This is a genomic window from Streptomyces sp. CA189 (genome assembly GCF_056428985.1).
Genome location: NZ_JBWJVM010000049.1, coordinates 1 through 57671 on the forward strand (window position 1 = coordinate 1; position 57671 = coordinate 57671).

Genomic DNA, 57671 nt, shown 5'->3' on the forward strand with positions numbered 1-57671 from the left:
TGCGCTCCTACCTCTCCACCGCCCGCAAACACGGCCTCAACCCCATGACCGTCCTCCGCGACCTCTTCGCCGGAAACGTCTGGCTGCCGCCTGCCGCTCACGCGTAATCAAGCACCTGAGTAGTCACCTCGGATCGATACCTGTACTTTGTGTCGGGAGGGTATTTCTTCTCTTTCTTCTCCTCCTCCGCGAGCCTCTTTCCCCCGATCCCGGAACGCTCGTACGTAGCGGGCATTTTCATTCTGTCTTTCCTGATCACGTACACTTCGGTCTGGGCCCGGATGGCTTCGTACTTGCGCGGATCCGGATCCTTGATCTCGATGACCGCGTCCTGAGCGATTTCCTCCCCTGGATTCAGCACGCTGCCCACCGGCGTGACGAAGGCGCCGTGGTGGATCAATTCGAATGCGTCGGTCTTGGTGTCGGAGATGCTGTTCGCGGGCCCGCCATGGATCCAGTACTTGCTGTCGAGGATGTAGACGGGAACTTGGCCCGCGTTCTTCACGTGCAGATGGACCGTCACGTGCAGCGGCGCCGCTCCTTTTTGCAGACTCGACTCCTTGAACTCCGCTCCAGTCTGTATCAGCGGGGTTCTCACATAGGGAAGATAGATTTGCGAGTATGCCAGGTTGGCGCCGGCGAGAAGGGTGGAGATGATGACGCCGATCGCGACCGTCTTGGGATTGCGGAGACCTTTCCACGCCCGCAGCCTGATGAGTCCGACCAGCGCCACCGAAGACCAGACGCAGAGGGCGATCCCGATCAGGGTGTAGCCGGTGAAACGCTCGCCGATCTGCAGCAGGAGGAGGCAAATTCCGCAGAGGAGGGCGAGTACGACTCCGCCCAGAACGGCCACCCCCGAGTAGCGCCATCGCCGCTTGCCCCAGTAGTCCACCGCCGCCCCGGCGGCAGCCAGCTCCACCAGGGAGGCGGCGAGGACGGTAACTCCTGCGATCCGTCCGCCGTAGGTGAGGGCATTGCCGCTGTCCGACATTCCGATCTGGAAGAGCGGACATGCGGTCGCGAGGAAGCCGAAGACCATGAGCACGCCGATGGTCAGGCGCCGGACGGGCCGGTCCGGCCAGACACTGCAGTCCCCGCCGAGCCATTGGATGTCGTGGTGCCCGACTGACACACCGGCACGATCCAGGATCCTCCGGAGCTCCCCGCCCGACCGGGCCTCTCCCGCGCGGTGGCCGTCGATCAGGACCTTCCGCAAGCCGAGGTCATCAGGCGCCCCTACGGATACCTCGGGTGTGTTCGCCATAACATCAGCCTCCTCCCAGTCCGAGAAACGCGCCCCCGGAGCACGCCCCGCTCAACTCCGCCGCGTCGGAGTGCGGTCAAGGCGGCGCAGGGCGAAGCTGGAGTTGACGTGTAGGTGTCGCTCGTCCCCAGAGGAGCTCCCATGCGTAGACGCATTCTCGGATTCACCGCCGCACTCGTCCTGGCCGTTCTCGGTGCCGCAGTCCCCGTCGCGTCGGCAGCCGTGCCGGCGGTCACCGGACCGGAGTGCATCGCCGACAAGGTGGGAAAGGTGGAGTACGACTCCAGCACCAGCCTGTGGACCTGCATAGGCGGCGAGCACGACGGCGAACCCATCACCACGGAATGAACGCGGCCCCGGGCGGCACGGGCGTTCCTTCCCGCCCGCCCCGGGTGCGCACGAATGTTCCTGAACCCCGGCGCTCAAGTTCAGAGCCGCCCTACACCCAGTTGACCTCCGCCCGCTCCAGCAGCGGGTCGTCCGTCAGCTGGAACAGGGGCACGGCGAAGTTGCCCGACCTGAACCGGCCGCCGAAGTGGAGGCCGAGCACCCGGTGGTCGGCCAGGTCGAAGACGGGGGAGCCGCTGTTGCCGCCGAGCGTGGAGCAGTCGTGCGTCATGGTGAACCCGGGCCCGTCCGGGACCAGCGCCGTCGCCGTGCCCGGCTGGAGCCGCTTCACGTTGTAGATGTCCATGAAGATGCGGCTCATGGCCGCCGGTTCGTTGCGGCGGCCGTCCGCCGCCGGGTACCCGACCACGTACACGGGCCGGCCCGCCAGGTCCGGCGGAGCGTCGGCGGCGACCGCCAGCGGCGTCGGCAGCGGCCCGCCGCCGCCTGCTGCCGGGGACACCCGGAGCAGTGCCATGTCGACGTCCCGGTGGATGCCGATGACCTCGGTGACCTTGAACTCGAACGACCCGTCGGTGGCGGGCGCGCCGAGTTCTTCGGCGGTGTCGATGCGCGCACCCATGCCCTGGCGGAAGGTGAACCCGCCCTCGCCGTCCGCACGGGTGAACTCGGCCGCGACATGGCGGTTGGTCATCACGGCGAACGGCGAGACCAGGAACCCCGTGCCCAGCCAGTCGAGTTCCGCGTGGCCGGAGACCTCCACCCGGCCGACCCGCTCGATCGATGCCCGGATGCCCGGCCGCTGCCCGTCCAGCAGGGCCCAGTCGCCCGGCTGCGAGGTGAAGTCCTGGCCCTGGACAAGGATCGCCGGGCGGCCTTCGAGCAGGACGATCGCCTCCACCCCGAAGTACTCGTCCGCGTCCACGTCGCCCCTGCGGCCCGCCGCCAGCTTCTCCAGCCCGCGCACCCCGGCCTCCAGCACCCTGGCCCGTTCCTCCCGGGCGGCGCGGCCGATCCGCGCGGCCGCCGCATCCTCCCGGGGAAGCTCCTCGGCGGACTCGGGGATCTCGGCGTCCAGCCCCTTGCGCACGCGTGCGGCCACCTCCAGCAGATCCTCTCGGAAGACCTGCTCGGGCCCGGTCGCCACCGGTGATCCACCGCGCATCTCACACCTCCTGTGATCGTGCCCGTCGCGTCAGCGCGACTGGGCCGCCGCGATCTCGTCGTGGATCTGTGGTTTGTGCTCCCGCAAGTGCCGCATGATGGCACTCAGTTGCGTGCCGACGTTCACGAAGGCCGTGCTCTTGCCCTGGAAGCTGACGTCCGTCACGCGCCGCGTGCCGCGGTGCAGGGCCACCACCGTCCAGTCGTCGGTCAGCACGGGCGAGCCGGACGAGCCGCCCCGGGTGTCGGTGAAGTAGCGCACGTCCATGTCGTCCGCCTCGAAGGCGAGGTTGTTGCGCAGCGCGATCCGCTTCGGCTCCCCACCCGGGTGCTGAATGATGTTGAGTGCCACCGGCGTGTCCTTGGCCACCGCCAGCGGTGCGGTGGCGACGCGGAGGAAGGGGCGGGGCGGGGCGCCGGTCAGGCGCAGCACGGCGTAGTCGAGCTCCTCGTCCCAGGCCACGAGTTCGCTCGCCTGTGCCTCCTCGGCGTCCGTGTCGTCCTCGCTCAGGTAGTCGAACCGGGAGCGTGATCCCTGGGCCTGGAGCCGGAGGTCCGACGGGTCCGCGACCTGCTGCCGGCCGTCGGTGCGCTTGCGGGCGTTGACCACGTGGTGGTTGGTGACGAGGAGGTCGGGGGCGATGAGCCAGCCGGTGCCGCTGTGGGGCAGCGCCATCGGCTGGAGCAGGGCGCCCCCCTCGTACGGCAGCACCTTGATGCGGGCGACCGAGGAGCCGGCCAGCGCTCCGCCGCTCAGGAAGCCGAAGGGCACCGTGTCGTCCCGGAAGATGATCTCTTCCTTGGTTTCCCCGGTGGGGACGTCGGGTGCCACGTCGGGCTCGCCGGCCGCGTCGCGCGCCACCCGGTCCAGTGCCTTGAGGACCACGTCGCGGGCGGCGGCATCGGTGAGCTGGTCGGCGGCGTTGCGGAGCCAGACCGCCAGCGGAACGGTGCCGTCGATCAGCCGCTCCACGCGGTTCATCTCGTTGAGGTCCGAGTGGACCTGTTGGCCGGGCGCCGCGAGGAGCGGCAGCGAGCCGCGGTACTTGGGGAGGATTCCCGCGAACAGCAGACTCCGCAGCGCCGGGTCCGTCAGCCCTGCCTCCACCGCCGTGTCCCGCAGCTGTACGACGTCGTCCTGGGAGAGATACGTATCGCTCATGGTCGATCAGGCCGCTCGGTGGCCGTTCCCTTCGGCTGGGCTCTCTGCTGAGGGGGCGGCCTCGCCCGGCTCCGGGGCGACCGGCCGCGTGCCCGTGGCTACGGCCGGGCCGGGGGTGACGGCGCCGGGGGTGACGGCGCCGGGGGTGACGGCGCCGGCGGGGACGGCGCCAGGGGAGACGGCGCCAGGCGTCACGGCCCCAGGGGTCATGGCGCCGACGCCCATCGCCGCCGCCACGCCCGAGGCGAGCTCGCCGCTCCGGTCGTCGAGGGCCAGCAGGCGCCCGGCGAGCCGGTCGAGCGTCCCGAGCCGGCGCGCCTCGCGCAGCATGCCCTGGACCCCCTGGTGGGCGACCCCGGTCGCGGACCGAACGACAGCGGCAGAACGGTCGGGCGAGCCGGCGGAGTCCTCCAGGAGGCGGAGCAGCGAGGCGCGCAGCTCGGGCCGGTCGGCCACCACCCGGTCGATCGCCTCGCCGAGTACGTCCAGGACCCCGTCCTCGGTCTCGGGCAGGCCCACGACGTCCAGGGCGTGCTCCAGGATCCGCGGGTGGTCGTGCGAGACCTCGGCGACCGCGGCACGCACCAGGGCGGGCTGCCGGACGAGCTCCGCGTCGGGCAGCTGCCGCAGTCGCTCGGCGAGCCTGCTCCCGACCTCCTGATGGTCTTCCTCGGTGCGGGACGCCAGCTGTGCACGGGTCAGCAGGGCGCCCAGCGCCTCGAAGTCCTTGCCCAGGCCCGTGGCGATCTCCTCGGCCTCGGCGAGGTCGTCGTCGGCCTCGGCGAGATCGCCGTCCGCCTCGGCCAGCCGCGCCGAGAGGAGCAGCAGCTCCAGCTGCAGTCCGGGGAAGCCGTCCTCGTCGGCGCGCTCCACGGCCGCGTCGGCGGCCGCCCGGGCTTCGGTACGACGGCCCAGCCGGTCCAGGGTCTCGACCCACAGCGGGTGCAACGGGCTGCCCGAGGTCCACGGGCGCCGCCCCTCGATCCGGGCGGCGGCCGCGTCGGTGTAGCCCTGCGACAGCAGGTCCTCGACCTCGCGGGCGGCGATGCGCTCCCAGTCCTCCTGGTCCGCTTCCGCCATCACCTCGTCCGGGGTGTGGCCGCCGAAGCGCCCGGCGAGGTACGCGGCGGACCGCCCCGCCATGTCCTCGTCGGCCCCGACCAGGAACCGCTCGACACCGGGCAGCCACCGCAACTCCACCTCGCGCGGGCTCTCGTTCAACCGCAGCCGGTGGTAGATCTCCTCGGCCCGCGGCTCCAGGCCTTCGCGGGGCGCGTAGTACGCGACGGCGCGCCGCCCGACTGACCGCATCACGTCCGCACGGGCGCGGTCGGCCAGCCGCAGCATGATGGCCCGCAGATCGGCCCGGTGGCGTACGGTCCCCGGGCCGGCCGATTCCACCTGGTCGAGCCGGGAGAACAGCTCGAAGAGGCGCTCCGCCTCCACGTCGGAGTCCACCGTCAGTCCACAGGGACCGGCGAGAACTTCCCGGATCAGTCCGGGCGTGATGGTCCGCAGTGCCATTCCGGCCTGCGCGAGAGCGCGGACGTCCGGGTCCCCGATGCGCCTCAGGATCCGCTCGTAGAGGGTCCCCTGGATGAGCATCTGGTCGACCTTGCGGTAGAAGTGGCGGCGCCGCCGGGGCAGGCTCTCGATCAGTTCGTTCAGCGATTCGGCCCGGTCGCCCTCCTGCTCGGCTGCCCGCGCCGCCAGCTTGAGGCTCAGCGGATTCCCGCCCACGCGGTCGGCGAGCTTCTCGGCGAGCCGTTCGTCGGTCACCCCGCAGGAGACCAGGAGGGCCACGGATGCCTCCGGGCCGAGCTCGTTCAGCTCGATGGTCAGGGGCTCCACCACTCGGGCCGGATGCTGCTTGAGCAGCCGCCCCGCGACGACGGTCCGCAGCCGCGGGTGCACCTTCTGGAGCGCCGACCAGAGACCCCACATGCGGCCGAGCTCCGGGGAACCGCTGTACTGGGCCTCCTCGAAGGAGTCGATCACGAGAACCAGGGGCGGCTGCTCCTCCGCGGGCACTCCCACCGCCTGGACGACGAGTGTCGCGAGCTGCGCCGCCAGCATGCCCTCGCGTGCCGAGGCCAGGGCGTGCACCCCCGACTGGGAGAGCCGCGCCATCGTCGCCCGGGTGGTGGCGAGCTCGTAGAGCTCGTCGACCGTGCCCTCTTCGGCCCGGTGCAGGCCGACGGTCTCCTCGCACGCATGCGCCAGGGCGTCGAAATCGGCGTGGTGCTCGGGATACTGGACGCTGAGCTGCCGGGCCATCTCCGCGATCAGGGTGGCCGGTTCGTGGGCCGAGAGGGTGGGCCTCGCGAAGTCGACGTACGCGAAGGGGAACGTGGTGGGGAAGTCGCGCAGGCTGTCCCGGAGGAACGTCGCGAGCAGGGTGCTCTTGCCGACGCCGCTCAGCCCGTGGACCAGCACCGGCCGCTTCGTGCCGGTGCCGATAGCCCGGGTGAACTCGTCCTGGAGCGGCGTGGGCAGTCCGATGTAGGCGCGCAGTCGGGCGAGTTCCTCGGCGCGCCCCTGGAAGGAGCTGCGTGCGAGGCGTTCGAGGGGCTGCATCAGCCGCGCCCGGTCGAGTAGCTGCTGGATCTCCGCGCTCTCCGGGATGCCGGTGATGCCCGGGATCTGCGCGAGCCACAACACCGCCTGCAGCGTGTGCGGCAGCTCGTCCAGCTTCTGGTGGGCGAGGTTCGGGGGCGTGCCGTCGAGGTAGGCCAGCGCGATGTGCTCCGGGCCCGGGCCGGGCGGGACCTGGTCCAGGTTGGCCAGCAGGGCGCGGCGGGCCGCTTCCGGACCGGGGAAGCCGCCCAGCGCCGTGTCGCGGACCTCCGACTTGAGTACCCAGGTGAAGGTGTTGCGCGCGCCGACGGCCCGGCAGTCGCGCAGCAGCTCCACCCCGGCCGCCCCGGAGGGCTCCTCCTCGCCGGGCAGCTTCAGCCGTGCGGGGTCGAACCGGCTCATCAGGGAAGCCGCTTCCCGGTAGGCCCTCCGCAGGTCCGACACGTCCGCGGGGCCGGAGGAGGCCACGGCGCTGCTCAGCCGCTCGCTCAGGCGCGCGCCGAAGTCCTCGCCGGGGGCGAGCGCGCCGTAGAGGCGGACCGACGCCGCTGCCGCCGTGTAGATCTTGCGCATGTAGCTGTCCGGGCCACAGGCCTCACAGGCCTGCAGAACGGCGGGGACGGCCGTTTCCACGAGGGTGGAGATCCGCTGGATGTCCGGGGGAGTCGAAGCCTCGGTGAAGAACTGCCGGAAGAACTCGCGCAGATCGTCCGGGCCGAACATCCGGGCGGTGTCCCTGACCTCGTTCTTGCGTATCTCGTACGGGAGCTGGCGCATCGTCGGCGAGTACCCGAGCAGTACCAGCCGGGGCGGTACGTCCGGCGGCGCCGGCCTCTGCTTGTGGATGGTCAGGGCCAGCTTGCCGATGCAGTCCCAGACGTCGGAATTGACGTCGAGCTTGTCGCAGTCGTCCAGCACCAGCCAGTACTGCCCGCGCGCGGTGGTGGCCTGGCTGACGACGTGGTGCACCGCCGCATCGATCTCGGGTAGTGGATCGTTCAATTGTGTCGGATTCAATGGCGAGGGGGGCGAGAGGGCCGAGAGGGCCGTGCCCGAGAGCGTCGCTGGGACCGTGCTCGGGTCAGCGACGCACTCGGTGAGCCGCTGGACCACCTGCTCGGCGGTCGAGGTCCGGTTCAACGTCACCCGCACCGGGCGGAAATTGCAGTGCTCGCCTATGTGGCGGATCAGTTTGTAGCTGTAGGAGCGCCCGCTGTCCGGCTCTCCGTCCACGACGAGAACGGTCTTGTCGGGATTCTCGAAGAATTCGCGGAGCCGCTTCCTGAAGTCTGCCCGGTCGATGAACAGGTCGGCGCCGTTGCCGAGCACGCTGCTGAGGAAGAAGTCCTCGGTTGAAATGTGCAGCCGCGCGGCCTCCTCCAGCTCGCTCTTGAGGCGCTTGGCCTCGTCTCCGGCCGGGATGGAGGTGAGCGAGTCGATGCGCACGAGTGTGCTGAGGAGCTGGAGTTGCGTTTCGATTCCACTGTTCCGCACGGCCTCGACCAGGGCGACCGAATTGTCGCTGCTCACGTAATTCAGTGGGATTCTGCTCACGAACTCGGGTGAGAATCCGAACTGGACCAGCTTGGGTCGGGGTTCGCCGGAAATGAAGAAGTGGTCCCGCACCATTTCGGTGACGAGTCCCCATTCAGTATCCTTGGGAGACATACCGCACCTGCACATCCGCCGTAGCGGCGCGGAAAGACGGACTGTCTGATACCTGCCATGGTTTCACTCGGCCCGGTCGCCCGCAACGCGGCCGAACAGGATGCGCAGCTCCTGCTGGACGGGCGCGCTGCGCAGGTACTCGGTGATGCCGTGGTGGTTGTCGCTCTCGTTCCTGACCAGATGGTCGGTGACGAGGCCGGGGGGACCGTACTCGGGCCGCAGCCAGTGGTCGAGCGCCACCAGGTCCCGCAGGTCCGAGACGTTGGACCAGGCCGCCACACCCGCCGGGACCGCCGTCGGGAGCGCGAGCCGGTCCTGGACCTCGGTGATGCCGAGAGGGGCCCCCACGCTGACGAACAGGCGGACGTCCCGTCGCTCCTCGCGGAGCACCTCGTACGCGATGACCGAGCCGAGGCTGTGCCCCAGCACGGCGAGCGGCCCGTCGCGCAGGTCGGCAAGCTCGCCGCGGACGACCTCGCGCATCGCCTCGCCGACGCCGCCGAAGAAGTACGCGTACACGTCCTCGAAGGTGAGCTTCACGAGCAGCTCGAAGACGGGTGCGCGCATGAAGAGGGGGAGCGGCAGCGCCTCGGCCAGGTCTGATGAGGCCGGCGCGGGGGCCGCGCCCTCGGCCCGGCCGAGGGTCTCGGCCGAGTACGTCATCTTCGCCAGCCAGCTCGCCAGGTCCTCCTCCCCGGCCTGCGCCGACCGCCTCCCGAGCGCCGGACCTGCCCTCCGGCGCGCCTCGCGGAGCGTCTCCTCGATGAACTCCTCCGGAGTCCGCAGCGCCCCCGGGTCCGGGAGTTCCCGTACGGGCGGCGGGCCGCCGGACAGCGGGTCGGGCTCGTCGTCGGGCAGCGGGGAGCCGTGCAGGACCGGCGCCCAGTAGGCCATCCGCGATGCCGCGCCCATGTCCGTGCCGAACAGCGCCCTGTCCCACTGGGACTTGAGCAGTTCCTTGCGGACCTTGTTCCCGTTTCCGTGGACGTAGACGACGGTGGCGTCGTCCATCTCAGCTGTCCAGGACCACGTCGTCGTAGCTCTGCAGCCGCTTCCAGCGCTCCGCGGGTGCGCGGGTGACGGGCATGAGGTCGGCGGCCGGCAGCGGCCCGAAGTCGAGGCCGGTGAGGTCGACGATGTCGGTCACGGGCACCTGGAACGTGCGGAACGGGCCGAGCGGCGGCGGATCGCCGGGCTTGGCGCCGGCCATCGCCCGCTCGCGGTCCCGGCTGAGGTCCGGGCTCTGGTCGAGGATGTACCCGGTCGAGGCCAGTCGGCCGTTCTGGACGAAGGCGGCCACCTTCCAGAACCGTAGCGGCACCTGGATGCCCCGGTAGGGCGGGTCGGAGTCGTGCAGTACGGGACCGGTGAAGACGGACAGCTTGCGGTCGAACCGGGCCGCGTGGTCGAGCAGATGGTTCTCCAGCCCCTGCCACAGCTCCTTGCCCTGGTTGAAGGCGTCCTGCTGCGGGGCCGCGTTGGTGAAGTAGAAGGTGTCGGTGTTCGCGCGGTTGGCCTCGGCCGCGGCACCCCAGACCGGGTCCAGGCGGCGGACCAGGTGCCCCCGGTCCAGGGAGTTGTCGCGGTAGATGTCGTTGCCGGCCTGCTGGGCCTCGGGTACGCGCGGGTCGAACCCCCAGTTGTCGTCGCGGGGTACGTCCTCCACGAGCTGCTCGCCGTCGATGCAGACGGCGGTGGAGGCGGCCAGCCTGCGGTCGGGGCGCAGGACGACGGTGAAATGGGTGTAGGGGAGGACGACGGTCTCGATCCCGGCCGCTGACGGGAGGGGGAGCGGGACGGCGGCGCCGAGGAAGGACTCGTCATAGCCGGTGCGATCGGCGAGGGAGCCCTGCCGTGCCGTGGGGCCCGCCGACCGGTCCGGTGGCGTGCTAATTGCGTTCATAAGATAGCAATACCGCGCACAAGTGATCATTTACGGTGCGGTGCGACGGGCCACCCGAACAGCGGCCCTCCCGCCGGCTCCCCTCGACAGGCCCGATCGGGCGGCGTCCCCGGCACCCCGGTTCAGGCGGCGGCCGCTGCGGAACCCATGCTGGCGACCCCCTTTGCCCGCCACGCCCCGAGGAGTACCCGTGCCCACTGGCCTGTCCATCCACATCGGTCTGAACAAGGTCGATCCCGCGGCGTACGACGGCTGGGACGGCAAGCTCCTGGCCTGCGAGAACGACGCCCACGACATGGCCTCGGTGGCCCGCGCCGGAGGGTTCGGCGACACCGTGATCCTGACCGGCGACGGCACGGTGGAGAACATCACCGGGGAACTGCGCAAGGCGGCCGGACGGCTCAAGAGCGGGGACATCCTGCTCTTCACCTACTCGGGCCACGGCGGCCAGATGGACAACCTCGTCGGATCGGACGACGAGCCCGACCGGCTGGACGAGACGCTGGTGTTCTTCGACCGCCAGTTCCTCGACGACGAGCTGTACCGGGAGTTCCGACGGTTCGAGGAGGGGGTCAGGATCTTCGCCCTGCTGGACTGCTGCCACAGCGGCAGCGCGATCGAGTCCCTCCAGGGGCTGCTCACCCCGGAGGCGCTGGAGTCGCAGTTCCAGACCCGTGACCCGGGCCAGGTGGAGGCGGCGTCCCGGCTGATGCCGCTGCTCAAGCAGCAGGAGATCTTCGCCCGGGACCGGCCGTTCTACGAGGGCCTCCAGCGCGAACTCAAGGACGGCGACGGCGGCCGCCCGGCGCCCGGCGCCGTACTCATCGCGGCCTGCCAGGACAACCAGGTGGCGTCCGACGGAGACGTCAACGGACTGTTCACCGCGAACCTTCTCAAGGTGTGGGGGAAGGGAGCCTTCCTGGGCGACTACCGCACCTTCCACCGCGACATCCAAAAGCGCATGCCCGCCAACCAGAGCCCGAACTTCTACACGACGGGCAGCCCGTCGGACGGCTTCCTCAAGCAGAAGCCGTTCACCATCTGACACGGCTGTCGTACGGCCGCCCCGGGAAGCCGGGGCCGTCGTACGGCCGCCCCGGGGAGCCGCCGGACCTCTCAGCCGCGCCCGCCTCCGGTTCCCTTCGCCGTGGCACGGCGCCAGGGCGCGAACGCGCTCGCCGTGCGGGGCAGGAGGCCCGCCAACTCGGGGCAGTGCCGCACCACCACACTGCTCATGCCGTTGCGCTCGATCCAATCGATGCCCAGAGGGGTGTACACCTCGGGCCTGAAGTCGACCGTGAGGAAGCGATCGCTCTGCAGCCGGCGGGTCGCCATCAGGATGAAAATGCGGAAGGCGGTGTCGCTGAAGCCGAAGCCGTGCGGCGGGTTCTCGGCGAAGAGACCGACCATGGTGTCGATGTGATCGACATCGCGGTAGACCTCCTTCAAGCGAGCGACGGTCTCCGGGTCGCCGGACACGTCCTCGAACCGCCGCACGCGCGGCTTGTGCAGACCGGCCCGGAAGTCGTTGTAGCGCGGTACACCGCGACGCCGTGTGCGTACCAGATCGACCACGGACAGGTCGATGACCTCGCCGTCCCGCTCGAACGACCGCAGGGCGTGCGGGTAGTTGTTCAGCGTGATCGCGCCGGGATGCGCGATGCCGAGCGAGTACAGCGAGTTGGCCAGACCGGTCTTGCGGATGAGGGCTTCCGCGGCGGGGCCCTGCACGTCGTTGAAGCCGAGGGTGTCCAGACTCCGGCCGAGCCGGTGGTCCACGATCTCGAAGTCGTCGGGGAGCAGGGGGTGCATGCGGTAGACGGTGACGAAGTCCTCGGTGAGCGAGTACGGAGCGGCGTGGTGGTCCGGCAGGGTCTCGGGGATGCCGGTCAGTGAATGCGCCTCGAAGAGCCACAGTCCCAGCTGTTCGAGCCACTTCTTCGGCGGTCCCTGCCAGTTGGTCTTCAGACCGACGTCGATCACTTCGGTGGCGAGGATCGCGGGAGTCCACTCCACGGTGTGGATCTTCGCGATGAGGGCCGAGACGACCAGTCGCGCCGTGTGGTAGACACGGTCCTCGCTCAAGGCCGGGTACTCCTGCCGCAGTGCTTCGCACACGGCGTTGTGCTCGCGGGCGAAGAGGGTCTGCATGGCGCTGAGGCCGTACCACCAGCTCTCCGCGAACCCGGTGAGCGGGAGGCCGTCCGACCCGGCCGGCAGGTGGCCGTCCTCCAGGCGCAGGGCGGCACCGCCACCCGGCTCGCGCAGCGACCTTCCGGTGGCCTCGTCGCCGCCGTAGATTTCGGAGCCGTCCCACCAGTGAGACGCCACGTTGGCGAACAGCGTCGGCGGACCCGTGCCGTCGGCCGGGTACAGCCCCTCGTTCTCGGCGAAGCGCATGACGTCCTCGGGACGTCCGCCCGGAGTGTTCCTCCACGTGACACCGGGAGGGAGCGGCACCTCGACGGTCTTCGTGCCGGTGGGAAAGCGCTTGTGGTTGACCCAGTCGTGCACCTGGAACTGGATCCAGGCGGCGGCCAGGACGTTGAGGGAGCGTGCCGGAAGGAAGACGTCGCGGTGCAGCAGCTCACGGCTGACGGTGACCGGGTTCGGTACGTCGAACAGTTCCGGTTGGTAGACGGGCGCGAGATTGCGCCCGAAGGCGGACCCGACGGCGCCCATCCCCGGTGCGGACAGGTCGTTGTAGGTGCCGTCGTAGCTCCGCGCGAGCCGCATGTCCTCGTCGATGGGTTCGGGCACGGGCTGGACTCTGGGCGGAGCCTCGCGGAGCTCGGTGTCGACCAGGTTGTCCTGGCGCAACCTCTGCCGGAAAGCCAGGAGGTTCAGCAGACCGAGGCTCGTGGGCAGCCGGTGCCAGGGGACGACCCGGTTGAGGCCGCGGAAGGAGGCGCGCAACGGCACGCCCAGTACGGCGTTGCGGCGCGGCTCGACGTTGGCGAACCGGTGGCCCAGCCGGTGGGCGCTGCTGGCTTCGTAGGCGACCTTGCGCGCACGGTTGAGGTTTCCGAGGGGCCGGAAATCCTCCGTCGTGTTCCACGGGTTGAAGGCGAGCTCGTCGACCCGTGCCGCCGCGGAGCTAGCCTCGGCGGAGCAGAGGTCTTGGCACGGGATGGTCAGCGTCGCCACCCGCACGAGAGGGGTGTCCCCCTCCTTCCACTCGGCCGCGCCGTCTTCGACGGGCGTCCGGCGGTCGTCCACGTAGCGCTGGACGTACAACTCGAAGACGACATCCGCCTCCTTCAGCCGCCGGGCGAGTTCGTGCTGCAGGAAATCGGGGTCGGTGGCGGAGGGCGCGGGGGCCGGCGGAGCGTCGTCCGCGGGGCTCAGCTGATAGCGCACCGGCCCCGCGTCACCCCACAGGATGGCGCCGCGGCTCCAGTACGTCTCCAGCGCCAGGCTGCTCACCGGGCGGCTGGTACCCGCACGCACGTTGCGGCGCATGCGTGCGGCCGTGGACCATCCGACCGCGAGCGGCAGCGTGACGAACAGCGCGACGGCCTTCCGCGGCGTCGAGTCGGCGCCCGCCATGGCCTTCGCGAATTCGACGAACTCGATCGCGTCGCGCGCGTGCGAGACCGGATGGCTCGTCATCAGCAGGTCGTGCGCTTCGTCGGCTCCCGCCGCGACGCGCAGGGCCGCTCCGCGCAGATCGGGGGCGTGGTCGGGCTGGCGGGCGCCGTTCGCATTGGAGAGCCGCACGGTGACGGGGTACTCGGCACCCGGCTGGGCGAAGCCGGTCCGCAGGTCGGGGGGCAGGTCGCCGACGAACGCCAGACGCGCGTTCTCCGCGCCGAGAACGGCCTTGGCGTGGAACGTCCGCGCGAGGCCGGAGGCGCCACTGCGCTTCATGGACTTGAGCTGGACCCGCATGAGCTCGCGGGCGAGCCGCTCGAAGACGAGCCGTTCCGCCTCGGGATTGCCGCCCACGTAGTGCTCGTACTGCCTGGTCTCGGGCATGTGTGCCTCTTCGCCAAGGCGCACCCCGCTCTCCGGACGGAAGGCCGGCGGACGACGAGGTAACGCTGCACGGCTGCCCGGGACGGGGTCCGCGGGCACCTGGGTTACACACGGCAACCCTGACTCAGTGGTGCGGCCCCGTCGCGCGGAACAACGCAGACGGGTGGCATTCCGCCCCGCGCCCCCGGTGGATGCCGGCCGTACGAGTCTGCGCACGCGGCGAACGGTGACACCGGCCCCGTCACCCGTACGGTCCACTCCACGTGCGGAAGCGGGATGCGTCGAGTACTGGCAGACTGGTTCCGGAAGACCGCACGGCAGTGCTGTCCGGCGCGTGCGAGCGCTTCCTCCCGCATCAGCGGGCCACTACAGCTCCTCGCCCGAGGCGTCATTCCCGCATCCGGGGACGCTCGGGCCGTCTCCGTCATGGGTGAGTGCGCCGACACGGCCGCACCACGTGCCGCGCCGACACCGCACTCGCCGACAACAAACGCGGGGGAGTGGACGAGGGAACGGCGATGAGGGTTTACGAAGCCATAGTCAAGGGCCTGGAGGACATCGGAGTTCGGGCCGCTTTCGGCGGTGCCGGAGAGAACGCCGCCGGCCTGATGCTGGCGCTGAAGCATTCGCGGCAGATCCGGCCGGTCATCACGCGGCACGAGCAGGCGGCGTCCTTCATGGCGTGCGGCCACGCGATGTACACGAACGAATTGGGCTTCTGTTTCGCAACGGCGGGCCCCGGCGCGTTCAACCTGTTCTCCGGTCTGGCCGTCGCGATGTCCGACTCCTACCCCGTCCTGGCGGTCTCGGGATACGCCTCGCGGGAATGGCAGGGATGGGGCTCCCTCAACGAGACCTCGGGCCTGAACCGGACACCCGACTCCCGGGCCATGTTCGCCGCCACGACGAAGAAGTCCTTCCTGCTCGCCGACGCCTCCGACACGTGCGACGTCCTCGAGGAAGCCGTCAACACCGCCTTCGAAGGAAGACCCGGGCCGGTGCACATCCACGTTCCCGAGGACCTCACCCACCGTGGTGTCGAGGTGACGAACTTCCGGCACATCCGACTCGACGTGGCCCCGGTCGTCCCGGATCCGGCCCGCGTGGCGGAAATCGCCTCGGTGCTGGCCGACGCCCTCACACGGCGCGAGCGCATCGTGGCGCTCGTCGGTTTCGGCGCGATCCGCAGCGGAGCGGGAGCGGAGGTCCGGCGCTTCATCGAACGCTTCCAGATTCCCCTGCTCACCACGCTGGACGGCAAGGGCATCGTCTCCGAGGGGCACCCGCTCTCGGTGGGCGTCTTCGCGGACAGCGGACACTCCAGCGCGTGGAAGGCGTTTCGCGAGGCCGATGTCGTGCTGTGCGTCGGCAACTCCCTGAATCAGCACGCCACGTTCAACTACCGCGAAGACCTCTTCGAGAACAAGGTGCTCGTCCATGTGAACATCTCCGAAACCGAGTTCCACAAGGCCTACCGGCCCGACTACGCGCTGCTCTCCGACGCGCGCCTCGGCCTGGCCGCCCTCCACGAGGCGCTGGACGAACGGGTCGGCGACGTTCCGGCGGTCGACGTCGACGGCCGCGACTACGAAGCCCGTCACATCACGCACCTGACCGGAAAGATTCACCCGGGGGAGCTGGCCCAGGCGATCGGCAGGATGCTGCCCCCACGAGGCGTCCTGCTCGCCGACGCGGGAGCACACCTCGCCTGGCTCGGCTACTACGTCGAGCTGGCGGAGGGGCAGAACTTCCGCAAGGTCGGCTCCTTCGGGCCGATGGCCGGCCACGTCAACGGCGCCATCGGAATGAAGGTCGCGCACCCGGACCGAACCGTCGTCGTCGGGTGCGGCGACGGATGCTACTCGTTGTCCGGTTTCGAGCTGATGACCGCCGTCGAGAACGACATCCCCGTCATCTGGATCGTCTTCGACGACCAGGAATTCAAGCTGATCAAACTGTTCCAGCTCGTCACCTACGGGGAGACGGGGCTCGTCGAGTTCCAGAACCCCGACTTCGCCGCGTACGCGCGGGCGTGCGGCGCCGACGGCTACCGCGTCGAGACGCTGGACGAGTTCGAGAAGGCCTTCCGCGAAGCGCTCGCCTCCGGCCGGCCCTCCCTCATCGACGCCCGGATCACCCGATGGGCCGTCCCCCACTACAGCCCCTCGCCCGACGGAGTCATCGCCGGCCTCGTGGAGACCATCGAGGCACGCCTGCGCGGCTGACGGCGTCCGTCGCGCCGTGAAGGGACAGCAGAATGAACGACCCGATGAACACCCACAGCCGTGCCGGGTTCGAGGCCCTCCTGAACCGCCCGCTGCTCACGTCGATCTGGCGTCGCCGCACCCACCGGGTCAGCCGCGGCAGCTCGGTCGAGGCCGGTTCGATGAGCTGGGCCTCCACCGCACCACGAGCCCCGCTCACCGAGCTCGAAGAGGCCGTCCTCATCGCCATCACGGGCTGCTCCGGCCTCACCATGCCGGACCGCCCCTTCGCCGACCCCCGCGACGGCAAGCCCATCATGGCCAAGCCGAACCTCAACATGGCCGGCAGGACCGCGGGCAGCCCCGACAACGCCCAGGGCACGCACTTCTTCCTGATCAACGACACCGGCACCTACTACCTGCGCCACGTGCCCCCCGCATCCGACGGCGGTGCGGCGGCGTTCGACGCGGAGACCCTCTGCTCGCGCGCCGCCGAGGCGAAGGTGCGGCTCCTCGACCACCGCATCGACGTACCGGAAGGGGGGCGGGACTTCCCCGCCTACCTCGACTCGAACCGGTTCCTGTCGAACCTCCCGGGCACCACCCTCCTCTTCCCCGTGGTGGACCTGTCACGGCAGTACATCAACGGGCTGATGTACCTGCTGACCCAGCCCGAGGGAGCACGGCCGGCCATCGTCGACGACCGGAACCTCTACCGCTCGGCCGGCGTGAGCAAATGGGTGAAGTCGGGGTTCCTGAACGAAGACATCAAGCTGCCCCTGGGCTTCATCTGGGCCATGCGGACGCAGATCGAGGCCGACCTGCTGCTCCAGAACCTCATGCTCACCGCCGACGCCATGGGGCTCGGAGCCTGGATCCACGCCTCGATCGCCCCGTCGATCATGCTGGGCGACCCCAAGTTCCGTTCCACCTACGGTCCCATGCTCGATTTCGACTGGACCATCCCGCGGTGGAGACCGGCGGACCTCCTGCGCTGGCAGGTGCCGCTTCCGCGCTACGCGGACCTGAGGGCGACCGCCGTAGGCCTGCGGCACGACGGTGAACATCTCATCAAGGCGATGTGTCCGCCCAACTACGGCACCATGGGCGAGGCGGTCGACGCCGTCGTGGCGGGGAAGTTCGGGCCGGCGGGCATCTACTCCGACGAGGGGTTGTTCGAGCGCATCTACCGGGGGGACTTCGGCCGGCGGTACCTGCACGAGGCCGGCGACTACTCCGCGGACGTCATCGCGTGCACGCGGGACATCTGCACCTACATCTACGAGACGCACGGGCGGTTCCCCGCCCACTGCGACACGATCCACGTACCGGGTGTGTGGCTGCAGGCCCATCACCTAGAGAACGCCTACTACGAGCGGTACTTCCGCGAGGGTCTGACCGAGGCCCACCGCACTCACGACGCGTACTGGCACGGGGATGGGTGACGGGACCCGAGGAACGGATCCTCAGTCGATCCGTACGCAGATGGCCACCGGCAGCCTCGGTGGCCAGGTTTCGGTGCTGTGGTCGTAGGCGCGGGCATAGCCGTTGTTCCCGGGGGCGCAGGGAGCGGAGATGTTCGTCTCCAGATAGACGGCCCCGCCGGGGACGCCGGAATTCGTCTTCGCGGTCACGGTGCCCTGGTACCTGATCTTGCCCGAGTTGAACTTGACGACCACGTACACCTTGCCGCCGAGGGTGAAGTTGCCGCCACCGATCTTGAGATGGCCTCGGTAGGTGTACTGGAACAGGTAGAGGCCTTCAGGAGCCTTGTCCAGAGCGGCCGGAGCCGTCGACCGGACCTGGGTGGGCAGACCGGCGGGTGCCGCGTCGGCGGTCGCGGTCGCCGACGCCATCGCCGCCGGTGAGACTCCGAGGCCGACCACGGCCAGGGCCGTTGCGGTTACTGCGGAGCGGCGCGCCCAGCGAGAGGCCGCGCGTCGGAACGTGTGCATGACTGCTCCTTGGGGCGGTTCGGAACACAAGGGCATCCCTAGGACCCGCACTTGCCGAAGGTGATCACGTAGGTCAGGGAGGGGTCGCGGATGATCTCGGCGTGGCCTTGCGTACTGATGTTCAGCCACCAGTTGACGGCTGCCTTGGGAGTGCCGCCTCCGCCCCACTCGTTGTACGCGATCTCGTGGCCGCTCCACGAGCCGCCGTTGGCGCAGTAGCCGGCGTTCTGGATGCGGCGCCCGATCTGTTCGTCGGCGCTTCCGGACACCCTCGGGTTCTGGTGCGGGTTCTTGCCCTTGCCCCACCACTTCTGGGCCAAGGAGGCGTTCAGGTGCGTACGGGCGGCCGTCGTCAGCTCGGAGTCGGGTTGGCGGAGGGTGCCATGTCGTCGGCCTCGGGGCCCATCGCGGTGCAGTCCACCGGGGAGGCGGCTGTCGGGGCGGCAGCGGCAGGGCCGACCGCCGGGCCGGCCGGAACCGACAGGGCGACCGCGGCCGCGAAGGAGACGACGGCTGTGGCGCGCGGAGTGCGGATTCTCATGGGGACTCCCTCCTCTCCCGCGGACCGGCACAGGGAACGGGTCCGGAGCGGGAGGTGGTGGGGACGGCACGGTACGCCGCTTCCCATGGTGCGCCCCACCGGGCGGCTCTGCCACTCGGCCCCGCACGGCCGCCCCGGCGGCGGGGTACCGGCGGTGCGGGCTCCGCGGGTCGCGCCGGTGGCGGACCGTCAGCTCCCGTCAAGGGGCCGGCCGGCACGGTCGTTTGGGGAACCTCCAGGCCGTGCTCCAGCCGCTATCGCCGAGTGCCTCCGGACCCGCGGCGCTTGACGCCGCACCTCGCCGCGTGGGTGCGCCCCACCTCCGCGGCCTTGGTGCCGAGGTGGTGTCCGAGCGCCCGGTAGGCGTCGAACTGGGCGTGGTCGAACCACTGGTCGAAGGTGGCCTGGCGGGGGAAAGCCTTCTCCCGGAGGGCGTAACTGAGCAGCTCGTACGGCATGTCGGGGGTCAGACCGGCCTTCACGTAGATGATCGTCCCCTGTGTGCTGGCCGGTGTGTCGGGCGAGAACTGGACCCGTTCCGGGTACTCGATCGTGCCGCGCACCACGCAGGTGGCGGAGAACCGGCCGTTGAGGGAGGCCATCGGCACTTCGGGCGCGAGCGGTTTCGCGCTGCCGGGGACCAGGTCCAGCAGATTCTGCCCCTCGTCGTCGAAGGTGATCGTCACTCCGAGGTCCTCGTAGGCGAGGGTGATCGCCTGCGCGAGGGTGGTCGCCAGCGGCGGAGAGTCCCCCGAGGCGTCGATGACGTAGACGGTCCGGCAGCGGAGCCGGAGCATCTCGACCAGACCGAGATTGTCGAAGTGCCCGCCATCGGTGCACAGCAGCAGGGGAGTGGTGTCCGAGTACCGGCCCACCAGCTCCTGGAGCTGGTACCGCAGGCGCCGTACCCGCGGCAGCCGCGGCATGATCCGGTCGGGCCCGTACGTCGCCAGCTCCGCGAGGTACAGGGGGTTGGGCACCCAGGTGCCGAGCCGCACGTTGGACAGCGCGAGCAGCCGCTCCATGAACATCGTCTGGGAGCCCATCGCGGAGGCGAAGGCCGCTCCGGACACGGCGACGGCGGACTGTACGGTCAGGTCGCGCCCGATCAGCGCCGGGGCCGTCTTCTGCAGGGTGCTGGTGCGGACCCAGCCCGTGTCGGGTCCGCCGCAGTAGTCGGAGGCGAAGGTGAAGGGGACGGCGGGCCGCCCGGGCGCCGTGCGGTTGCGCAGGGAGACGGCCGCGGAGGCGGCGAAGATGACCTGGGGGAAGCCCGCCACCCGCTGCGCGTACGGGTTCAGCGGGGTCGGCTCGTTGTTGTAGTCGTACGGCAGGGCGCCGACCGAGCCGTCCCTCAATACCGCGCGGCGCACGGCGAAGGTGCCCGCCAACCGCTGTCGGTAGAAGGGGTGCAGGCTGAAGGTGGTCTGGTCGATCACGAGCGTCAGCACGATCAGGGCGATCGGCACCCCCCACCGCCACCCCGGGTGCCAGCTGCCCGCGTAGACGGCGGCCCAGGACATGAGGGCGAGGCCGAAGAACGCGACCAGGAGCAGAACCAGCCAGCACACCACGGCTTTGACCCAGCTGCTGCCGACCTGTGTGACGAGGGACGTGCCGCCCCTGGCGAACGGACTTGCCTGCTCACCGTCCGGCTTCAGCCTCTTCACCGTTTTGTGGACCGCGGTGAACCACGTACCCGCGGCGGTCGCCGCCGCGGTGATCGCGCCGAGCAGGGCCACTCCCGCCCCGCTGTCGTCCCAGTAACCCCCCTTGCCGGCCGCGTGGGCCAGAGAGCCGAAGAACCAGATCACCGAGGGAATGACGACCGAGAACGCGGCGACCGCCAGCGCGAGGCCGGTGAGCGTGTTCACCGTGCTGCGCAGCCATGCGGGGCGGGACCCGTCGCTCCCGGCCCGCGTGAAGGCGTACCCGACGGACACCAGGCCGGCCAGGCCGAACAGGGCGAGGACGGGGTGCCAGGCGTTCGGGTACAGGTCAAGGGACGAGTCGAACGCTGCCGCCTCCGCCGCGAGGGGGCGGAGCTCGGTCAGTCGCACGTGCGAGTAGAACTGGTGCAGGAACTGGCCTGCCACGGCGAAGACCAGCGCCAGCATGCCGAAGGAGACGGCCATCCCACGCAGCACCGCCCCCGCGGCGTTCAGCTTCTCCTTGGGCGCGTCCGCCAGGTACTTCGCGTGCCGGCGGATGTGGTCCTCCTCCGGGCTGCCGGGCGCGAACACGTCCGCGGGGTTCGCGAGACCGGGCCGCACCGACGGGCTCCCGTCCGGGGTCCGGAGCCGGGCATCGGTCAGGGCCAGTTGGAAGGCCCCGGCCGTGTACCCGCCGCCGGACACCGACACCAGATACGTCGCTTCGAGCAGTTGCCCGCGCAGCGCCTGCAACGCGCCGAGGGTGACCGAGGCCGACCGGATGCCGCCGCCGGAGACGCAGAAGCCGAGCTCCGCGGGCTGGCGGCCGGGCGGCTGGTACGCGCGGGTACGCCAGCGGGTCACCGCGCTGTCCTTCGGATTCCGGGCCTCGGCCTGGAGTGGTTGCGCCGGGTCGGGGGCCGTCCACTCGGGCCGGGGCTCCCAGTCGTGGGGCGCGGCGGGCGGGAGGATCACGTCCGGGTCGCTCCACTGGCTCTCCGTGCCCTCCGTGAGCCGATGGGCGCGGGCCACGACGGGACGGGGGCGGTCCTCCCGCGCACTCTGCACGAAGGAGGGGTCCAGAACGCGGCGGCAGTAGAGGGTGACGACGATCAGAATGCCCGCTGCCACCAGCGGGACGACGAGCGCCCATTTGACCTGGGCGAAGTAGGCCGCACGCGTCAGGTCCGGCACCGGGTCGGCGGCGAGCCGGTTCAGAGCCCTCCAGAGGAAGAGGTTCTCCAGGCAGTCCGCGACCACCGGCACGGGGGTGAGGGCGAGGGCGCGCCGGGCCCACAGCCGGGTGGACTCCCGGTAGAGGAAGAGGTGCCCGAGCCCGAAGGCCCCGGCCAGGGCCATCGCGTAGCCGGGAACGAACATGCGCCAGTCGAGTACGAGGCCGTCCTGGAACAGCCTGGTGCCATCCCCGCCTTCGACGCCGTTCACGATGGCGCGGGCCCCTTCGGCCGTCGCCGCGAACTGCAGGAACAGTTCTGCGTTCCCCGAGGGCTTGTCGAGGAACGGCGGATCCACCGAGTACCAGATGATCATGCAGAGACCGGCGGCGAGCCCGAACAGACACAGCCCCACCGCCCAGCCCGGAATCTCTCGCAGCCTCGACTGCGTCGGAGCATTCGGCATGCACGCAGAGTAGTCATCCGGACCCCGTCCGGACGCCATTCGGATCGGTGCGCGCCGTACGCGGCACCGCACAGGACCCGCTCGGCCGCGCCCGCACCGGGCAGGAAGGGGCGGTGCCCGCCGACACCGCCCGCGGACCGGGCGGGGGTCCACGTGGGTCACTCCGGTCGTTCGGACGCAGTCCGGGAACGGCCGGCATCGCCGCCCTTCCACGCCATGGTCACCGTCAGATGGCAGCCCGCACCCGTCTTGGCGATCACTGCCCCGGCGGCCACTGAGAGATCGACCCCGAACTGGATGCTGATGTCGTCGGGGCGGGCTTTGCGCAGCTGCTCGAGGGCCACGCGTGCTGCCTCCGTGACCGGGCCGAGCGCCTCCTGCAGCGTTTCCGGGAGGTCCTGGATGGCGTCGCCGATGCGGCTTTCCTCCATCGTCCCCTCGGCCGTGTCCGGAGCCTCGACCAGGACGTACCCGCCGCCTTCCAGCGGGATCCGAGCGAGAGGTGCCACGACTCCTCCTCCGTATCTACGGCATGTACGACGACCCCGTCCGGGCCTGCGGAACCGGATCTCGGCCAGCGTTGCAGGGGCGGGGGCCCGTCGCATGGCACAGGGGGCCGTCTGCGTGAGGACCCCGGGACCTCATGGACGGTTTCCGCGCCGGACGCCTACCGCCTCTACGGGTACTGCCCTGGCCCGCCCTGCCGGCCCGTGGGAGGCTGGAAGGGAAAACGGGTCGCGGCACCCGGCGCGGCCCGGTCGAGCCGCATGGACTCCGCCATGACCCAGCACCCGTTCCACGCCTCCCGTACCGTGCCGAAGGCGCTCGTGTACGCCGCGCTCACCCTCCTGCTCGCCGCGCCGGCCGTGGCCGCTCCGGCCGATCGGGGGCCGCTGGCCCCTCAGGCCGTCGCCCGTGTCCAGGAAGCCGTCCTGTCGATACCCGCCATCGGGGTGTCCGACCTGGCCGTGATCCCCTACGAAGGCAGTCCCGACGACGCTCCGGGCACGCTGATCCAAGATCGCGGCGTGGCATCGAGTCCGTACGGGCCCCGCGGCGGGGTCGGTCCCGGAGACGTGGGGAACTACATCGTGAACGCGCACCGCATCTCGGCCGGCGGGCCGCTGTGGTCGCTGCCGTCGTTGAAGACGGGTGCGTCCGTGTTCGTGACCGCCGACGGCGTGCGGTACGAGTACGTCATCACCACGACGCGGACGACGTCCTTCCGGTCGCAGGCCTCCATGGACGAGCAGCGCGCCGCGGTCCCCGGCTCTCCGGGCACCACCCCCACGCGGGCCATGATCACCGTGAGTACCTGCCTGACACCGGAGGACAACGCGGCGGGCAACTTCTGGCGTGACGCGCAGAACAACCCGGAGCACCGCCTCGACAAGATCGGTGTCCTGACCGAGACGGGGCCCGAGGAGCAGTGAACGGGCGGGCCCTGGAGGTGTGCGCCCGATCGCCGGAGGGAACGGCCTCACGGGCTGCGGGGCAGATGACCCGCTCCTCGATCGCGCCGCGCAGGATGTGGGTCGGTCTCGGGCCGTAGCCCGAGCATGTCCAGCAGCAGCGCCAGCTCGCTCGCGTTGGCGGCCCGTGAGGCGATGAAGCGGCGCGCTGCCACACGGTCCGTGGTCCCAGAACACGCCAGGAAAGCCGGCTCGTCACAACCAAAGGGATCCTTCACCTGGCCGATCCCACCACGCGCACCCATTCCGCGCATGCGCATTGGTCCGCTTGAGCCACCGGCGCCCGTCAGATGGTGAGGCCGTCGAGCAGTTCGACGCCGGGGAGCTCGGTGAACAGCTTCCCGGGCGCGATGAGCTTCCCGCGGCGGCGCCCGCTGCCGATCAGCACGTACGGCATGTCGCCGACGGCTGTGTCCACCAGCAGGGGCCAGTCGTCCGGCAGCCCAAGCGGGCAGATGCCGCCGTATTCCATGCCCGTCAGCTCCACGGTCGTCTCCATCGGGGCGAAGGAGACCTTGCGCGCCCCGAGGTGACGTCGGACGGCACCGTTCACGTCGACCCGGCCGGCGGAGGGCACCAGGCAGGCCGCGAGGGTGGTCAGGCCGCCGCGCTTGCCGGCCACCACCAGGCAGTTCGCCGACTGCTCCAGCAGCTCCTGCCCGAAGTGCGCGACGAAAGCGGCGGTGTCGGCGATGGCAGGGTCGGTGTCGACGTAGAGGATCTGCGCGGCAGGGACGCCTCCCCGCCAGCCGGCGATCGCTCGCGCCACGGGCGGACTGAGCTCGGCGAGGCAATCGGGCGCGGGCACGGCGTTGTCGAACGGCCCGATGGGAGTACGCATGGCCCGCACGCTAACACCGTGCGCGGAGGCGTCCCGTGCCCGAGGCGCTGCGGGAGGACCACGCCTAGTGCTGTGACCGGAACCCGAGGTGCAGCAGCATCCGGACGTGGCGCTCGGCGCACGGACGCGGGAACGCCGTCCGGTTCCTCCTCCGAGTCGTGACATGCGTCACGGCCTGCCTGCCGCTCCGCCGCCCCCGCGGAGATCCTCCACCTCGGGACATTTCGCCGTATGTACCTTTTGGCGCCGGCGCGCAGCACTCTGCCAGAAGCGGATTCTGAGGTTCCCGTTTACCCGCCCCCAACAGGGCTGACGGGGAGGGGTTCTGGCGGCGGGCCAGGCGGGTTCCGGAGTGGCCGCGACGGTCGGAATGCACGATCTTCCGGCCGTTTCAAGCCGCGGTCCGAACATCCCGCGCGGCCGAGCGGCGGCCGCTTGCCAGCCTGTCGGCGGGCTTCTAAGAATGGCGATTCCTCCGGCGCCTTCGCGGTCCGGCGCCGGGAGCTTCGCGATCACCGAGTGAGGTCCCGCATGAAGAAGCACCGTAAGAAGACGCACCACAGGAAGCTGGTCGTCGCTGTCGGGGCACTGGCCCTCGTGGCCATACCCGCCACGGCCATGGCCTGCATCGACCCGCAGGAGACCGGCCCGATGCGGTCCATCGCGTCCGAGCAGGACAGCCGTCCCTGGTACGGAGACTCGTACGGCGACCCCTACGGCGACCCCGGCGCGCAGCAGCCCGTGGAGGTCCCGGTTCAGGCAGGCTCCCCCGCCGAGATCGTCGAGCAGCCGGTCGTCCAGCCGCCCTCCGAGCCGGTCGCCGAGACCGCGCCTCCGGCGCAGCCCCCGTCGCGGCAGCCGGTGCAGCCGCCCGCCGAGCCGGCCGGGCCCCCCGCGCCCGCGGACTCCGCGGCACCCTCCGGTGCACCGGCCGAGGTCCTCGCACTCGTCAACAAGGAGCGCGCCACGGTCGGGTGCCCCGCACTCACCGTCAACGAAAAGCTCACGAAGGCCGCGCAGGACCACAGCGAGGACATGGCCGCCCACTCCAACATGTCCCACACCGGCTCCGACGGATCCGACCCGGGCCAGCGGATCACCCGTGCCGGGTACGAGTGGAGTACGTACGCCGAGAACGTCGCGTACGGCTACGACACCGCCGCCCAGGTCATGGAGGGCTGGATGAACAGCCCGGGGCACAAGCGGAACATCCTCGACTGCGAGGTAAAGGAGATCGGCATAGGCCTCGCGCAGCCCGGCCAGTACTGGACACAGGACTTCGGCGCCACCCGCTGATCCGCCTCCGCTCCACGGCCGTGCCCGACCTTCACGACCACCCCGCCTTCGGCGCCCGCCCGGCGCCGTGGCGCGGTGCGGCCGGTGCCGCCCGGGGTGCGCTGCGCAGGGCCCGGCCCACGGCCGCCAGCCGTAGCGCCTCCAGGGTGTCGGCCTGGCGTTCGGCACGTGCCAGCAGTCGGCCCATGGCCTCCGTGTCCAGCAACGGGTCCGAGCGGGCCAGTGTGTGCAGGGTCCGCCAGAGTTCCTTCTTGCCTTCGACACCGACCCTGACGGCCTCCAGTTCGAGAACATCGCTCAGGGGTGAGCGTGAGAACACCCTGCCGTTGGGCTTCAGCCGCCCCGCCTGCGCGACGGCGATGCCCAGGAGCATGCGGAGGTTGTTCGCGGGGACGTCGAGAGCCATCATGACCTCGCGCAGGCTGTCGCGGTCCTCGCTGATTTCCTCGGCGAGGGCGGCGAGGCGCGGCCCGGCGTCGGTGTCTTCGTGCGCACGCGCGGTCCGCCTGACGAGGGCGATTCCGGCCCCCGCTCCGGTGAGGTGGTCATTGAGGTAGATGCCCAGCAGGCGGTGGGGGTCCGGGGCATTGCGTTTCATGGGGAGACCTCCGATCGGTGGTGCAGCCGCCTCGCGGCCGCTCTCCCGGCTGCCCTCGACTCCCGGCTGCCCTCGACTCCCGGCCCTAACCCTCTCGAACCCTCCCGCCGGCTTTCGAGGTGATCCCGGAGTGCGGCCGCCGGCTACGGGTAGGCGCCCGATGGCGCCGGCTCGAGACCCGGACACCGCCTTGCGGCAGCCCGCCGGGCCGAGGGTCCTCAGCCGAGGGCTGGTACGGAACCGAGGTGGCAGAGCAATGACCGAATTCCCGCAGTCGGACCCACCGCGCGACGCCGGGCGCGCGGCGCCTACGCCCTCACCCTGAACCTGTGAACCGACACGTCTTCCTCGAAGCGGGGCGGCCGCAACCTCTGCACCGACCGGGCCGGTCACGAAGTCCCGCTCACCGAGGCGCTGGACCGCGGGGACGCCTCGTTCGAGCTCGTCGGCCTGGCTGCTGGTCAAGCACGCAGACGAGAGGGCGAGGCTCACCGGCACCCCGGATCCGCGGCGGGCGCGGGCGGCCCGTCCGGGCCGACCGCTCCGGCAGGTCGCCGCCGGGCAATCGGCGGGTGAACGGCGGTGACGGCATCCCTGGACCGGTTGCCGGAGGACCACGGGCTTCGACACCGAAACCCTGCGCACGTTGCGGCGGCGTCTCGACGGCCTCGCCGTGAAGCACGCCCCCTTCGCGGCCGGCGGGGTGCGCGAGCGGTCCCCACGGCCGGACGGGAGCAGCCGATGACAGCGAAGCAGCATGCGACGCAGCCGCGGCGCCTGCGGGTGGGCCGGCGCACCGTCGATCTCGGCCGCCCGGAGAAGGTCCTCTTCCCGGAGGACGGCATCACCAAAGCGGACCTCGCCGGCTATTACCGCTCCGTGGCCCGCCGGATGCTGCCGCACCTGCGCGGACGCCCCCTGATGCTGGAACGGCATCCGGACGGCACCGACGGCCCGGCGTTCATGCAGAAGAACCTCCCCGACCACTATCCGGACTGTTCCACCGCGCAGAGCTGCCCAAGGAGGGCGGCACCGTCACCTACCCGCTCTGCGACGACACCGCCAGCCTGCTCTACCTCGCCGACCAGGCCTGCATCACCCCGCACCGATTCCTGTCGAAGGCCGACCTGCCCGACAACCCCGACCGGCTCGTCTTCGACCTCGACCCGCCCGGCCGGGACTTCGTACTGGTGCGAGCCGCCGCACACGCACTCCACGAGCTGCTGGACGAACTGGAGCTCCCGTCCCTGGCGATGACCACGGGCTCGCGCGGCCCTCCCCGGTGCTCCGGTCGCGGCGCCGCTGGCATGGGCCGATCTCGACGATCCCGAGCTCACCGCCCGCCGCTGGACCCTCACGTCCATCGACCCCGTCCTCAAGGACGACCCCTGGCGGCAGCCTCCGCGTCCGTGCTCCCTCACCAGAGCCCGTCGCCTCCTCACCGCGCTCACCCGATGACCCGGGGGAGGAGTCCCGGGGGCGCCCCGTGGTGTCCGGGGTCCTGTCGGCGAACGAGGAGCGGCGCCCACGAAGCCGCCGGGCGGGCAAGCCGTCGACGAGACCGCCTAGCGCGGACTGCGGCCTCTGCCCGGGTGTTGGCCGTGGCCGCGGACGAAGGCGTCGAGGGCCTGGCGGGGCGGGCCGTGCGTGTGCAGGAAGCGCTGGTCCAGGATGTCGGCCAGATCCTCCAGCGCGGCACTCAAGACGGCGCCGGCCACTCTGACGTCGTGGTGCCGGGCGCCCGCTGCCTGATCTGCGGTGCGTACGGCGTATCCGATGTGGCCGGCGAGGGAGGTGCGGTCGTCCCCGTCGTGGAAGTAGTAGGACTCCGGGTACTGGAGGAAGTCGACCGAGACGACCGAGAGCCCGGCGGCCAGGTCGAGGAGCAGGGCCGCCCCCGCAGGGGAGTCGGTCCGCTCGGGCGAGGGACAGGCCCGTAGGAGGTGGGAGAGGTGCAGAGCGAGAGCGCGACGGCGGGCGAGTGCGGGAAAGATGCCGAGGATCCACGAGACGGTCGCGGTCAGGAGTGCGAAGCCGACCAGGCCCTCCATCGGGGCGACGATGCGCAGCCACCCCTCGGTGGGCGCGATGTCACCGAGGCCGAGAGTGGAGAGGGTTACCAGCGAGATGTAGACGGCGTCGAGCAGGCTCATGCGATCGGCGGGCCGTACGACATCGGCGTAGACGAATCCTTCGGGCAGGTGCGGCCAGTAGATCAGCGCCCAGCCCGTGACCACCGTCAGCACCCACAGGGCGACGACCGACACCATGCCGAGCGGGCCGGTCAGGCCCGACGGGCCCAGTCGGGGACCGAGGCCGGCCGAGATCCGCCAGATCGCGGTCATGACGAGGCGGCTCAGGCCTCCGTGACGCGTCGGATGCCACAGAGTGTGGAACACGTCCCGGATGATCAGCAGCACCATGGCGGCGCCCATGCCTGTCACCAGCCACTGCATCCGGTACTCCTTTCCCGCCCGTCTCGCCCGCGACGCACCAAGGCTCCCGCACATCCCCTTCCGCGGTCCGCAACCGCGCCGGGATCCAGGATGCGGCGCTGATCGGGACTGTTGCCGGGCCTTGCGGGCGGGCAGGACGTACGCCTCCAGGGGGAGGGGGGTGTGGTCGAGCAGTTCCAGTCCGGCGTCGGCGAGCAGTCGGGCGTAGTGCTCGCCGCGGCGTTCGCGACCGCCGACGTTGCACATCATGTGGAGGTCCCAGGCCGTGGCCAGCGAGGGGGAGCCGTCGGCGGGCAACAGCCGTTCGATGACCAGGAGGTCGGCGTGGGCGGGCATCGCGCGGGCGCAGTGGCGCAGGATCTCCCGACACCGGTCGTCGTCCCAGTCGTGCAGGATGCGGGACAGGACGTACACGTCGCCGCCGTGCGGTACGTCGGCGAAGTCGCCGCTGCGGTAGTCGCAGCGGGCGCCGCAGCCCGCGGCGTCGAGCGCGCGGCGGGCGGCCTCGACGGCGTGCGGGCGCTCCAGGAGCGTGCCCCGCAGCCCCGGGTGCGCGGTCAGGATGCGCCCGAGGAGTTCGCCGTTGCCGCCGGCGACGTCGACGACGGTCCGCGGGGTGGACGCCTGGGCCGCGGCGGTGATCACGGGGTGGGCGGGCAGTGGCTGGAACATGCGCGAACTGGCGGCCATGGAACGGTCGAAGAGGTGATCGAAGGCCGGCTCTCCGGTCCGTACGGTGTGGTCGAGGGCGGCGAAGGACTGGTAGAAGGGGCCCGCGTACATCAGGGCCAGCGAGCGCATCGTGCCCGGGGAGTCCGCGCGGAGCAGGGATCCGAGCCGGGTGAGGCGGAAGTCTTCCTCTTCCCCGGTGTCCTGGGTGTTCCCCGTGTCCCCGGCGCCCTCGGCCACGACGTCGAGCATCGCGAGGTAGCGCAGGAGCGTGGCGAGGTTCTCGGGCCGGGTGGCAGTGCGTCGGGCGAGTTCCCGGGTGCTGGTGGCCGCGTGCGGGTCCATGGCGTCGGGCAGACCCAGGCGTGCGAACGCGGCGAGGGCCTGGGTGGTCCATGCTCCGGTGAGGAGGCGCAGGAGCGCCTCGGCGGGCCGGCCCGCGTCCGGGAGCTCCTGCGGGTCCGCGCAGAGGTGGTCGTCGAGGGCGTCCCGGTGGTCGCCGGGCGTGTAGAGCTCCAGGCGGCGGTAGCCGCACGCCCCGGCCGCCGGGGTGGTGAAGTAACGGTGCCGTCCTCGTGAGGGTTGTACCCGCCACCGTCGGGGCGGGCGCCGTGGCGGGCGAGCACCGCGCACAGGCCGCGCAGCACCAGGGGGTCCGGGTGCTCCAGTTCGAGGGCCAGGTGGGCCTCGTGGTCCCGGGCCCGTTCGTGCGCGGCGATCGGCGCCAGGTCCGAGTGCGCGGGCACCGTGAGGGCGAACACCTCCACCGCGCGGCGCTCTCCGGCCGGACCCTGGACGCGGGGGCGCAGGATCCGGACGTCGAGCTCTGCCAGGTCACGGCGGTGGCGCCGGGCGAGCCGTTCCCGTACGACGACACTGGGCGGGGACGGGGTGTCGACGGCGAGCCCGCAGTCGGCGAGTTGGCGGCGCAGATCCTGCGGGTCGGTGGGGAAGAGCAGCAGGCCGGCGTGGGCGAAGCGGCAGTGCGGGCCCAGGGACTCCAGTTCCGGGCCGTGCAGACCGGGCAGCAGGAGAGGTAACAGGGTGGCGGTGTCGTGCTCCCGCACGAAGGCCACGGCCGCGCGCAGGCGGGCCGTGTCGTCGGGGGGAAGCATCGTTTCGCCGCGGAGCGGCGATCCGGCGGGGCGCGTCGCTTGGTCGGGGAGGGTCGTCGTCATCGCAGAGGTTCCTCGGGCGGTGCTGGGGCGGGTGCTCCGGCGGAGCGGAGCATGGTGGACCGGCTGTGCGGTGGTCGAGCGAGGGGGGTGGTGCGGGGAAGAGCGGTGGTCACATGCCGACGTAGTTCTCGGCGAACCAGTCCTGGTGGGCACGGGAGGTGCGCAAGGAGTCGAGGCGGGCGCGCCGCAGGGAAGCCTGGAAGAACGATCCGCCTGACTGGTCCCGGGCCGGGAGCGCGTGCAGCAGTCCGGTCATCCAGTGGGTGAACTCCTGCGCGCGCCAGATGTGCGCCAGGCACTGCGCCGAGTACCCGTCGAGGGCCGCGCCGTCCCCTCCGGCGAGGGTCTCGGCGAGGGCTCCGCCCAAGATCTCCGCCTCCAGTACGGCGAGGTTCGCGCCCGTCGCGGCGGCCGGCGCGGTCAGGCTCGCGGCGTCGCCGGCGAGCAGGAGCGAGCCGTGGCGCAGCGGTTCGACCACGTCGCAGGCCAGGTCGACGACTCCGCGCTCGATGATCGGCCCCCTGCGCAGCGGACCGTGCTCCGCGGCGCGCATCCGCAGGTCGAGTTCGTCCCAGATCCGCTCCTCGGACCAGGCGTCGGCGGGGGCCCCGCGCCGGTACTGGAGGTAGTACCGCGTGACCTGCGGGCTGCGGGCCATGTGGCCGGCGAAGCCGCGGTCGTGGACGGCGTAGCCGACGGCGTCGAGGCTGGGCGGAGCTTCGGCGAGCAGGCCGAGCCAGCTCACTCCGTGGTCGTGGTGGTGGCGGACCACGTCGGGCGGGAGCGAGCGGCGGGACGCTCCGTGGCGGCCGTCGCAGCCGGCGACGTACCGGGCGTCCCATCGGGTGGGACGGCCGTCCGGCTCCCTGGTGGTGACGTACGGCCGGGCGCCGTCGGCGTCGTGGACCGCCGTCGCCTCGGTCGCGAAGTGGATCCTGCCACCGGCGTCGAGGTAGTGCGTCAGGAGGTCCGTCACCAGGTTCTGCTGCGGGTAGACGGTGTGCTGCTCGCCGCGGCCCAGGGAGCCGTAGTCGAGGCGGAAGCGGCCGTCCCCGGTATGGAACTCGCACGTACCGTGGGTGCGTCCGTGCCGGTGCAGCCCGTCGGCGAGGCCGTGGCGGTCCAGGATCCGTACCGTGTTCGGCGCGAGGAAGCCGGCCCGGGCCCGGGTCTGGACGTGTGAGCGGTCGGCGCGTTCGAGAACGACGCAGTCGATCCCGGCGGCGAGCAGGAGGTTGGCGAGCACCAGGCCGGCGGGGCCGGCGCCGAGCACGAGCACATCGGCCGATGCGCCTGAGCCTCGACGATTCTGACTTTCTGTCATGGCGCGGGAATCATGAGCACGGAAAAACCCGAGGAAGATCACCAGTAACCCGCATGCAGCAATAGGGTGAAAATCATCGGATCGCCCGTCGTTCGGGCGGCAGGGGCAGCCTCGGCATCCGATGCCGCGGATGCCGCGGATGCGGAGGCTGCCGTGCCCGAGGCCGGGACCCGTCCGGTCCCGGCCTTCAGCGGCCGGCACCTACGGGGACACCGGGCTCAGGCGAGTTCGAACCGGTCGAGGTTCATCACCTTGTCCCACGCCGCCACGAAGTCACGCACGAACTTCTCTCCCGCGTCCTGGCACGCGTAGACCTCCGAGAGGGCTCGCAGCTGGGAGTGCGAACCGAAGACGAGGTCGACGGCGGTGGCGGTCCACTTGACCTGGCCCGTGACGCGGTCCCGGCCTTCGAACACGTTCTCCGCCGAGGCCGACGCCTTCCACTCCGTAGCCATGTCCAGCAGGTTGACAAAGAAGTCGTTGGTCAACGTCTCCGGCCGGTCGGTGAAGGCACCGTGCGGGGACCGCGCGAAGCCGGTGTTCAGGGCCCGCATGCCGCCGGTCAGGACCGTCATCTCGGGTGCGGTCAGGGTCAACATGCTGGCCCGGTCCAGCAGGAGGGTCTCCGGCGACAGCTTCTCTCCCGCCCGGAGGTAGTTGCGGAACCCGTCCGCCCTGGGTTCGAGTACGGCGAACGACTCCACGTCGGTCTGCTGCTGCGAGGCGTCCGTACGCCCCGGTGCGAACGGGACGGTGACGGAGTGCCCGGCGTTCTTCGCGGCCTGCTCGACGGCCGCGCACCCGCCCAGGACGATCAGGTCGGCGAGCGAAACCTTTGTACCGCCGGTCTGCGCGCCGTTGAAGTCCTGCCGGATCTGCTCCAGGGCCCGCACCACCTCGGCCACCTCGGGCTGGTCGTTGACCTCCCAGTCCTTCTGCGGCGCGAGCCGGATCCGTGCCCCGTTGGCCCCGCCGCGCTTGTCGGTGCCGCGGAAGCTCGCCGCCGACGCCCAAGCGGTGGAGACCAGTTGGGAGACGGACAGTCCCGAGGCGAGGATCCGGGCCTTGAGGTCGGCGCTCTCCGCGTCCCCTACCAGTGCGTGATCGACCTCGGGGACGGGATCCTGCCACAGCTGCGGCTCGGCGATCCACGGGCCGAGGTAGCGGGAGAGGGGGCCCATGTCACGGTGCAACAGCTTGTACCAGGCCTTGGCGAACGCGTCCGCGAGCCTGTCCGGGTTCTCGTGGAAGCTCTTCGCGATCGGCCCGTAGACCGGATCCAGCTTCAGCGAGAGGTCCGTCGTCAGCATCATCGGAGCGTGCCGCTTCGACGGATCGTGGGCATCGGGCACCGTGCCCTGGGCCGAGGCGTCCGTGGGGGTCCACTGCTGCGCACCGGCCGGGCTCCTCGTCAGCTCCCAGTCGTACCGGAACAGGTTGTCCAGATAGCCGTTGTCCCACTTCGTCGGCTCCGAGGTCCACGCACCCTCCAGCCCGCTGGTGAGCGCGTCGACGCCCATGCCGCTGCCGGACGAATTCGTCCAGCCGAGGCCCTGCTGCTCGATGGGGCAGGCCTCAGGCTCCGGACCGATGTACTCGGGATCGACGGCGCCGTGGCACTTGCCGAAGGTGTGGCCGCCGATGATCAGCGCGACCGTCTCCTCGTCGTTCATCGCCATGCGCGCGAACGTATCGCGAATGTCCCGGGCGGCGGCGATCGGATCCGGATTTCCGTTCGGGCCTTCTGGATTGACGTAGATCAGCCCCATCTGCACAGCGCCGAAAGGGCCGGTGAGTTCCCTGTCGCCGCTGTAGCGCTCATCTCCGAGCCAGGTGTCCTCCGGCCCCCAGAAAACCTCCTCGGGCTCCCAGATGTCCTCGCGCCCGAATCCGAATCCGAACGTCTTGAACCCCATGGATTCCATGGCGCAGTTTCCGGCGAAGACCAGGAGATCGGCCCATGAGATTTTCCGTCCGTACTTCTGCTTGACTGGCCAGAGCAAACGGCGCGCCTTGTCGAGACTCGCGTTGTCCGGCCAGCTGTTGAGCGGCGCGAAGCGCTGGGCGCCGGAGCCGCCACCGCCCCGGCCGTCGGCGATGCGGTACGTCCCCGCGGCATGCCAGCTCATCCGGATGAAGAGCGGCCCGTAGTGGCCGTAGTCGGCGGGCCACCAGTCCTGCGACGCCGTCATCACCCCGAAGACGTCCCGCTTCAGCCCTTCGAGGTCCAAGGTCGCGAACTCGGCCGCGTAGTCGAAGTCCTCACCCATGGGATCGGACTGAGGCGAACGCTGGTGGAGGACCTGAAGGTCCAGCTGATTCGGCCACCAGTCCTGGTTCGCCCGGGGGCGAGTCGACGTGGGGGTCGGGGAGGGGATTGCCGGGTTCTCGCTGTCGCTGCCGGACACGTCGTCCTTCTTCCTCTCGCGGAGTGTTCCTCTGCCGGCTGCGCTGCTCGCTCTTGACGCCGTTCGCTTTTGCGAGTCGAGCACTGCGACTCGTGACTCCGACGAGACCGTATCCTCGCGAACGACGCCGATGAATCGAGCGCGTATCGGCGTCCGTATGGTCGCGCACCGCGGAGCGCACCGCTACGAGAACACGCAGAGCACCCCCGTGCAACAAACAGCCCAGATCCAAAGGTGACATCTTCCTATCAGCGCGATTCCTCACTGCTGATATGGGAATCGGAAGTGAATTGACCACCGACCGGCCCGGCCCGTACGTAATGGAGGCGTGAAGCGAAAATGAGCGACCTGTTGGAGCGACTGCGAGGGCGCGGCTGGCGCATGACGTCCCAGCGGCGGGCCGTGGCGGAGGTGCTCGACGGCGAGCACGTGCACCTGACGGCCGACGAGGTGCACGCCCGCGCGGCGCGGCGACTCCCCGAGATCTCCCGGGCGACCGTCTACAACACCCTGGGCGAGCTGGTCTCGCTCGGTGAGGTGGTGGAGGTCTCCGCACAGGGCCGCTCGAAGCGCTTCGACCCCAACGCGCATCACCCGCACCAGCACCTGGTGTGCACCGGCTGCGGAGTCATCCGCGACGTTCACCCGACCGGCGACCCACTGGCCGGCCTCCCGGTGTCGGAGCGGTTCGGCTTCACCGTGTCCGAGGCCGAGGTCACCTACCGCGGGCTGTGCCCCACCTGTACGTAAGGCGGCTCGGGCGGCGGAACGGACGGGCATGGAAGCGCGCGGCCGGGCAGGCGCCCAGTGCGGCCCGCGATGACCGAGAAGATCGTCACCGTGTTCGGCGCGACCGTCAGCAGGGCGGCTCACTGGCCCGGTCGATCCTCGAGGACAAGGACAGCGGCTTCGTCGTGCGCGCCGTGACGCGGCACCCGGAGTCGACGGCGGCAACGGAGCTGGGGCGCCTCGGGGCCGAGGTGGTCCAGGCCGATCTGGACGACGAGTCGAGCCTCGTACCGGCCTTCGAAGGCGCGTACGGGGCGTACCTGGTGACCAACTTCTGGGAGGACATGGACGCGGCGCACGAGAAGCGGCAGGCCGCCGCCCTCGCCCGGGCCGCCTCGCACGCGGGCGTGCAGCACGCGATCTGGTCCACCCTGGAGGACACGCGCCACTGCATCCCGATCGACGACGACCGGATGCCGACGCTCCAGGGCTCGTACAAGGTGCCCCACTTCGACGGCAAGGCGGAGGCGGACGCCTACTTCCCGGCGGCGGGGGTGCCCGTCACGTACCTGCGGACGACCTTCTTCTGGGAGAACCTGCTCAGCACCTTCGGGCCGCAGCCGGGTGACGACGGCACCCTCACGCTGAACTTCCCCATGGGGGACAAGCGGCTGTCCGGCATTGCCGTCCGCGACGTCGGCAAGACCGCTCACGCCATCTTCAAGGGCGGCGCCGACTACGTGGCCGCCACCATCAGCATCGCCGGCGAGCACCTGCGCGTGGCCGACATGGCCGCCGCCCTCACCGAGACGCTGGGCCGGCCCGTGCGCTACCGGCCCCTGACCCCGGACGCGTACCGCGCCCAGGGGTTTCCGGGTGCCGACGAGGCGGGGAACATGTTCCAGTTCTACGCCGACTGCGAGGCCTCCTTCACCGCGGCCCGCGACCTGGACGCCGTACGCACGGTCAACCCGGGCCTCCAGGACTTCGCCACCTGGCTCGCCGCCCACCACGATCGTTTCCACCCGGCCTGACGGCACCGGTGGAATCATCCGCGCAAGCGGCGAAGGGAGCGGCCCAGCCGCCGAAGCAGGTGCCGGACCAGTCGGCCAGGCGTCTTCCGGGTCCGCGCCCCTGCGCTCCGGCGCGTCGTCAACGGCACCTCGGGCATGAGGAAGCGGCGGTAGCGGGCATCGGGGGTCACCAGGGAGCAGAAGGGAGTGTCACCCATGTCCTCGACGAGGATCGTGAGGGGCTTCGGCGGGTCGGTGGGCAGCTCCGCGTGCAGCACCGTCCCGTCCCTGGTGGGCTTGCGGTGGTAGGCGACCACCTTGCCGTCGACCAGGACCTCGATCTCGCGCCCGGGCCATTCGAGGAGAACGGTGACGGAGTGCCCCTCCAGATCCACGTGGAAGCGATGCGCGCGGGCCATCGTCAGCCTCCGAAGGGCGAGGAGCGCGGCCGGCCCCACCCGCACGACGCACGCGTCGCCGGTCTCCCGAGAGACCGGTGCCGGACTCAAGCTCCGCCTGCCCCAGCAGGTCCCACCCAAACGCTTGCGCGGCGGGATGTACGACCCTACGCCGATCGCCGGCTACTGCCCGCTACCGCCGGCTACCGCCCGCTGTCCGCCAGCGCAGAGGACGGAGCCTCGCGCTGGTGCGGGACCGGCGCGGGCGGGGTGGGCCGGGGGACGTCCTGGTGGAGCGCGATCGTTCGCGTGGGGGCGGGGATCGAGATGCCCTCCTCGCGGAACCGTCGGTGCAGCCGCTTGATGAACTCGTGCTTGATCCGGAACTGGTCACTGAACTCGCCGACGCCCAGGATCACCGTGAAGTCGATCCTGGAGTCCGCGAACGTGTGGAAGCGGACGAGCCCTTCGTGTTCGGGGACCGCGCCGTTGATATCGGCCATGACCCCGCCGACCACGTCGAGGGTCACCCGCTCGACGTGCTCCAGATCGCTTTCGTAGCCCACTCCCACCTGGACGAGGATCGTCAGCTGCTGCTCGGGCTGGGTGAAGTTGGTCATGTTCGTGCGTGCGAGCCGCCCGTTGGGGATGATCACGAGGTTGTTCGACAGGTTGCGGACCACGGTGTTGCGCCAGTTGATGTCGACCACGTAGCCCTCTTCACCGCTCGTGAGGCGGATGTAGTCACCGGGCTGCACCGTCTTCGAGGCGAGGATGTGGACGCCGGCGAAGAGGTTGGCGAGCGTGTCCTGCAGGGCCAGCGCGACCGCCAGACCGCCCACGCCGAGGGCGGTGAGCAGGGGCGCGATGGACACGCCCACGGTTTCGAGCGCGACGAGCAGGCCCATCGCGAGCACCACGACCCGCGTGATGTTGACGAAGATGGTGGCCGATCCGGCCACTCCCGTCCGTGCCTGGGCCACGGACTGGACGAGGCCGGCGACGACCCGGGCCGCGGCGAGCGTGGCCATGAGGATCAGCAGGGCGGTCAGCGACTGGTTCACCCAGCCGGAGACCCGCGTACTGAGGGGCAGCGTCGAGGCGGCCACGGCGGCGCCCGCGATGACGGCCGCCCCCGGCGCCAAGGTGCGCAGCGCGGCGACGATGATGTCGTCCCCGCTCCAGCGCGTCCGCAGGGCGTGCTTGCCCAGCCACCGTACGAGGGCGCGCAGGAGCAGACCGGCCAGGGCGCCCGCGGCGAGCGCGATGCCGGCGACCAGCCAGTCGTGCAGGACGAGGTCCCGGTTCAACGGACGGCCCCCGCCCCTCGCCGGACCGGGGAAGCGGCGGCGGGAGCTGCCGGCCGCCGTATGAGGTGTGTCGTCACCTTGTCACCTGTCAGTTCGTCGTGCAGGAAGCCGCGTTGGGACATGCGTGCGCATGCGGAACGGGCTGCCATCCTGCCCCATGGCCGCGGCGGCGCCGCAGGTGGGCCGGGTCTACCGCCCGGTGTCCCGGTGGGCGGGCGGGGGTCGATCCGGTGTCCGACAGGATTCAGGCGTCCTCGTCCGGCCGCCGGCCCTAGCTCCCGGGCCCGGGCGGTTCGGCCGCCGCCGGGTCCAGGATGCGGTTGAGGAAGCTCCTGGTCCGCTCGTGTCGGGGATCCCCGACCACCTGCGCCGCCGGACCCTGCTCGACGATCACTCCGTCGTCCATGAACACGACCCGGTCCGCCACCTCGCGGGCGAAGCTCATCTCGTGGGTGACGACCATCATCGTCATGCCCTCGCCCGCCAGGACCCGCATCACGGCCAGCACCTCGCCCACGAGTTCGGGGTCGAGGGCCGAGGTCGGCTCGTCGAAGAGCATGACCTCCGGCCCCATCGACAGGGCCCTGGCGATCGCCACCCGCTGCTGCTGGCCGCCGGACAGCTGGGCGGGGAAGGCCGCGGCCTTGTCGGCGAGGCCGACGCGTGCGAGGTTCTCCCGGGCCACGGCCGCGGCCTTGGCCTTGTCCCTGCCCAGGACCCGGCGCTGGGGCAGGGTGAGGTTCTCCGTGACGTTCACGTGCGGGAAGAGGTTGAACTGCTGGAAGACCATGCCGATGCGGCGGCGTACGGCATCGATGTCCACGTCCAGGTCGGTGACCTCGGTGCCTCCGACGAAGACCCGGCCCTCGCTGGGCTCCTCCAGCAGGTTCACACAGCGCAGCAGTGTCGATTTGCCGGAGCCCGACGGCCCGATCACACACACGACCTCGCCCCGCGCGATCTCCAGGTCGATGCCGCGCAGGACGTGGTTGTCGCCGAAGGACTTGTGCAGTCCGCGGATCTCGATCTCCGGGCCGTCCTCGGCCATCGCACCCACCGCTTCCGTCTCCTGTGGCATCTCGTCCTCACGCGGCCTTGGCCGAGCGGGCCTCCAGGCGGCGCACCACGAAGCTCAGCGGCACGGTCACCAGGAGGTAGCACAGGCCCGCGACCAGGATCGGGGTGGAATTGGCGGTCTGGCTGGCGAGGTCCCGACCGAACTTCGTCAGCTCCCGCTCCTGCAGTGTCACACCGAGGAACAGCACGAGCGAGGAGTCCTTGAACAGCAGGACCAGTTCGTTGGTGAGCGGCGGGATGACGATGCGGAAGGCCTGCGGAATCACGATCGAGACCATGGCCCGGGCGTGCGAGAAGCCCAGCGAGCGGGCCGCTTCCAGCTGCCCCCTGGGCACCGCCTGGATGCCCGCCCGAATCGTTTCCGCCATGTAGGCGGCGGCCACCAGGCCGAGGCCGAGCGCGACCTTGCCGTACGTGCCACCGGGGATCTCCGTACCGGGGAACGCCAGTGGCACCGCCACGCCGACGAAAATGAAGATCAGCAGGGCCGGGAGGCCTCGGAACAGTTCGATGTAGACGCCGGCGACCCACCGGTAGGGGGCCACCGAGGACAGCCGCATCATGGCGATGACCAGGCCGAGGACCAGGCCGAGTAGGAACCCCGACAGCGTGTAGACCACCGTGTTGCGCAGGGCCGTGGTGATGATCTCCGGGAAGAGCCGCAGCGCCAGGTCCTTCTGCGCGAACTGGTTCTGCAGCCGGTCCCAGTCGGCGTTCACACCGACCAGCACCAGCACGGCCGCGAAGAGGGCGTACTGCACGCCCTGCGAGACGCGGCGCCGCTGACGGCGGGTCAGCCGAGAGGTCACGGCGCGGCCTGGGGCAGCGGGCCGATCCACTGCTCGTAGATCTTCTTGTAGGTGCCGTCGGCCTTGGCATCCGTGATCGCCTTGTCGATCGCGGCCACGAGGGCGGTATTGCCCTTCTTCACCGAGAAGCCGTACTGCTCGCCCGTGTCGATGTTCTGCGCGAGGGTGAACTCGGCAGCGTTCTTGGGGTCCTTGAGCCAGCCCTGGACGACCGGGTAGTCGATGACGACGGCGTCGACCTGGCCGGTGCGCAGCCCGTTGATGACCGCGTCCGAGCTCTCGAAGGCGACGGGGTCGAATCCCTGGGCCTTGGCGTAGCTCTCGCCGGTGGTCTCGGCCTGCGCGCCCAGCTTCTTCGACTTCGCCTTGAGGTCGGCGAGCGAGGTGACGCCGCTCTTCTTGGTGGCGAGCAGTGCCTGGGTCGCGTCGAAGTAGGGCACGGAGAAGTCGACGTTCTTCTTCCGCTCGTCGGTGATCGTCATGCCGGCCGCCGCGAGGTCGCACTCGCCGGAGTTCAGGAAGGCGCCCGTCTTGAAGTTTTCGAAGGGAGTGTCGAGGATCTTCTGTTCGACCTTGAGCCGGCTCGCCACCAGGTCGACCAGGGCCACGTCGAAACCGACGACCTTGCCGTCCTTCTCGTACTGGAACGGCGGGTACGGCAGGTGGGTGCAGGTCGTCAGTTTGCCCTTCTCGACGACGGGCACTCCGCCGGCCGCCTCACCTGCGCCGTCGCCGCCCGAGGAGCATCCCGCGACGAGGAACGCACCCGCCGTGGCGGCTGAGGCCGCGACGCGGATACGGAGGCTGGTGCGGCGACTGCGGTTTCCTCTGGCCGTCCGGGACACGGTTGACCTCCACGAGTGCGGGGCGAGCGGCGATCACGGGACGGGACCGTCCGCCGAGATGCTAAGCCACGGGCGGCGCCCGTCGGGGGATCTTCGGCGATGCGTTCTGGGGACCCCCGGCGGACCCGCGTGGATCCGGCCATGATCACGAAGGCGGGGTGTCCGCCCCCACGAACCGGCTCCCTCCTGATCACGGGAAATGGGATTCGAGGGTCCCGCGGCGCCTGACGTCGAGCGTCGCGCAGTGGAACGAGCCGCCGAACGGTGCGTAGTGCACCAGGTCGCACGGGATGGGCTCGAAGCCCCATCGTTCGAGGGCGCGCAGCATGTCGGTGTGGTGCCGCTCCGCGATCACCCGCTGCTCGTCGATCATGAGGACGTTCATGCTGAGCCACTTGCCGCACATCGAGGTGAGCTTGAGAACGCGCTCGCCGATCGGGTTCGGCTCGGGGGCCACGAGGATCTCCCACGAGCTCAGAAGGTCGGGCAGGCGGTCGACGTCGACGTATTCGGGATTGACCAGGAGCTTGCCGGGCGCGAGCGGGAGCAGCGTCGTGTCGATGTGCATGGGCGTGCGGCAGCGGCTCTCGACCTCGTGGATGCGATAGCCCGGCCCGAGGTGACGGCGGAGCCAGTCGATGCCCATGCGGTTGGTGACGTTGCTCCGTGTGACGAAAAGGTCGCGTCCCGCGCGTACGAAGTCCGCCGCGTCGAACACCGGCTCGAACTCGGTGAGGATGTAGCGCATGGGCTCGCCGGCCTCGGGCACGGAGAAGTCCGCCTCGAAGAGTGCATCCGTGAGCTGTGGCCTCGGTGCCGCCGTCCAGCGCGCACCACGCCTGAAGTAGTCCTTCAGGATCTCGCGGTAGGAGTGCGTCTCGAAGTAGCGGCACGGCCAGGCCATCGGGGTCTCGATGATCTCGTCGCCGATCACGAGCATGCTGTCGCGCGGACAGGTGTTGAAAGAGCCGCGTGACGACCAGTCGGGCGTGCCGAACCGTTGCCTGTGGTCGACGGCGGCCGGGCGCGTGACCGTGACGCCGAGGGACTGCAGGAGGGCGACGAACTGATCGAGCTCCTCCTGTGCGGGCTCGACCAGCATGCGCGGATACTTGAAACCGGCGCCCAGGCCCTGAATCCGCGCCGCCCACGGCGGGATGTTGCACGCCACGACCGGATGGTTCCCGGGGACCGTAGCGCCGTCGAGACGCCCGACGATCACCTCCTCGAGCGGATCCCACTCGTTGTGGGAATTGACCGGCGAAACGAGGGTCTCCGCGGCCTCGCCGACCGCGGCCGCGGATGCGGGCGCCGACGCCGGCAGACGCTCCATGATCTTCACCGCCCTCACCCTCGGTCCCGACGCCGGGTCGGAACGTCTACATGGGGTCCATGGTTCCGCTGCCCGGGCCGTTCTCCTGCTCGCTCTTCTCCCGGATGTGCAGGGCCTTGGCGGTCAGCCGCTCCCGCTCCGCGGGGTCGGCGGCCCGCTGCGCCGCCTGCTCCAGTTCCTGAGCCTTGTCGCGCATCTGCCGGGCCCGCTCGCTCGGCTGGCTTTCGGTGCTCATGATCGGTCCTCGATGAGATTCGGGGCTAGGTCCTTCAAGCCAAGCAGGAGCACGCCGGACCCGCCACCGTGACGTGTTCGAGCAGGTCGACCCACGCGCGTACGACATGGCGCACCGGAGCCCGATGCGTCCCGCGGGCAGGACGGGGTAGTCGCCGGAGGAACGGCACCACCGAAGGAGGCCGACATGACGGCTCACGAAGACTCCCGGCACCGCCCGCGCACCACCCCGTCCGAGGCCGTGGGGGAGAGCGGCGACCGCGAGGCCCGGCGGCAGGCGGACGAAGCCGTCGTCCGGCGTCCGGGCCGCGGCGGCGCAGCGGACGCCCGCGGACACGAGGCCAAGCGGCAGGCCCCGGGTACCGGCCGCGAGGAGCAGGACCGCCCGTACGACCAGGCGCCGTCGGGCGGCGGGGACAACGGGACGGAGTGATCACGGATGCGCACCACAGCGGCACGCGTGATGGGCGCGGCCACCCTCGGATACGGCCTGGCGGTCGCCTGCAGACCCGAGGTGCTGGCCCGCCCGTGCGGCCTGGCCGACCAGGGTTCCTCCACACTGCTGATCCGCGCCCTGGGCACACGGGACGCCGTCATCGGCGCCGCCATGCTCGCGGTCCCCGAAGGTGGTGGGCTGCGTACGGCCGTACGGTGCCGGGTGGCGGTCGGTGTCGGGGACGCGCTGCTCTTCGGCACCCTTCTGCCCCACCGGACCGGGCGCGCCAAGGCCGCCTCTGCCGCGCTGGCCTGGGCGGCCCTGTGCGGCTGGACGCTGACCGACGACGGCCGCTCGGCGACGACGCTCCTGGAGGACGCGACGAACGTCGCGGTACGGGCGGCCCAGTCCGCCACCCGCGCGGATCTCTGACGCCCCGGTCCGCGGGGCGGGCGGTGCGTGGCACAGTGGTGCGCATGTCGTCACTCTCGCTGCGGATCATCGGCCGTGATCTCCCTGGTCGTGAATGCGGCGGTTACCGGGACGTTCATGTCGCCGTGCAGCGAGGGCGCGAGCCGGAAGCCGTCGTCCCCGGTGACGCGGCGGAGGCGGTCTGGGAGTTCACCGTGGAGGCGGTCGCGGCGCCGGACGGTGCTCGGGACTTTCGAGGGCCGCACGTCCAGGGGCGGCGGGGTGCCCGGTTCCTGTACCTGACGTGGGGAGAGCTGCCGCCCGGCGGCGCGTTCACGATGTTCCGCCGCGCCAAGCTGATGCTCGACGACCTCCCGTCGCAGGCCGTCGAGCGGGGCTCCGCCGAAGCGCGGCTCGGGCTGACGGATCCCTGCGGGATGCCCGTCTGCGCCGCGCTGCGCCCGCCCGCCATCACCTGGCGCTGAGCGCCCTTCGGGGCATCCGCCGGCAGGCCGCAGCGCGGCGCCGGCACGCGGGCGGCACGTTCGGGGTATCTCTGGTCGCGGGTGGCGGTCGGCGTGACCGCCACGCTCCGGAAAGGCAGGTGGCCGGTGACTGTCCAGCCCGTTCCCGAGGGATATCCGCGCGTCACGTCGTACCTCTGTATCGACGGCGCCGCGGCCGCGATCGACTTCTACGCCTCCGTGCTCGGCACACGGGAGCGGATGAGGATGGCCGCTCCCGGCGGCAAGATCGGCCACGCCGAGCTGGAGCTCGGAAGCTCGGTGATCATGCTCGCGGACGAGTACCCCGACATCGGCTTCCGCTCACCGAAGTCGGTGGGCGGCACGCCCGTCACCCTCCACGTGTACGTCGAAGACGTCGACGCGGCCTTCGCCCAGGCCCTCGCCCGGGGTGCCACCGAGCTGCGGCCGGTCAGGGACGAGTTCTACGGCGACCGCACCGGCCAGTTCGAGGACCCGTTCGGCCACCGCTGGAGCATCGCCACGCACATCGAGGACGTCTCGCCGGACGAGATGGAGAAGCGCTCCCAGGAAGCCGAGCGGACGGACCGAGGCGAGCCCGGGCCTACCGGGTAGAGGTGAAGCGGGCCCGCCACAGGTCGCGGAGCCATGCGCTCTGCGGTCGATCACGGGCCAGAAGCGCGCCAGGGTCAAGGCCGCCGAGGGGGAGAAGTCTCCCCTTCGCGGTTGCATGTCGTACGTCGCGTTGCGCTCCGGCGGAGATTAACGGCCCACCACACGGGGCGCGACCGACTCCTCGCGCACGCAGCGGTGCCGGTCCCGCGGAGAAGGGCGGCGGCCGTCAGATGATGTGGAGGTCCGTGTAAGGACCCGTCACGCGTACCGTCGCGAGGACGGCTCGTGCGGAGCGAGACCGTAGAACTGTCCGATCTCGCTCCTCGATCAACGGCAGGCGGCGGTCAGCGCGGCCGTGAACTCCCCGGCCAGCTCGGTGATGACGGGGAGGTCGAAGGCCAGCGCGTTGTACTGCAGCCAGCACCGCAGGCCGCCGTCCGGCTGCTCGACCACGGTCAGCTCCGGCACGCCCCGGTCGCCGCCCGGCAGCGGCCAGGGGACGGTGCTCCCGCGCGGCAGCTCCCAGGGCTCGCAGGTCAGGCCGGGGAGCTGTGCGGGCGCGGCCCACGCCTCGTAGCGGAGCCAGGCGGCGAACGGCACCGACGGACTGAACTCGGCGAACGGGTACAGCTGGTGGTCCAGTGCCTCGCTGTAGACCGCCCGCAGCCGGTCCACCAGCTCGGCGAAACCAGGTCCGCCGCTCGCGTCCACCCGCAGCAGCAACGACTGGACGAAGCAGCCCACCGTCCGCTCGGCGTCCGGGCGCGGGCGGCCGGGCACCGGGGTCATCACCACCAGGTCGGGACGGCCGCTGCGGCTCGCCAGCAGTCCGGTCCAGGCCGCCGTGACGGCCAGGAACGGAGTGGCGCCCAGCTCGGCCGCCCGCGCCCGCAGGGCTTCGGCCAACGTCGCCGACACCTCGAACTCGTTGGCCTGGGTGAGTACTTCGTCCACCGCCCGGCGGCCGGCGAACTGCTCGACGGCCTCCGGCGCCCCGGCCAGCGCCGCCCCGAAGTGGGCCCGGGAGGCCGGCCAGTGCGCGTTCGCCCAGTCCACCAGCTCCCGGTAGCCCGGGCCCGAGCGGGCCGGCGGGGCGGAGCGGCCCCGGCGCAGCGCGGAGTAGAACACGCCGAGGTCGGCCAGCAGCACACCGACCGACCAGCCGTCGGAGACCATGTGGTGCACCGCGACCAGCACCACGTGGTCGGTCTCCGATCGGCTGATCACCAGGAGGCGCGCCATCGGGTCACGGGCCAGGTCCGTGAGACGGTCGCGTTCGGCCAGCAGCAGGGCGTCCACCTCCGCGTCCGTGGCCCCCGGGGCCCGGGTCAACGTGATCCGCACCCGGGGCTCCTCGTCCAGCACCGCCCGCACGACCCCCTCCCCGGCCGCCTCGAACCGGGTCCGCAGCGCCGGATGGCGCCTGACCGCCTCGGTGAGCGCCAGGCCCAGGGTCTCCGGTTCCAGCCGGTCGGCCACCCGGAACAGCGCCGTCACCGCGCCGGCGTCCCGCCCGGGCGCCTCGGCCATCCAGCGGAAGAAGTTCTCCTGCTGAGAGGTGAGCGCGACGGCGTGCGGCTGCGCGCGGAGCGCGGCCAGGTGGGGCGTCACGGTCGTCTCCGCCGTCCCGGCGAGCGGGTCGTCAGCAGCGGTCCGCCGCCGGTCGGGGTGGTCCACCCAGGCGGCCTGGGATCGCAGAGAGGGCCGCTCGAAGACCACGGCGGTGCCCGCCCGGACACCGAACTCGCCGCTGATTCCCGAGGCGAGCTGGACCGCCCGGAACGAGTCGCCGCCGAGCGCGAAGAACTCGGCCGCCACGTCGGTGACCGGTCGGCCGAGCAGGCGCCGCCAGAGTCCGGCCAGCCGAAGTTCCGTCGGGGTGGCCGGGGCCACCGCGGGACCGGTGGGCTCCGCGGGTGCGTCGAACAGGGGGCGCAGCCGGTGCTTGACCACCTTGCCGCTCGGGTTCCTGGGCAGATCGCCGGCGAGCAGGATCCGGACCGGCAGTTCGGGCCGGCTCAACCGGGCGCTCAGGAACAGCCGCAGCTCGTCCAGGTCGAGGCCGCCGGGCCCGGCCACCACGACCGCCACGGGGACGGCGCCCATGACGGGGTGCGGCAGGCCGAGCGCGGCGGCGTCCGCGACCGCGGGGTGCTCGTGCAGCACCTCCTCGATCCGCAGCGTGGAGACCTTCAGCGCACCGCTCTTGATGACGTCGCTCTCCCGGTCGACCAGGTACAGGTACCCGTCCGGGTCGAGGCGTCCGACGTCGCCCATCCGCACCCAGCCGTCCCGGAACACCCGTGCGCTCTCCCCGGAGGCGCCCAGGTAGCCGCGCGGCGGTCCGGGCTGGCGCAGCCAGACCTCGCCGACCTGCCCGGCGGGCAGCGGCAGCCCGTCCGCATCGAGGATCGTGACGTCACGGGGGTCCGCCGGGCGGCCCAGCGAGCCCGGGCGGCGGGTGTCGACCACGGTGGAGATCTGCGCGGGCGACGCCTCGGCGGAGGTGTAGGTGTTGACCAGCGTCGCGCCCGGCAGCGCCGCGGCCAGCGCGGCCGCCACCGGCACGGGCAGTGCGGCGGCGGAGGAGTTGACCAGGCGCAGGCTGCTCAGGTCGTACCGCCCGGCGGTGCCCGAGTTGACCAGTTCGATCGCCATCGAGGGCACCAGGAAGGCGGTGCCGATCCCGAACTTCTCGACCGCGATGCCGAACTGGTCCGCGTCGAAACGCGGCAGGCTGAGCGTGGTCGGCGCGGCGGTCAGTGCGCCCAGCAGCATGACCTGGCCCGCGTTGGTCCCGATCGGGAAGGCGTGCAGGGCGTGCCGCGAGTGCGCGTAGGCGCGGCGGCGCGGGTGGGCGGCCAGGCCGGCGGTCAGGTTTCCGTGGGCGGCGAGCACGCCCTTGGGTGCGCCGGTGGTGCCGGAGGTGCCGATCACCTGGGCGGGGTCGGCCGGGCCGACCCGGTACGGAGGACCGTCCGGCGGCTCCGGGTGCGCCGCCAGCAGGGCGTCCAGACGCAGTTCCGCCAGTCCCGGGAGGGTGGGCGGTTCACCGTCCCCCTCCTGCAGGACCGTGCCGGCTCCGGCCAGCGCGGCCAGGGCGGCGGCATCGCTCTCGGACAGGTCCTCGCGGACCGGGACGGGTACCCCGCCCGCGTACTGGACGGCGAGGAACGCGACGGCGTACCGATCCCAGCGCGCGTTGGCGAACCGCAGCACGACCCGGTCGTACGGTGCGACCCCGGCGGCGGCCAGCCCGACGGCAGCGCGCAGCGCCTCCTCGCGCCAACGGCGGTAGGTGAGTTCCCCGCCGCCGACGACCTGCAGGGCCACCTGGTCCGGGTGTTCGGTGGCCCGGGCGTCGAGGAGCTCCGGGACGGTCGTCGCGGCGGGCGGCACGGTGGTGGTGATGGCAGGCTCCGGGGTGATTCGGGGGAGGGGAAGGAGGAGGGAGAGGGGAGGGGGGAGGGAGGCGGTCGGGCAGGCGGAGTCAGTCCAGCCGGTCGGCGGCCTCCTCCTCGCTGAGGGCATCGATCTCCGCGATCAGCAGTGCCTCGATCCGGGCTGCCAGGGCTGCCGGGGTGGGGCTCTCGAAGACGTCCCGGATCGGCACGTCGAGGCCGACACCGGCCCGGATGCGGGCGGCGACCCTGGTGACCAGCAGGGAGTCCCCGCCGAGGGCGAGGAAGTCGTCCAGTACGCCGACCTTCGGTACGCCGAGCACCTCCTGCCAGAGGTCGACGACCAGGGCCTCGGCATCGGTGCGGGGTGCCAGGTACCCGGCGGCGGCGCCCGCCGGGTCCGGGTCGGGCAGGGCCGCGGTATTGAGCTTGCCGTTGGCGGTGAGCGGGAGGGTGTCGAGCAGCACCACGGCGTCCGGCACCATGAAGGCCGGCAGCCGCAGCGCCAGGTGCTCGCGCAGTTCGCCCGCCTGCGGCGCGGCCGCGGACCGCTGCCCGGCGGCCGCTCGGAGGACGGCGTAGGCGATCAGCCGACGGCCGTCGCGGACCAGTACGGACGCCAGGCCGACCGCCGGGTGGGCGGTGAGGGCGGCCTCGATCTCGGCGGGCTCGATCCGGTATCCGCGGATCTTCACCTGGCCGTCGGCGCGGCCGAGGAACTCCAACTGCCCGTCGGTGCGCCACCGGGCGCGGTCGCCGGTGCGGTACATCCGGGCGTCCGGGGCGTCGGCGAACGGATCCGGGAGGAAGGCCTCCGCGGTCAGCTCGGGCCGGGCCGGGTAGCCACGTGCGAGGCCGTTTCCGCCGATGAACAGCTCGCCCTCGGAGCCGGCGGGTAGCAGGTTGCCGCGCTCGTCCAAGAGGTAGAGCCGCACCCCCGGCAGCGGACGGCCGAGCGGCGGGCGCTGCGCGGCGGCGGGCCCGCCGCCGGTGTGGCCGACGAGGCCGCCGCCGAGCGGGCCGCCGAGCTCGCCCGCGGTGACGATGACGGTGGCCTCGGTCGGGCCGTAGGTGTTGACCAGCCGGACGGTGTCGCCGTGCCGCTCCCGCCACTGGGCGAGGGTGACGGCGCGCGCCTCGGAACCGCCGAGGACCACCAGCCGGAGCGCCGGCGGCCACGGGGTCTGGTCTCCGAGCGAAACCAGTTCCTCCCAGTACGCGGTGGGCAGGTCGAGTACGGTGACGGACCGTCCGGCCTCGCCGCGCAGCAGGTCGGGCAGCATGCGGCCGCCGCCGGGCAGCAGGACGACGCAGGCGCCCGCGGTGAGGGCGGGCCAGATCTCCTCGGCGTGGGTGTCGAAGCCGATGGAGGCGAACTGGACGATCCGGTCGCCCGGCCGGAGGCGGTAGCCCTCCGGTCCGGCCATCCACCGGACGCGCTCGGCCAGCGCGGCGTGCTCGACGGCGACGCCCTTGGGGGCGCCGGTGGAGCCCGAGGTGTAGAGGACGTACGCGAGGCCGCCCGGGTCGGTCCCGGGCAGCGCGGCCCCTGCGGGCCCCGTGCCGCCGGACTCGATGCCCGCGGCCCCGGCCTGCCCGGGCCCGCTGTCCGGATCGCCGACGGCCGGTGCGGCCGGGACTCCCAGCACTGGGACTCCCAGCACAGGGACCCCCACCACTGGGACCCCCAGCACCGGGACCCCCAGGTCCGGACGCTCGCCTCCGGTGAGCAGCAGGGCGGCGTCCGCCTCGCCGAGCATCAGCCGCTGGCGCTCGGCCGGGTGCGCGGGGTCGAGCGGCAGGTAGCCGGCGCCGGCCTTCCAGATCGCCAGCAGGGCGATGACGAGGTCGAAGGACGGCTCGATCCGGACGCCCACCGCTCGTCCGGACACCGGGCCCAGCCGGCTGGCCAACTCATCCGAGAAACCGTCGAGTTCGGCGTAGCTGAGGATGCTGCCCGCACACTCGAGAGCGGGTGCGTCGGGGCGCGCGGCGACCTGGTCGGCGAAGCCGCGCAGGATCGGGCGGGCGTCCTCGGTGACGGCGGGTCCGGTGCCGAGGGCGAGCAGTGCGGAGCGCTCCTCGCCGGTCAGCAGCCAGTCACCGTGCAGCGGGACCTTCACGTCCACGACGGCTCGGGCGAGCAGGTCGCGGACCCGGCGCGCCAGCGCCTCGACCGTGGCGCGCTCGAAGAGCTCCCGGTCGAAGCAGAACGAGAGCGTCATCCCGCCGTTCGGGGTACGCCAGCTGTCCAGCAGCAGATCGGTCTTGGCCCGGTCGAAACCGGAGTCCATGCTCGCCGTCCGGACGCCCTCGGGCAGCGAGGTGCGGTCGTCGGCGCCGGCCGGCTCGTACTGGCTCTGGTGGACGAACACCGCCTGGTAGAGCGCGCCGACGCCGGGCAGCACGGGCAGCCCCAGTTCGGCGGCCACCCGCTCGGCCGGGACGTCCTGGTGGTTCAGCGCGGCCATCGTGGCGGCGCGCACCCGGCGCAGCACGGTGCGGAAGTCGGGCTCGCCGGTGAGGTCCGCGCGGATCACTCCGGTGCGGGAGAAGTAGCCGAGCAGGGCCTCGTGGGCGGTCTCGTTGCGGCCGGCCAGCGGGGTGCCGACGGCGAAGTCGCAACTGCCGCTCCAGCGGGCCAGCACGCTCTGGTACGCGGCGAGCAGCACCATGAACGGGGTGCAGCGCTGCTCGCGCGCCAGGGCGTCGAGACCGGCGACGAGGTCGGGGCCGAGGGCGAGGTCGGCGAAGCCGGCCGGATGGGTGGGCTCGGCGGGCCTCGGGTGGTCCAGCGGCATCCGCAGGGCGCTGATGCCGGACAGCCGTCCGATCCAGTGCCGGACCGCCTCCTCGGCTGCGCCGCCGTCCAGCCTGGTCCGCTCGGCGCGCGCGAAGTCCCCGAACTGGAGCTTGAGTACGGGCAGTTCGGCCGGACCCTCGCCGATCTCCTCGCGGTACAGCGCGAGCAGTTCACGCCACAGCACCGTGAACGACCAGCCGTCGGAGGCGATGTGGTGGACCACCAGGCTCAGGGCGTGCTCGTGCTCGCCGGCGCTGACCAGGACGGCCCGCAGTGGCGGGCGCTCGCCCAGGTCGAAGGGGGCGTTGACGAACGGGGCGCAGGCCGCGGTGAAGGACTCCTCCGCGGCGTCCGGTATCGGGACCAGGGTGAGGACGACGTCCCGTACGGGCTCCACGAGTTGGACGGGCTGCTCGTCGTCCAGGGCGAACCGGGTGCGCAACACCTGGTGCCGCGCGGTGAGCCGGGTGAGCGCCGCGCCCATCGCCCGCGGGTCCATCGGCCCGCTCCAGCGCCGGTTCAGATACATGTTGAACCCGGCGTCCTGGGGCCCTAGTTGCTGGAGGAACCAGAGGCGGCGCTGCTCGTCGGTCAGTGGATGGCGGGCGATCGGGGCCGGGGAGGTCATGTGTTCATCTCGCTCTTCGTGCGGGCCTGCAGGGTCTCCAGGCCGATCAGGTCGTCGGAATCGGCGTCCGGGACTTCCCGGTCGAAGCGGGCCAGGACGGGAACGCAGAAGCTGATCAGGACCAGCGCGGCCATGGCGAGGCCGAACACCAGGTAGAGCAGGCCGATGCCGCGCCCGTCACCGGTGCCGATCAGCGCACCGACGCTGGATGCCAGCGCGCCGCCCTCGTCCATCAGGGGCTGGAGCAGCTCGGGGCCGGCCGGGGCGACCAGCGCGAAGCCGATCGGCAGGGTGGACCAGGCGACCAGGGTGTTCACCGCGATGACCCGGCCGTGGAAACGCATCGGCACCTTGGTCTGGATGACCGTCGCGTAGATGCCGTTGAGCAGCGCCAGACCGTAGGTCATGCCGAACGCGCCGACGGCGACCACGGTCACCGAGGGCCGCAGACCGGTCACGACACAGGCGGCGGCGAGGCCGAGGGTGGCGAACAGGACGCCGCGCAGGCGCATCCGGCGCGGGCCTCCCCAGACCAGCAGGGTGAGGCCGCCGAGGACCGCGCCCAGGCCGGCCGCGGTGGAGACCCAGCCGGCCGCGGCGGTCGAGGAGAAGGAGAGCACCAGGGGGGTGATGAGCAGGAACAGCGGGGAGAGGAAGATGTTCAGCACCGCGAACCAGAACAGCATGGCCCTGAAGTGGCGGCTTCCGAGTGCCCGTTGGAAGCCCGCCCGGATCTCGGCGCCGACGCTCTCGCGGCGGGTGGCGGCCATCACGTCGGGGAAGCGAACGGCCAGGGTGACGCCGGTGGCGATCAGGTAGCTGACGACGTCGAAGACCAGGATGCCGCCGAGGCCGATCACGTGCAGGATGCCGACCGCGATCAGCGGAACGAGGAACTGGGCGAGGCCGAGGGCCATCTGGACCACACCGTTGGCGCGGCCGAGGAACCGCTTGGGCACCAGCTGCGGTACCGCCGAGCCCCAGGCGACGCGCTGGAAGGCCAGCGAGGCGGAGAGCAGGGAGATCATCACGTAGCAGTGCCAGATCTCCAGCGAGTCGCTGAGGTAGAGCACCAGCAGGGCCGCCTGGGTCAGGCCGGCCGCGACATCCCCCCACAGCATCACCCGGCGGCGGTCGCCGCGGTCGACGATGGCGCCGGCCAGCGGGGCGACCACGATGCCGGGCACCAGGCCGAAGGCGGCCAGCAGGCCGAGTTGGAGCAGCGAGCCGGTCTGTAGGTAGATCCAGATCGGCAGGGCGAACTCGGTGAGCGCCGAGCCGATCATCGAGAGCTGCTGGCCGGTGGCGATGGCCAGGAAGCGGCCCATGGTCGGGCGGACGGGGCCGCGCGCGCGTGCCTTCCGTGCCTTCCGGTCCGGGGCTGGCTTCCCGGACCGCTCCGGCGCCCCCGGCTGCCGGGGGTCCGGCTCGGGGTCCGGCTCCGCCTCGGCGGCGTCGCGGGACAGGCCGGCCAGCCACCAGGTGGCGTCGGCGGTGCGTTCGTGGCACGCCTCCTCGCCGGCGGCGATCGACCGGTGCACCCCGGTCAGGATCCCGGCCAACTCCTCGGCGCGGTACTTGAGGTAGAAGTGCCCGGCTTCGTCCAGCACCACCACGGCGGCGGTCCCGGTGATCCGGTGCCACTCGCGGAACCGCTCCTCGTAGAACTCGGTCGCCGGATCGCGGTCGCCGCAGACGGCGATCACCGGCGCCGTGATGGCGCCGCCCTCGCTCTCGTACAGCTCGCCGAAGTAGCGCTCGGCGCCCTTGGTGCCCACCCGGCGGTTGTGCACGATCAGCCGCAGCTGGTCCTCGTCGACCTCGTCCACGTCCAGGCCCGCCGCGGCCAGGGCGTTGATCATGCCCTGGTCGCTGCGCAGGCGGGCGGCCAGCTCGGCGAAGCGCTCGGCCATCGCGGCGCCGCGGCCCTTCGGGCGGGCGAACGGGAAGATGCCTCCGAGGTGGACGGCGTCGATCTCCCGGCCGGCCGCTTCCACCCGGCGGGCGATCTCCACGGTCAGCCGGACGCCGACCCCGCAGTGCCCGTAGAGCACCAGCGGCCCGGAGACGTTGGCGACGATCTCCTCGGCGCAGACCCGGGCGACCTCGTCGATGTCCATCGCCTCCTCGCCCAGCTCGTGGCCGGGGACGGCGATGGAGTGCAGGGCCCAGTCCGCCGGCATGGCGTCGGCGAGCGGCTTGTAGATCAGCGCGCTGCCGCCGCCGTAGGGGGCGCAGACCACACTGGCGGCCGCCTTGCGGCGCTCCGGGGTGAGCAGGTGCAGCAGCCGGCGCGGGCCGCGGTCCGCCTCGGGGGTGGCCACCAGTTCGGCGAGCCGGCGGACCGTCGGGTGCTTGAAGAGGTCCATCACGCCGACCGGGGTGGCCAGGTCGGGGAAGGCGCGGCGCATCCGGGCGACCACCTGGGTGGCGAGCAGGGAGTGGCCCCCGAGCTCGAAGAAGTCGTCCAGCGCGCCGACTCGGGGGAGGTCCAGCAGGTCCGCCCACATGGCGGCTATCACCTGCTCGGTCCCGGCCTCGGGGTCGACGTGGGCGCCGGCGGCCGGGCCGTCCGCGGGCGCGGGCAGCGCCTTGCGGTCGACCTTGCCGTGGGCGAGCAGCGGCAGCCTCTCCAGCACCACGTAGCGGGCCGGGACCATGTAGTCCGGCAGGACCTCGCCCAGGGCGGCGCGCAGTTCGGCGGCGGCCGGCGGTTCGCCGCCGGCGGGGCGTTCCAGGTAGGCCACGAGGTTCTGCTTGACGCCCTCGCCGCGGGCCAGGACCACCGCCTGGGTGATGCCGGGCAGAGCCGTCAGCGCGGCCTCGATCTCGCCGGGCTCGACCCGGTAGCCGCGGACCTTGATCTGGTCGTCGCTGCGGCCGAGGTAGTCCAGGGTCCCGTTGGCGCGCCAGCGCGCCAGGTCGCCGGTGCGGTACATCCGCGGGCCGCCGGTTCCGGGGACGTCCCGGTCGGCGTAGGGGTCGGGCAGGAACCGCTCGGTGGTCAGGTCCGGCCGCCCGAGGTAGCCCCGGGCCAGCCGGTCCCCACCCAGGTACAACTCGCCGGTGACGCCCGGCGGAACGGGGTCGCGGGCCTCGTCCAGCACGTAGCAGCGCCCACCGGCCAGCGGGCTCCCGATCGGGGTGTTGCCCGGCGCGTTCAGGCCGTCGGCGGTGACCTCGTGGACGGTGATCCCCACCGTCGCCTCGGTCGGCCCGTAGTGGTTGAACACCGCGCACCGGCCCAGTGCGGCGATGCCCGCCGCCCAGGACCAGCTGCTGGCCTCGCCGCCGAGGACCAGCGTACGGCGTGGCAGCAGCCGCTCGATCGGGGCGTCGGCGGTCAGCGCGGCCAGATGGGAGGGCGTCATCTTCAGGTGGTCGATGCCGGCCCGCTCGATCTCCGCGGCCAGTTCCACGCCTGCGATCCGGCGCGGCAGCAGGTGGACCCGGCCGCCGGTCGTGAGCGCCAGGTAGAGCATGGTCATGCTGAAGTCGAAGGAGAGCGACTGCAGCAGCCCGAAGGAGGCCCCGGGCTCGATCCGCAGCCGCTCGCCCGCGCCCGCCAGGTAGTTGAGGATCTGGCGGTGCTGCACCGCGACGCCCTTGGGCGTGCCGGTGGAGCCCGAGGTGTAGATCACGTACGCCAGGTGGTCGGCGCCGGAGACCTCCTCCAGCGGCGCCCCGTCCCACTCCGTCGCGTCCGACTCCGCCCCGTGCCATTCGGAGGAAGCGCCGCCGCCGGTCAGCAGGTCGACCGCCGGGTGGTCGCCGAACCGCGGTCGCAGCACGGTGTCGGTGATCAGGACCTTGGCTCCGGCGTCGGCGACCAGGTGGGCGAGCCGGGCGGGGGGCTGCTCGGGGTCGAGCGGCAGGTAGCCGCCGCCGGCCTTGAGTACGGCGACCAGGGCGACGGCCAGCTCGGCGGACTGCTCCAGGCAGACGGCCACCCGGTCGTCCGCACCCACGCCCAGCGCCCGTAGGCGCCGGGCCATGGCGCTGGCGCGCCGGTCGAGGTCGCCGTAGGTCAGCGTGCGGTCTTCGAAGATCAGCGCGGGCGCCTCCGGCGTCCGGGCCGCGGCCTGCGCCAGCGCCTGGGTGAGCGTGGCGGGACCGCCGTCCGGTAGCGCGGGACCGGCGGCCCAGGTCTCCAGTACGGCCGTCCGCTCGGCCGTGCCGAGCAGCGGGAGCCGGTCGACAGGCAGTGCGGGGTCGGCGACGCCGGCCGCGGTCAGCAGCTCGAACCGCTCGGCGAGGCGCTCGATGGTGGCGGCGTCGAAAAGGTCTGTGCGGTAGGTGAACAGGCCGTAGAGGCCGCCGTCCGGCTCCGCGCGCATGTAGAGGGCGAGGTCGGCGTGGGTGGTGGTGGCCTCGTAACCGAAGCCCTCGGAGTCCAGGCCCGCGGCGGGGGTGGTGGCGCGGTCGCCGTAGTTCTGGAAGGCGAAGGTGGTCTGGAAGACGGCGGCGCGGCTGACGTCGCGTTCCACCGCGAGATCGCTGACCATCTGCTCGAACGGCACCTCCTGGTGCGCGTACGCGTCGAGCGTGGTCTCGCGGACCCGGCTGACCAGCCGGCCGAAGTCGAGGTCGGCGGAGAGCCGGGCGCGGATCGGCAGCATGTTGACGAACGCACCCACCACGCCTTCGAGTTCATGGTGGAGACGGCCGGCGACGGCGGAGCCGACGGCGAAGTCGCGTTGACCGGCGTGCCGGCCCAGCAGGGCCTGGAAGGCGGCCATCAGCACCATGTACGTAGAGGCGCCGTATGCACGCGCCAACTCGCCGATCTGACGTGAGAGTTCGGCGCTCCAATGGAACTCGGTCGCGGCCCCGTCGAAGGTGAAGAGCGGCGGGCGGGGCCGGTCGGAGGGCAGCTCCAGGGCCGGCACGCCGTCGAGCTCGCCGCGCCAGTGCTCGCGGGAGGCGGCGAGCCGCCCGCTCTCCAGACGGTCCCGCTGCCAGGCCGCGTAGTCCCCGAACTGGATGGGGAGGGAGGGCAGTTCACCCGAACTGCCGTGGGCGTGGTGGGCGTAGCGGAGGTCGAGCTCGCGGTTGAGGAGATCGATCGACCAGCCGTCGCAGATGATGTGGTGCATCACCAGGGCGAGTACGTGGTCGTCCTCGGCGATCCGGACCACCAGGGCGCGCAGTAGCGGGCCGGAGTGGAGGTCGAAGGGTTCGGCGATCAGCACGCCGAGTTCGGCGGCGGCGCGCGCCTGCGGGTCCGGGTCCGCGGTGGCGTCCACGTGCTGGGCCGCGAACGGTGCGGGCTCGGCGACCCGGACCTCGGCGGTGCCGGCCTCGGTGGTGCGGAAGGCCATCCGCAGGCTCTCGTGCCGGGCGACCAGATCGGTCAGCGCGGCGTCCAGCGCGGCGCGGTCGAAGGGGCCTCGGAGCCGGCGGGCCGGCGCCAGCGTGTAGGCCGTGGAGCCGGGGGCGAACTGGTCCATGAACCAGAGCCGTTCCTGGCCGCTGGAGAGCGGCGGTGCGGTGTCCGCCGGGCGGGGGTCCACCACCCGGGCGGGGGCCGCGGCGCCGCGCAGCCGCCGGCTGAGGAGGGCGCGCTTGGCTGCGGACCAGTCGGCGGGCAGGTCCTGGGTATCCGTCATCGAGTTCCTGTTCGGGCGTTCGGCGGGGGAGTCGGAGGGTGCGGACGCGGCGGGGCCGGGCACGGGCCGTGCGGCCCGTGCCCGGGGTACCGGGTGCAGGGCCTACTGGCGCTCGCGGACGGCGGCGGCGATGCCGGCCGGGGTCGGGACGTCGAAGAAGACGTCGAAGTCCAGCTCCACACCGAGGGCGTCACGGATCCGGGAGGCGATCCGGATCACCGTCAGTGAATGCCCGCCGAGGTCGAACAGGTCGTCCTCGGGGCCGACATCGGGCAGGTTCAGCACCTCGGCCCAGATCCGGCGGACCGTTCCGGTCGTCTCGTCACAGGCGTCACAGGCGTCACAGGCGTCACAGGCGTCGCAGGTACCGGCGGCATCGGCGGTTTGCGGTGTCGGAGTCTCGCGCGGCGGTACCGGCAGGGCCCGGCGGTCCAGCTTGCCGTTCGGGGTGAGCGGCAGGCGCTCCAAGGTGAGCCAGCGCTGCGGGACCATCGCGGCCGGCAGCGTGCGCATCAGGTGGTCGCGCAGGTCGGCGGGGGCGGGCGGCCGGGCGCCGGCGGCCGGGACCAGGTAGCCGGCCAGGAAGGGTTCACCGTCTTCCTCGGTACGCACGGCCACGGCGGCCTGGGCGAGGGCCTGGTGCTCCAGCAGGGCGGACTCGATCTCGCCGAGTTCGATCCGGTGGCCGCGGATCTTGACCTGGTCGTCGATCCGGCCGAGGAAGTCGAGTTCGCCGTCGGGCGTCCACACGGCGCGGTCCCCGGTGCGGTAGAGCCGGGCCCCGGGAGGGCCGAACGGGCTCGGCACGAAGCGCTCGGTGGTGAGTTCGGGTCGGCCGAGGTAGCCGTGAGCGACGCCGTCCCCGCCGATCAGCAGCTCCCCGGGGATACCGAGCGGGGTGGGGCTCAGCTGCTCGTCGACGATGTAGGTCTGGGTGTTGGCGATGGGGCGGCCGATCCTGACCCGCTCCGGTTCGGCGGGGAGTTCGGAGCAGGTGGACCAGATGGTCGTTTCGGTGGGCCCGTACACGTTGAACAGCCGGGCGGTACGCGCGCGCAGTGCGCGGGCGAGCGGCAGCGGCAGCGCCTCGCCGCCGGCCAGGCCGGTGACGGCGGCCAGTGCGTCGGAGGCCGGTGCGTCGGAGGATGGTGCGGCGGAGGCCGGCGCTTCGGCGCCGGTCCCCGCCGTGAGCATCACCCGCCATCCGGACGGGGTGGCCTGGACGTGGGTGAC

41 protein-coding genes and 1 pseudogene (1 of these 42 running past the window's edge) are annotated in these 57671 nt (G+C 71.6%); 14 read left to right on the plus strand and 28 right to left on the minus strand.

The genetic code is table 11. The features are described from left to right. Positions 1-97: 97 nt before the first annotated feature. Positions 98-1267, minus strand: a complete 1170-nt coding sequence (locus AC061S_RS29260; RefSeq protein WP_478688893.1) for a hypothetical protein — start codon at positions 1265-1267, stop codon at positions 98-100. A 141-nt stretch (positions 1268-1408) separates the two neighbouring features. On the opposite strand from AC061S_RS29260, the gene AC061S_RS29265 reads away from it, so the two are divergent. Then, the gene (locus AC061S_RS29265) at positions 1409-1615 is read left to right on the plus strand and encodes a hypothetical protein (RefSeq protein ID WP_478688894.1); all 207 of its coding nucleotides are present in this window, start codon (positions 1409-1411) and stop codon (positions 1613-1615) included. Between the two features lie 91 nt (positions 1616-1706). Here AC061S_RS29265 and AC061S_RS29270 read toward each other — a convergent pair whose 3' ends face one another. The 5 genes from AC061S_RS29270 to AC061S_RS29290 form a co-directional block, all read right to left on the minus strand. Beyond that, the gene (locus tag AC061S_RS29270; RefSeq protein ID WP_478688895.1) at positions 1707-2780 is read right to left on the minus strand and encodes a trypsin-like serine peptidase; all 1074 of its coding nucleotides are present in this window, start codon (positions 2778-2780) and stop codon (positions 1707-1709) included. A 30-nt stretch (positions 2781-2810) separates the two neighbouring features. Continuing rightward, the gene (locus AC061S_RS29275; RefSeq protein WP_478688896.1) at positions 2811-3941 is read right to left on the minus strand and encodes a trypsin-like peptidase domain-containing protein; all 1131 of its coding nucleotides are present in this window, start codon (positions 3939-3941) and stop codon (positions 2811-2813) included. 6 nt (positions 3942-3947) lie between these two features. After that, positions 3948-8048, minus strand: a complete 4101-nt coding sequence (locus tag AC061S_RS29280) for an AAA family ATPase (RefSeq protein WP_478688897.1) — start codon at positions 8046-8048, stop codon at positions 3948-3950. Between the two features lie 201 nt (positions 8049-8249). After that, positions 8250-9197, minus strand: coding sequence for a hypothetical protein (locus AC061S_RS29285; protein ID WP_478688898.1), 948 nt, complete (start codon positions 9195-9197; stop codon positions 8250-8252). A 1-nt stretch (position 9198) separates the two neighbouring features. Further along, the gene (locus tag AC061S_RS29290) at positions 9199-10089 is read right to left on the minus strand and encodes a DNA/RNA non-specific endonuclease (RefSeq protein WP_478688899.1); all 891 of its coding nucleotides are present in this window, start codon (positions 10087-10089) and stop codon (positions 9199-9201) included. 190 nt (positions 10090-10279) lie between these two features. On the opposite strand from AC061S_RS29290, the gene AC061S_RS29295 reads away from it, so the two are divergent. Beyond that, positions 10280-11134: a caspase family protein gene (locus tag AC061S_RS29295; RefSeq protein WP_478688900.1), complete on the plus strand. Its 855-nt coding sequence runs from the start codon at positions 10280-10282 to the stop codon at positions 11132-11134. Between the two features lie 71 nt (positions 11135-11205). Here AC061S_RS29295 and AC061S_RS29300 read toward each other — a convergent pair whose 3' ends face one another. After that, positions 11206-14067, minus strand: coding sequence for a peroxidase family protein (locus AC061S_RS29300; RefSeq protein WP_478688901.1), 2862 nt, complete (start codon positions 14065-14067; stop codon positions 11206-11208). Between the two features lie 518 nt (positions 14068-14585). On the opposite strand from AC061S_RS29300, the gene AC061S_RS29305 reads away from it, so the two are divergent. Together AC061S_RS29305 and AC061S_RS29310 are read left to right on the plus strand one after the other, a co-directional pair. Continuing rightward, entirely contained in the window at positions 14586-16292 is a 1707-nt protein-coding gene (locus AC061S_RS29305; protein ID WP_478688902.1) for a thiamine pyrophosphate-binding protein, read from the plus strand. Between the two features lie 32 nt (positions 16293-16324). Next, entirely contained in the window at positions 16325-17716 is a 1392-nt protein-coding gene (locus AC061S_RS29310; RefSeq protein WP_478688903.1) for a hypothetical protein, read from the plus strand. A 21-nt stretch (positions 17717-17737) separates the two neighbouring features. On the opposite strand, the gene AC061S_RS29315 is transcribed toward AC061S_RS29310, so the two are convergent. From AC061S_RS29315 to AC061S_RS29335, 5 genes are all read right to left on the minus strand, one after another. After that, positions 17738-18226, minus strand: coding sequence for a hypothetical protein (locus AC061S_RS29315; RefSeq protein ID WP_478688904.1), 489 nt, complete (start codon positions 18224-18226; stop codon positions 17738-17740). Between the two features lie 38 nt (positions 18227-18264). Continuing rightward, the gene (locus AC061S_RS29320) at positions 18265-18546 is read right to left on the minus strand and encodes a hypothetical protein (protein ID WP_478688905.1); all 282 of its coding nucleotides are present in this window, start codon (positions 18544-18546) and stop codon (positions 18265-18267) included. A 32-nt stretch (positions 18547-18578) separates the two neighbouring features. Next, entirely contained in the window at positions 18579-18767 is a 189-nt protein-coding gene (locus tag AC061S_RS29325) for a hypothetical protein (RefSeq protein WP_478688906.1), read from the minus strand. Positions 18768-19021: 254 nt separating this feature from the next. Further along, a complete protein-coding gene (locus AC061S_RS29330; RefSeq protein ID WP_478688907.1) occupies positions 19022-22060 on the minus strand; it encodes a hypothetical protein in 3039 nt (1012 codons plus the stop codon). 158 nt (positions 22061-22218) lie between these two features. Beyond that, on the minus strand, positions 22219-22569 hold the full coding sequence (locus AC061S_RS29335) for a CU044_2847 family protein (protein ID WP_478688908.1): 351 nt from the start codon (positions 22567-22569) through the stop codon (positions 22219-22221). Between the two features lie 270 nt (positions 22570-22839). On the opposite strand from AC061S_RS29335, the gene AC061S_RS29340 reads away from it, so the two are divergent. Then, positions 22840-23493 carry a sortase domain-containing protein gene (locus tag AC061S_RS29340; protein ID WP_478688909.1) on the plus strand — a complete coding sequence of 218 codons (654 nt, stop codon included), beginning with the start codon at positions 22840-22842 and terminating at the stop codon, positions 23491-23493. A 325-nt stretch (positions 23494-23818) separates the two neighbouring features. Here the strand turns inward: AC061S_RS29340 and AC061S_RS29345 are convergent, their stop codons facing one another. Continuing rightward, positions 23819-24373, minus strand: a complete 555-nt coding sequence (locus AC061S_RS29345) for a YbaK/EbsC family protein (RefSeq protein WP_478688910.1) — start codon at positions 24371-24373, stop codon at positions 23819-23821. Between the two features lie 531 nt (positions 24374-24904). Here AC061S_RS29345 and AC061S_RS29350 point away from each other — a divergent pair. Beyond that, a complete protein-coding gene (locus AC061S_RS29350; protein ID WP_478688911.1) occupies positions 24905-25669 on the plus strand; it encodes a CAP domain-containing protein in 765 nt (254 codons plus the stop codon). A gap of 31 nt (positions 25670-25700) precedes the next feature. Here AC061S_RS29350 and AC061S_RS29355 read toward each other — a convergent pair whose 3' ends face one another. Continuing rightward, entirely contained in the window at positions 25701-26267 is a 567-nt protein-coding gene (locus tag AC061S_RS29355) for a hypothetical protein (RefSeq protein ID WP_478688912.1), read from the minus strand. A gap of 741 nt (positions 26268-27008) precedes the next feature. Here AC061S_RS29355 and ligD point away from each other — a divergent pair. Beyond that, positions 27009-27725: pseudogene (gene ligD / locus AC061S_RS29360) on the plus strand (non-homologous end-joining DNA ligase LigD). Positions 27726-27832: 107 nt separating this feature from the next. Here the strand turns inward: ligD and AC061S_RS29365 are convergent. Beyond that, positions 27833-30025, minus strand: coding sequence for a methyltransferase (locus tag AC061S_RS29365; protein ID WP_478688913.1), 2193 nt, complete (start codon positions 30023-30025; stop codon positions 27833-27835). Here AC061S_RS29365 and AC061S_RS29370 point away from each other — a divergent pair. Beyond that, the gene (locus tag AC061S_RS29370) at positions 30004-30432 is read left to right on the plus strand and encodes a hypothetical protein (protein WP_478688914.1); all 429 of its coding nucleotides are present in this window, start codon (positions 30004-30006) and stop codon (positions 30430-30432) included. The two genes, AC061S_RS29365 and AC061S_RS29370, sit on opposite strands and share 22 nt — an antisense overlap. 247 nt (positions 30433-30679) lie before the next feature. Here AC061S_RS29370 and AC061S_RS29375 read toward each other — a convergent pair whose 3' ends face one another. Together AC061S_RS29375 and katG are read right to left on the minus strand one after the other, a co-directional pair. Further along, a complete protein-coding gene (locus AC061S_RS29375) occupies positions 30680-31849 on the minus strand; it encodes a 4-hydroxybenzoate 3-monooxygenase (RefSeq protein WP_478688915.1) in 1170 nt (389 codons plus the stop codon). A gap of 263 nt (positions 31850-32112) precedes the next feature. Then, positions 32113-34302 (minus strand): catalase/peroxidase HPI, encoded by a 2190-nt coding sequence (katG, locus tag AC061S_RS29380; RefSeq protein WP_478688916.1) that lies wholly within the window; start codon positions 34300-34302, stop codon positions 32113-32115. Positions 34303-34641: 339 nt separating this feature from the next. On the opposite strand from katG, the gene AC061S_RS29385 reads away from it, so the two are divergent. Further along, complete coding sequence (locus AC061S_RS29385; protein WP_478688917.1) at positions 34642-35052, plus strand: Fur family transcriptional regulator; 411 nt, start codon at positions 34642-34644, stop codon at positions 35050-35052. A gap of 164 nt (positions 35053-35216) precedes the next feature. Beyond that, a complete protein-coding gene (locus AC061S_RS29390; protein ID WP_478688918.1) occupies positions 35217-36065 on the plus strand; it encodes an NmrA/HSCARG family protein in 849 nt (282 codons plus the stop codon). A gap of 14 nt (positions 36066-36079) precedes the next feature. Here the strand turns inward: AC061S_RS29390 and AC061S_RS29395 are convergent, their stop codons facing one another. From AC061S_RS29395 to AC061S_RS29425, 7 genes are all read right to left on the minus strand, one after another. Then, positions 36080-36463 (minus strand): hypothetical protein, encoded by a 384-nt coding sequence (locus AC061S_RS29395; RefSeq protein WP_478688919.1) that lies wholly within the window; start codon positions 36461-36463, stop codon positions 36080-36082. 182 nt (positions 36464-36645) lie between these two features. Continuing rightward, positions 36646-37752, minus strand: coding sequence for a mechanosensitive ion channel family protein (locus AC061S_RS29400; RefSeq protein WP_478688920.1), 1107 nt, complete (start codon positions 37750-37752; stop codon positions 36646-36648). A 271-nt stretch (positions 37753-38023) separates the two neighbouring features. Beyond that, the gene (locus AC061S_RS29405; protein ID WP_478688921.1) at positions 38024-38830 is read right to left on the minus strand and encodes an amino acid ABC transporter ATP-binding protein; all 807 of its coding nucleotides are present in this window, start codon (positions 38828-38830) and stop codon (positions 38024-38026) included. Between the two features lie 7 nt (positions 38831-38837). After that, positions 38838-39638, minus strand: coding sequence for an amino acid ABC transporter permease (locus AC061S_RS29410; RefSeq protein WP_478688922.1), 801 nt, complete (start codon positions 39636-39638; stop codon positions 38838-38840). Then, a complete protein-coding gene (locus tag AC061S_RS29415) occupies positions 39635-40483 on the minus strand; it encodes an ABC transporter substrate-binding protein (RefSeq protein ID WP_478688923.1) in 849 nt (282 codons plus the stop codon). Before AC061S_RS29415 ends, AC061S_RS29410 begins: the two co-directional genes overlap by 4 nt. 190 nt (positions 40484-40673) lie before the next feature. Next, the gene (locus tag AC061S_RS29420; protein WP_478688937.1) at positions 40674-41816 is read right to left on the minus strand and encodes an amidinotransferase; all 1143 of its coding nucleotides are present in this window, start codon (positions 41814-41816) and stop codon (positions 40674-40676) included. A 46-nt stretch (positions 41817-41862) separates the two neighbouring features. Continuing rightward, positions 41863-42051, minus strand: a complete 189-nt coding sequence (locus tag AC061S_RS29425) for a DUF6381 family protein (RefSeq protein WP_478688924.1) — start codon at positions 42049-42051, stop codon at positions 41863-41865. A gap of 186 nt (positions 42052-42237) precedes the next feature. Between AC061S_RS29425 and AC061S_RS29430 the strand changes: the two genes are divergently transcribed. The 4 genes from AC061S_RS29430 to AC061S_RS29445 all read left to right on the plus strand — a co-directional run bounded on the left by AC061S_RS29430 (position 42238) and on the right by AC061S_RS29445 (position 43997). Beyond that, a complete protein-coding gene (locus AC061S_RS29430) occupies positions 42238-42483 on the plus strand; it encodes a hypothetical protein (protein ID WP_478688925.1) in 246 nt (81 codons plus the stop codon). 6 nt (positions 42484-42489) lie between these two features. Continuing rightward, positions 42490-42918 carry a hypothetical protein gene (locus tag AC061S_RS29435; RefSeq protein ID WP_478688926.1) on the plus strand — a complete coding sequence of 143 codons (429 nt, stop codon included), beginning with the start codon at positions 42490-42492 and terminating at the stop codon, positions 42916-42918. Between the two features lie 44 nt (positions 42919-42962). Then, positions 42963-43382, plus strand: a complete 420-nt coding sequence (locus AC061S_RS29440) for a DUF5990 family protein (RefSeq protein ID WP_478688927.1) — start codon at positions 42963-42965, stop codon at positions 43380-43382. Between the two features lie 126 nt (positions 43383-43508). Continuing rightward, complete coding sequence (locus AC061S_RS29445; RefSeq protein ID WP_478688928.1) at positions 43509-43997, plus strand: VOC family protein; 489 nt, start codon at positions 43509-43511, stop codon at positions 43995-43997. 327 nt (positions 43998-44324) lie between these two features. Here AC061S_RS29445 and AC061S_RS29450 read toward each other — a convergent pair whose 3' ends face one another. The 4 genes from AC061S_RS29450 to AC061S_RS29465 all read right to left on the minus strand — a co-directional run. Further along, complete coding sequence (locus AC061S_RS29450; protein WP_478688929.1) at positions 44325-47396, minus strand: class I adenylate-forming enzyme family protein; 3072 nt, start codon at positions 47394-47396, stop codon at positions 44325-44327. A gap of 91 nt (positions 47397-47487) precedes the next feature. After that, positions 47488-50829, minus strand: a complete 3342-nt coding sequence (locus AC061S_RS29455) for an amino acid adenylation domain-containing protein (RefSeq protein ID WP_478688930.1) — start codon at positions 50827-50829, stop codon at positions 47488-47490. After that, complete coding sequence (locus tag AC061S_RS29460) at positions 50826-56438, minus strand: amino acid adenylation domain-containing protein (protein ID WP_478688931.1); 5613 nt, start codon at positions 56436-56438, stop codon at positions 50826-50828. Before AC061S_RS29460 ends, AC061S_RS29455 begins: the two co-directional genes overlap by 4 nt. A gap of 102 nt (positions 56439-56540) precedes the next feature. After that, positions 56541-57671, minus strand: partial view of a non-ribosomal peptide synthetase gene (locus AC061S_RS29465; RefSeq protein ID WP_478688932.1) — the final stretch only. Its footprint extends 2082 nt past the window's final position; the window shows 1131 of its 3213 coding nt (coding positions 2083-3213); its start codon lies beyond the right edge, outside the window — the gene reads right to left on this strand; the stop codon is at positions 56541-56543.

Coding starts and splice junctions, on each gene's coding strand:
- AC061S_RS29460 (WP_478688931.1), bottom strand. CDS start 56,438: ATGACGGATACCCAGGACCTGCCCGCCGACTGGTCCGCAGCCAAGCGC.
- AC061S_RS29265 (WP_478688894.1), top strand. CDS start 1,409: ATGCGTAGACGCATTCTCGGATTCACCGCCGCACTCGTCCTGGCCGTT.
- AC061S_RS29340 (WP_478688909.1), top strand. CDS start 22,840: ATGACCCAGCACCCGTTCCACGCCTCCCGTACCGTGCCGAAGGCGCTC.
- AC061S_RS29285 (WP_478688898.1), bottom strand. CDS start 9,197: ATGGACGACGCCACCGTCGTCTACGTCCACGGAAACGGGAACAAGGTC.
- AC061S_RS29385 (WP_478688917.1), top strand. CDS start 34,642: ATGAGCGACCTGTTGGAGCGACTGCGAGGGCGCGGCTGGCGCATGACG.
- AC061S_RS29355 (WP_478688912.1), bottom strand. CDS start 26,267: ATGAAACGCAATGCCCCGGACCCCCACCGCCTGCTGGGCATCTACCTC.
- AC061S_RS29330 (WP_478688907.1), bottom strand. CDS start 22,060: ATGCCGAATGCTCCGACGCAGTCGAGGCTGCGAGAGATTCCGGGCTGG.
- AC061S_RS29405 (WP_478688921.1), bottom strand. CDS start 38,830: ATGCCACAGGAGACGGAAGCGGTGGGTGCGATGGCCGAGGACGGCCCG.
- AC061S_RS29430 (WP_478688925.1), top strand. CDS start 42,238: ATGACGGCTCACGAAGACTCCCGGCACCGCCCGCGCACCACCCCGTCC.
- AC061S_RS29420 (WP_478688937.1), bottom strand. CDS start 41,816: ATGGAGCGTCTGCCGGCGTCGGCGCCCGCATCCGCGGCCGCGGTCGGC.
- AC061S_RS29440 (WP_478688927.1), top strand. CDS start 42,963: ATGTCGTCACTCTCGCTGCGGATCATCGGCCGTGATCTCCCTGGTCGT.
- AC061S_RS29435 (WP_478688926.1), top strand. CDS start 42,490: ATGCGCACCACAGCGGCACGCGTGATGGGCGCGGCCACCCTCGGATAC.
- AC061S_RS29350 (WP_478688911.1), top strand. CDS start 24,905: ATGAAGAAGCACCGTAAGAAGACGCACCACAGGAAGCTGGTCGTCGCT.
- AC061S_RS29325 (WP_478688906.1), bottom strand. CDS start 18,767: ATGAGAATCCGCACTCCGCGCGCCACAGCCGTCGTCTCCTTCGCGGCC.
- AC061S_RS29425 (WP_478688924.1), bottom strand. CDS start 42,051: ATGAGCACCGAAAGCCAGCCGAGCGAGCGGGCCCGGCAGATGCGCGAC.
- AC061S_RS29275 (WP_478688896.1), bottom strand. CDS start 3,941: ATGAGCGATACGTATCTCTCCCAGGACGACGTCGTACAGCTGCGGGAC.
- AC061S_RS29270 (WP_478688895.1), bottom strand. CDS start 2,780: ATGCGCGGTGGATCACCGGTGGCGACCGGGCCCGAGCAGGTCTTCCGA.
- AC061S_RS29315 (WP_478688904.1), bottom strand. CDS start 18,226: ATGCACACGTTCCGACGCGCGGCCTCTCGCTGGGCGCGCCGCTCCGCA.
- AC061S_RS29455 (WP_478688930.1), bottom strand. CDS start 50,829: ATGACCTCCCCGGCCCCGATCGCCCGCCATCCACTGACCGACGAGCAG.
- AC061S_RS29310 (WP_478688903.1), top strand. CDS start 16,325: ATGAACGACCCGATGAACACCCACAGCCGTGCCGGGTTCGAGGCCCTC.
- AC061S_RS29395 (WP_478688919.1), bottom strand. CDS start 36,463: ATGGCCCGCGCGCATCGCTTCCACGTGGATCTGGAGGGGCACTCCGTC.
- AC061S_RS29305 (WP_478688902.1), top strand. CDS start 14,586: ATGAGGGTTTACGAAGCCATAGTCAAGGGCCTGGAGGACATCGGAGTT.
- AC061S_RS29300 (WP_478688901.1), bottom strand. CDS start 14,067: ATGCCCGAGACCAGGCAGTACGAGCACTACGTGGGCGGCAATCCCGAG.
- AC061S_RS29260 (WP_478688893.1), bottom strand. CDS start 1,267: ATGGCGAACACACCCGAGGTATCCGTAGGGGCGCCTGATGACCTCGGC.
- AC061S_RS29345 (WP_478688910.1), bottom strand. CDS start 24,373: ATGCGTACTCCCATCGGGCCGTTCGACAACGCCGTGCCCGCGCCCGAT.
- AC061S_RS29290 (WP_478688899.1), bottom strand. CDS start 10,089: ATGAACGCAATTAGCACGCCACCGGACCGGTCGGCGGGCCCCACGGCA.